Source organism: Roseofilum sp. Guam, assembly GCF_017746735.1.
Taxonomy (GTDB): Bacteria; Cyanobacteriota; Cyanobacteriia; order Cyanobacteriales; family Desertifilaceae; genus Roseofilum; species Roseofilum reptotaenium.
Genome location: NZ_JAGHZN010000053.1, coordinates 1 through 57,671, shown reverse-complemented (window position 1 = coordinate 57,671; position 57,671 = coordinate 1). Strand labels below are relative to the sequence as shown.

Sequence of the window (57,671 nt, the reverse complement as noted above, 5' to 3'; positions counted from 1 at the left end):
ATAATATTCTTCCACGCCATAGTAATCGTAAAACCGAAACTTATCCTCCATTTCTCCTTTACTATTACTCGGCGATACGATCTCCATCGCCACTTGAGGCACTATATTTCCTTCTTCCCATTGCTTATAAGAACCTCTATCTTTGTTCTCTACTCCGAAAACCACCATGATATCCGGCGCTTGGCTGAACGGTAAACTTTGTTCGACTACCGTTAACGTTCCCGCCTTTCTGGGATACCACAACAAATCCCCAACAACAAATACATCGTCTCGCTCTTGAAACAGAGCCGACAATCCTCCTACAATGGTGGTAATTAAACGAAATTGAACTGTATTATCGGCCATTGGTTTGCCATCACTTTCTGGGTAGAGTCGAGCGTCAATTTGCGATTGAGAAAGCAATTCTTGTACCATCGTTTTCTACCTGAATACTGTTCCCGTACCTGGTTACTCTATATTTTATCTCTTCTAGTATACCCTTGGGTTAAATGTATATTGAAGCCTCAACATATCCGGGAGCCGAAAAAAGCTTGGCGATCGCCCACAGGGAGAGACTGGATCTATAGCGTTTCTCTCTGGTACAGCTTGAAGCCTTAGAACCTAAGCCATACAAGCTATTGCAAAGCAAGCCTATTGCCTAGCGCGAAGCGCTATACTGCTTGAGTTCTACTAAAGTAGGGTTAAGGCTTGCTGCCATATACTCCCCTCAGTCGTTGTGCTGAAGCGATCGTCAGAATTGATTGGATTCATGATCGTTCAACTCATGGCTGGCGCTCACTAAAGCAAACAAGGGCCCTGTTTGTTCTGTACCATTGACGGCTAGATCGCTATGGCATAGATAAAGACGCTCTTCCACGCGAGTGAGTAAATCGAGTAGGATGCGTCTGAGTCGTTCTTCATCGGCTTCTTGGGTATGTTCAACTGTCCAAGGTTGGCCTAAACGGTGCTGCAAAAAGAGGGGAGCGGCCCATAAATTAGCGGCTCCACCTTTAAGCCAGAGAGGGGAACTGGCATCGAGCCAAAAGTGCCATCGGTGAGTGTAGCGACTGGAACGGTATTGGAAAATGGTGGCTAGGGTGACGCTGTTGGCTTTGGGGCCGGTGGGTCGGACAGGGTAGGGGTTCGCAGCGATCGCCCCTTGGCGCAGCAGTTGGATAAATTGTGCTAGGGGAGAGTGGTTGGGATGCAAGCGATGATGGATCTGCCAGTAATGATGGGCGGTTTCCATCAGTTCGCGGATAGCGGCCAGTTGGTCGTAGGGCAGGGTATGGTTGAGGAAAAACCGGGTAATGGCGCGATCGAGGAAAATCAGGGGAGTGGTCAGCAGGCGTTGGGAGCGTCCTTCTTTTTGAGTTTCGATCCAGGTTCGGATTTGGTTGTAGGCGGTGCTGGGACGATAGCCTAGACGATCCCATCGGTCAAAAACTTGGATGTCGAGCAGGTGGGGATGATCGGGATCGGGAACGTAGCAGTGATCGGCGATCAGACCGGCTCGCACGGGGTCGATCCAGTAGGGAGGAGGTTGGTTGGGTTGGGCGGTTCCGAGCAGGGGATGGCTGAGAAAGATGAGCATTTCGGCGATCGCCTCTCGGTTTACCAGTCGCCCCAAGCCTGGATACACCAAGGTCAGTAGGGTGAGCAGAGCGCGGATCAAGGGGGAGGCGATCAGGGGGCGCTGTTCGTTAAGCGGACGCAGGGAAATATCGGCTTGGTTGAGGATGTGAATTAGGGTATAGCGGGCAATGTCGTCTAATCCTGGGGCGATGATGGCGATGTCTTGGGGGGGGATGTGCTGGTTGTGAATGGCATCAATGATGGTTTCGGCCGTTTCCCGTAAAAGTTGCGATCGCGAGATGGTAGAGAGTGATTGGATCTGTTCTGGAGGAAGCTGAACAGGTTCAGCAAATAGCGGGTTAATGACTTGTTCGATTTCGTCCAGGTCGAGTGTTCCTGCCAGTCCTAGGTTAGGGCGATTTCCGAGATCTTCAATGTGGCAGCGTCGGGCAATTTGGGCGATGTACTGGGGGTCGGCATTGAGACCAACGCGAATACCGCCATCTGGGTTGTAGGTGAATAAACTGGTGCGGTCTCGATCTAGAAATAGCTCAAATAGATAGCGCATGATGGCGGGATATTCATCGACATCATCGGCGCACAGACTCTGATAGCGTTGAAGGAGATAGGTTTGGTAATGGCGATCGCCAATCAGATGTTGTCCATACAGATCGAGCGCCAGTCCGTAGGTGAGAAAGCCATGGGTTAAACACCAAGTGCGCCACTGCTCCAGGGCAACGCCAATATTGGGCCAAATATCGGGACTTTTGGCCAGGCTTCCCAGTTCTCCTTGTTCGAGAATTAGGGGGATATCGGCGATCGCCACACCACTGGCAGCCGCTAGGGCCCAAGTATCTAACAGTTGCCGCACCAAGCGCACGGGGGATACCCCTTCTAAACTTAAGGCTCCACTGTCTAAATCGTCTTGCCAGAGAATACTTGCCCATTCTTGCTCCGTTTCTGGACGCAGGCGCATTGGGAATTGGGATTCTATCTCCAATTGCTGCATTAATTGGGGCCAAAATAAGCTCACTTGATTGAGGCAGAACCCTAGGGGGGTGGTGGTTTGGCTTAACAGTCCACCTCTAGGGGGGTCTAAGCGGGTGAGGCGATCGTCCAAATCTAAACGATTATCCCCCGTTGCCGCAAACACCAAAATCATCAGGTTGGCCGTCGAGTCAGAATCGAGTTGCGGCCAGACTTGCTCACCGATATACTCAACCAGACGACGGGTTTTACCACTGCGGGACGGGCCCACTATCCAAAGAGAATCTAAAGACACGCTACACGACTCAGAAGACATTTGATAAGATACCATTCATAGCGCCAGGCGCTGGTCATTGAAGTCTATTTGCTCGCTCGTTTTCTGGAATAACATGGCTAAAGGCTCTCCCTGGCAAAAATTCCAATCTTCCTTTCGCTTTCTCAACCGCTGGTTCTGGCAAACCCCCGATCGCGCCTTAGATGATGCCTACGAAGCTGTGCTGAAAATTCAGGCGATCGAAGAGGAATACTTTGCGGGACAGAAGATTGTTATTGATTCCCAACAATATAATAACACAGTTCAGTCCTATTTTAAGCGCGAATTAGCCAATAACTTAAACACCGCTCGCATTCGTTTATCCGAATTCAATACCAGCCGATTATTCGTTAATTCTTCCTCTCGGAAATTAGCTAATAGTCTCTGGCAATCTAACGCCATAAATCTCGACAAAAATCCCATTGAAGACTCCCAACTTACCCTAGAAAAACTCAACACCATCGATCAAATCTTAAGTCGATATAATGCTCAAGGGAACAATAGCCCAATCCCCTCCAATTCTCAAGCAGTTATTCCCGTCGATCCATCTCAATCCTTAACCATACCCAACCCCCAATCTCGCAAACCTAATCCATCCAAAAACATCCCGCCACCAAGACCTACCGTCGAAGAAATCACCAACGCTGAAACCATTTCCGATCAATCCAGTTTTCTGCCCCGTACCATTTTAGGAACATTCAAACGAGTCCAAAAAGAACTCGATCCCAAAACCGAAGAAGAATTACTGAATCGATTTCGGATTTCAAAATTTAAAACCATTATTTCCCTGCGCTTTATTTTACTGGCTTTCCTGATTCCCCTGCTCACCCAACAAATTGCCAGCAACTTCATTGTCGGTCCCATTGTTGATAAATTCAAAGAACGCGAACAGGTTTCAGTTTTCCTCAATGAAGATATGGAGGCAGAAGCCTTCATGGAATTAGAGAAATTTGAAAGCAAGCTTAAATTTGAGATGCTCATTGGCGATCTTCCTGAACTCAGCCCAGAGGAAATTAAAAAAGAACTGCATCATAAGGCAGAAGAAATTCAAGAAGAGTTTAGAACCGCAAGCTCAGATGCAGTGAAAAACATCTTTTCTGATTTTTTTGCCTTTGTTGCTTTTGGCTGGGTGATTTATACCAGCAAGCGAGAAATCACTGTTCTCAAATCCTTCATGGATGACTTAGTTTATGGCTTAAGTGATAGTGCCAAAGCCTTCATTATTATCCTCTTTACGGATATGTTCGTTGGGTTCCACTCTCCCCATGGTTGGGAAGTCATTCTCGAAGGTTTATCCCGGCATTTCGGACTTCCCGAAAGTCGAGAATTTATCTTCCTGTTTATCGCCACCTTTCCCGTTATCCTAGATACCGTCTTTAAGTATTGGATTTTCCGTTACCTGAACCGTATTTCCCCGTCTTCCGTTGCCACCTATAAAGAAATGAATGAATAATGGGCGATCAGTAGACCTCTTGCATAATTGAATAAATGGCAATGGAGTAATCCTGCATTCTTACCCCTATTCCCTATTCCCTATTCCCTCACCTTCTGCAAGAAGTCTAGTAATCTCCCTATCCCCCCATGCCCCCATTTCCTAAGGGTTCCACATCATGAAAATGGGTATAATCAATACAGCGTGTTCCTTTTTTATCCATTGAAACCACATTCACAAACGCCACATTACATCGGATATCCTCGGGATGATACCAATAACGGGAATGGATACTTTGGGAGACAGTTTCATCTAATCCAGTGAGTGAAATAATCACTTCTGGTTGCCACTCCTGAATCTTCTCTGGCGTAAACCCATAATGGTAAAATGGGCTGTGTTCATCAATCGGATGCATAATCATCCAACTGAGTACCAAGAACGGATTTTCCGATCTCACTAAATTAATATCTACAATTCGCCGTAAGCTATGACCTTCTGGAGTTATTTCTTGGGGCAATAAAACACTCACTCTGACTTGTGCTTCTACAATCCAATGGCTGCGTTGATTCGCCATCCGAAACATTAAAGTTGGGACTCCATTATAAGGGGTAATCACCGCTACTTCGCTAAACAAAACCCGTGCGGTTGGTTTAGAAAATCGGGCAAACAATAACCCCGTAGCTACCGCAAATCCTAATAAGCCAAATAAGGCTTCAATGGTAACGATAATATGAGTGTATAACGTCGTTGGATAAAACGCACCATAACCAATAGTTGTCAAAGTTTGGACACTAAAAAAAAAGGCATCAGCAAAGGAACCCGGTTGGGCATTAGCAATACCATTTCCTCCGACTAAATAGGCAAAAGCAAATAGGACATTGGTGATCAAATATAAAATAAAAATTAACCCAAAAAACTGCACCCAATCCATGGATAGCAACCCATGATATAAATCACTCCAATGGGGATAATGTTCTATCAGTTGAATGAAATTGACTTTGCCTGTTTTTTTCCTCAACTGCTTTAAGACACGTTTTTTCTGGGGTTTATTGATCATAGGATGAGCCAGATGGTAGAGTGTATAGAATCTATTATAAAAGTAAAAACAGCGCTTTCATGGACTTTCCTTGGCAAGAACAAATCGTTATTGATCAGACTCAACTGATTCTTAACAGTTATCAGCACTGGCTCGGTTCTCCTTTGTTGAATATGAATCAAGCACCGATAGACCTGGCACAACAGTTATTTGAAGCTCCCTTTGTTGTTCTTTCCCATGGTACGGAAGCCGATCCAATTTTTAATTATGGTAATCGTCAAAGTTTAAAGTTATGGGAATTAAGCTGGAATGAGTTAAGACAAACACCGTCTCGCTATACGGCGGAATCTATAGCTCAAGAGGAGCGAACTCGCATACTCACTGAAACGGCTACTAAAGGGTATGTAACGAGTTATTGTGGAGTGCGAATATCAAGTACAGGGAAGCGCTTTTTGATTAAAAATGGAGTGATTTGGAATCTTCTAGATCAACAACACAACTATCAAGGACAAGCAGCTATGTTTTCTGACTATCATTTTCTGTAGGAGATAGAGAGCTGTTTTCGCTGTTATGAGCATCGCTCTAAAACGGCTTCGTAATCGGGTAAATGCTCCATGACTCCGAGGATAGCGATCGCATCATATCGCTGTTCGGTCTCCAGTTCATACTCTAAAAAGTTCTGCTGGATGACTTGACAAGGTAACTGCAACTGCTCGATCAAGTTAGTCAAGAACGACATTGATTCTTGGGAAATGGTTAAAGAGGTGACCTCAATGCCTTGTCGTCCCGCATGTTCGGTTAGGGCCCCCAACCGCCACCAACATCTAATACCCAAGAGTCCTTTTCACAATAGCCGTACCGATTCTTGCCTTTTGTTAATCTTAAAAAGCATTGTTCGATGGCATCATGACAACCCCTTCCAGATCGGAAGCCATAGGAATGAGCTTCAAACACCGCTTCCCATTCGGGTTCTAGTGCATTAGTGCCAATCCAACTACGGAGAGGACCGCCATCTCGATCCCCTCGCCACGCACCCAAGTATGGGTGCGATCGAAGAAAGACATCTGTTCGCCCTACCCCTGTGGTCGGGTGAGACCTGTCATTTCAAAGGACAGGTTCAGGATTTGTTGGACTTTCTCGGTTTCACGGGTTTCAGGGTTTGGCATCATGAAGGTGTCTTCATAGATGAATTTTCCGGATACACCATCGTATCTCTCATCCAGAGCCACAGCCACGATGCGTTCACCACCAACCCAAACAGGTGCGGCCAGGCGACCAAAAAGATTGGTGAACAATCGCTCAAAACCTTTCAGGTTCCGACCCAGATTGCTCTGGATGTATCCGGGGTTCAGACAGTTGATGGTTACATCACTACCTTGCAAGCGTTTGGCGACATCTTCGGCGTGCATTATCATACAGAGCTTTGCTTGTGCATAAGTCGAGAAAATAGACCATTTCTTTTCGCGGTGGAGATCCTCTAGATCGAGGTGGCCATATTGCTGAGTCGCTGAGGTCAGGTTGATGATTCGAGCTTTAGGGGTGGATTGCACCCGCTCCAGAAGAAGTTCTGTTAGCAGGAACGGGCTGAGATAATTGACAACAAAGTTTAGCTCATAGCCCTCGGAGGATAGTCGTCTCTCTGTGATGTTGCCGCCAGCACAGTTTATCAGCAGATCGATCTGCTCACATTTCTTCAGGATCTCTGCCGCAGCCTGACGCACATTATCCAGCACACTCAGATCGCACGCGACAGTAGAAAGCGCACCAGAATATCCCTTGGCCCTGACTTCCGAAACAACCTGCGTGGTCTTCTGCGGGTTTCGCGCTACTAGGTGAATGTCCGCTCCCATAGAGGCGAGGCGCTCAAGGGCAATGCGCCCCATACCATCCGTGCCACCAGTGAAGACAACGGTTTTACCTGTCAGGTTTCGATCAGGAACCATCTTGGTCGATTTTCGCGGGAAGAATGTATCAATCCAAAGATTTCCAGAGGGGCGTTTCATAATGTCCTCAAATGAGCGGTGTCGGGTGTTTTGCTAAATATAAAACCATCAGGCTCTTGTTTAAAGACTGTTAGTCTCTTAAATTTGAGTTTATCGAGAACGCTCTAATCTGTAAAGAGTTTGATTAGCAAAGAGGTGTGAATCATGACGTTCAAACGGGCAAGGCAAACGGAGCAAAAGGCAGAGCGCAGGGCGGGGATTTTGGCCAAGGCCCGTGAACTTTGTGCAGAGCATGGCATTCTGAATTGGTCGCTGAATGAGTTGGGTCGCCGCGCTGAGGTCAATAAATCCAACCTCTACCGCTATTTCGGCAGTAGGGAAGAAATCTTGATGACACTGATGACAGAAGAGACTGGCGCGTTTGTCACAGCGTTCAAAGAGGCGACGGCTGGCAGAACACTGACTGCCCGGGAGTTTGCTAAAATCATCGCGCAACAATATGCCACACAATCGTTTCTGTGCGATCTTCTGAGCCTGTCTTCAACACTTTTTGAGCACAATGTCGATCTGGAAAAAATCCGAGATATTAAGCTCGGTAGCCTGTCACAGATGGATGAGATTGCTCAGGTGATTGCCGACTGCCTGTCCGGTGTAGATGAAGATGTGGCAGGGCAGATCGCATTTACCTCTGGTGTAATGACTGCGGGTCTTTGGCCCATGGCCAACCCAGCAGCTCCCATGCGCAAGCTGGCACAGTTTGAAGGACTGGAGAGGTTGCATTTCGACTTTGAAAGCCAGATGGAGCAGATGATGGTAGCCTATATCACAGGGATCATGGTCAACTGAGCTGCGATCGCGATCTCATCTTTGGGCTATGGTATACACTCTAGAATCAACGGGTTAGTTCCCAATGGGTATGGAGATCTCCAACTGAGTGCCTTTGCCCAATTGAGACGTACAGGTAATCTTACCACCATGTTTTTGAGCGATAATTGATTGAGCGATCGCCATTCCCAAACCCGTACCTTTACCCACTGCCTTAGTTGTAAATCCTTGCTCGAAGATCCGTTCTCTCACTTCTTCTGGCATCCCCATACCATTATCAGCAATTGTGACAATCACCTTTTCTACCGTTGCTGAGGTGGTAATCTTGATCTGATTAGCAATCTCATCAAAACTGCATCCTTGGTTGCCCTCATCTAATGCATCAATGGCATTAGCCATCAAATTCATAAATACTTGGTTCAGTTGCCCCGGAAAACATTGCACTTCTGGCAACTCTCCATAGTCTTTGACAATTTCAATTGCCGGACGCTCCTCGTTGGCTTTCAGGCGATGTTTGAGAATCAGCAATGTGCTGTCGAGACCTTCATGCAAGTTAAACGGGACTTTATACTCCTTATCTGTGCGCGAAAATGTCCGTAAAGAATTGCTGATATGGCGGATGCGATCCGTTCCTTCTTGCATTGAAGTAATCAGTTGCGGTAAGTCTTCTGTAAGAAACTCTAAATCTATCGCTTCTATTTCTTCTTCTATTGCTTCGCTTGGCTGTGGATATTCTTGCTGATAAAGGTCAAGGAGTCCAAGCAAATCTTCCAGGTAATCTCGCGCTGGTTCTATATTTCCGGCAATAAATCCCACGGGATTATTAATTTCGTGGGCTACTCCTGCCACTAAATTACCCAAAGCCGACATTTTCTCGCTTTGTACCAATTGCAGTTGGGCTTCTTGTAAGTCTTTGAGAGCCTGTTGTGCTTGTTCGTAGAGACGAGCATTTTCCAGAGATATAGCGGCTTGGGAACAGAGCATAGAGAGCACTTCCACGCGATCGCTTGTAAACGCTCCTACAGCCAGATGATTTTCCAGATAGAGGATACCAATCAGCTTACCTTGATTGAGGATGGGCACGCATAGGAAGCTTTTTGGTTGTTCTTGTAGCAGATAGGGGTCGCCGGCAAACTGGGTATCGCAAGAGAAGTCGTTAATAATAATTGCTTCTTGGCTGTGTTTGACTTTATTAATGATGCTTGTCGGCAGAGCGGTTTCGTCTGCTACCTGGTTTGAGTACAAATCACAGTTTTCTCTCGAGCATCGAGCTACAAACTGCCAACTTTCAGGTTGCTGTAAAAGCAGAATAGCGCCATCTGCTCCAGCATTTTCCATCGCTGCTTTCATTAACGTCGAGACCAGTTTATCCAGGTGCATTTCGCTCGATAGGGACTGAGATGCTTTCATCGCCGTTGCCCAATCCAGCATCGAGCTAGTCGTGCTGCTAGTCGAACCCGCCGTTTGCGTCAAAGTGTTCGTCAGGGTTTGACCGCTCGGGAACTGCAAACGGGGCTGTTGCAGAATGGCAGAAAGCAGTTGGGGATATTTTTCTTCGAGTTGGTCCGTCTTAGCCTTGGCTCCCCAGCGGGCGTAGCAGTAGTAGGCATCAGTCATATAGACTTGGGCAATTTTTTCTTTGTCCCAATCTAAGTAGAATTTGGCTGCCAGTTCGTTGGCTAGGGCTTCTTCTTGGATGTATTCGTTTTCTTTCGCTCCGGCTATGGCGCGATCGTACAGAGCGATCGCGCCAGCATAATCTTTCAATCGCCTTGATTTTTCTGCCTCAATGAGCGTGTCGTTATGCTGGAAATTCCCAGGACAATGTTTAACCCACAACTTCAAATTGTCTTGGCTGGCTTGGATCTGCTCCAAACCTCGCACTTTCTCATCTTCTCCTTTAAGGTTGTCTAAGTCAGCGAGGATCGACAAGATGTAATAGAAATCATTACGGGCAACACAAAACATTCCCGCTACTGTTGCCTCATATTGTTTTGCTTCTCGTGAATAGGTCAATGCACCGTCATAATTGCCCAATAGATAAGCTAACATAGCCTTACCGAAATTCGCCCAGAATAAAAGGGTGAAATTTTGAGTTCTCTTGAAAACAGGAAACATTTCCCGTTCATCAAATAATTCACCAACCAGCAGCTCTGGTGATTGCTTAAATTCCCCTAAAAAATTTAAGAGAATTTGTCCCCAAATCTTGGTTCCATTAAACTGAAAATCTTGCTTCATTTGTCCCACAAAAGTCATATAAGCTTGCTGGCGAGGACGAAGATTTTGCAAATTCTCTCCAATTAAAAATGGGATAAAACAAGAAGATAAAGCACAATAACAAGCATATTCAATATCTCCCGCTTCTAAACCCATTTCAATACCTTGCTGTAAAGCCGGAATGGCCATTCCTGGATAATCTTTCCAGTGGCGTGTAAATACATTAAACAGCAGACAGACTTTCGAGCTAAATTGGATGTCTGCAAATTGCTCTAAAATTCGTAATCCGGTCTGGCCAAATTGATAACCCCGTTCGATATCAACTTGACCGCCAGAGAGTAACATTCCATACAGAGAATAGCCAAACGCTGATTGGGGCGAATTGCCGCCTTCAGATGCCAGTTGTACCATTGTTGTAATGACTTTGGGCATCAAAGCGGGATTGGCTATATATGCCGCCGACCATAAACCCCCTAAAATTCGCATACCTGCAAGCTGGGCTGGATCGGTCATAGTTGGCAAGTTCTGAAAATATTCTAGGCTCCGATTTTCAGACAGGGTATCTACCAGCTCGATATCGAGCAGATTCAAGACTTTGAGTCCAATATCAATCGCTTCTTGCATTTTATTTCGCCCCAAATTCATCTGCATTTGTATTTCGTAAACCCGAGCTTTTTCCGGCAAACTTTTAGCATTTTTGACGACAACCTCGACTAGAGAGTCTGTTTTCTCATAGCTGCCGTTGAAGTAGGCTGCTTCTGCGGCTGCTTCGTGCAGATGGAGGGTTAGGATATATTGAGACTGCCAGCTATTGCCGGCCAGTAAGGAGAGTCCTGTGGTTAGGTAGTTGTTGGCGGCAACATAAGCAGTTGAGTCTTTTGCTTTTTTCCCGGCGATTAAATTCAATTGCGCCAGTTCATCGCGTTGCTTTTGGTCGGCGATTAAATCGATTCCATAGTTTAATTGACCGACGAGATCGAAAATTTTCTCAGCTCGCTCTTCTGGGGGAATCTGTTGGAGCAACAGTTGTCCGATGTGGTAATGGGTAAGTTGTTTGCGATCCTCTGGAATCAGAGAATAGGCAGCTTGTTGAACGCGATCGTGCAGAAACTTATAGCTTACCGAGATCTCCTCATTCGGCATTCTTTCATCCCGGTTCGCTTCTTGAAAAAACTTATACGTCTGGCCTAGGGGCAAAACCAACCCCTCTTGCAGTGCCCCCCACAAGGATGTTGCCACTTCCATCTGCTCGAGTTCGCTAACAATCGCCAAAGTCTGCAAATCAAAGCGATCGCCGATACAAGAAGCTAACTTCAAAATCTCCTGGGTGGCAACGGGAAGCTTGTGTAGCCGAGAAGCCATAAACTCTACTACATCTTCTGTCAGTGCCAACTGCCGCACTTCGGTCAGGTCGCAGTGCCAATAACCTTGATCGCGGTCAAAAGCAATCAACCCATCTTCGTGCAATCCCTTGATAAACTGGGTGGCAAAAAAGGGGTTTCCCTTGGTTTTTTGATAGACTAGTTTCGTTAAAAGCCAAGCCAATTCTTGGCTACAGCTTAGAGTATCTGCGACCAAGCCATTGAGATCGACTCCCCTTAAAGGAGCGAGAGTTATAGTATTAATAATTGCTCCCGATTTGACAATTTCTTCTAGAGTCAGCCTCAGCGGGTGGGCAGGATAGACCTCATTATCCCGATAGGCTCCTAGCAATAGCAGATAGCCCGTCTCGCTCTCGCCCATGAGTAGTTGTATCAATTGCAGAGATCCCGAGTCAGACCACTGTAGGTCATCTAGGAAAATGACTAAGGGATGCTCAGGAGTGGTAAAAACTTGAATAAATTTCTGAAATAATAAGTTAAAGCGATTTTGGGCTGCATTTCCAGAGAGTTCGGGCACCGAGGGCTGTTTGCCAATCAATAGCTCTAACTCGGGAATCACCTCAATAATCACTTGCCCATTTTCGCCTAAAGCGGCAAGAATTGCGCTCTGCCACTGGGCTACCTGAGCATCAGATTCTGCTAAGAGCTGTTGCATCAAATCCCGGAATGCTTGTACGAAGGCGCTAAAGGGAATATTGCGGTTGAATTGGTCGAATTTTCCTTTGATGAAATAGCCACGCTGTCGAACAATTGGTTTGTGTACTTCGTGGACGACGGCGGTTTTGCCAATGCCGGAAAACCCGGCAACAAGCATTATTTCTGTCTGCCCTTGGGCTACCCGCTCGAAGGCGGCTAGTAAGGTCTCAACTTCGGCTTCTCGTCCGTAGAGTTTTTCGGGAATGAGGAAGCGACCAGCAATATCCCTACTTGCCAAGTCAAAGGCTTCTATTTCACCCCTTTCTTGCCATTGTTTCAAACAGTTTTCCAGGTCAAATTTTAATCCTAAGGCACTCTGATATCGCTCTTCTGCATTTTTAGCCATTAATTTCATCACCAGCTCTGAAACTACTGGCGGGATCTCTATCTTTGATACGTTATTTTCTACTTCTGCTGGCGGTATGGGCGGTTGGGAAATATGGCAATGTACTAATTCCATTGGGTCGTTACTGCTGAAGGGTAAGGTTCCGGTGAGCAGTTGGTATAAGGTTACCCCCAAAGAATAGAAGTCACTGCGGTAGTCTATGCCTCGATTCATGCGACCGGTTTGTTCGGGGGAAATGTAGGCTAGGGTTCCTTCTAGGACGTTGAAGTTTTTGATTTCTTGCGCTTCACGAGGTAGTAGGGAGGCGATGCTGAAATCAATTAATTTAACTTTTTGGGTTTCGGGTTGAATCAGGATATTTGCTGGTTTAATATCTTTATGAATAACTTGTTGCCGATCTAGCTCCTGTAAAATTTCAGCGAGTTGGATGGCGATATCTAAACAGTTTCCTAGGTCTAAGAAGTGCTCTTTTGCGACTACTTTGTCGAGAGAGATAGCCCCTTCCTCGGGCATAACCAAGGCGTAACCCTTACCATAGCACTCCAAGCTTAGGGGAACGACAATGCCAGTTGAGTTCAGGTTTTTAGAAATGACATACTCTAAAACTGGGGTAGGAGTTGCGTAACAATTTGATCACGACGTTTAGGGAGTCGGATAGGCGTGTTCCTTGATAGACTAGGGTTCGTTCTCCTTCATATATGTTTTGTCCAATTTGATAGCCGGGAAGTGTTGGAGTCATTGGTCTAGTCTTTATTAGGGATAGCGATCGCCAAAGAAGACCTTTGTTCTATTCAGAAGTATAGTTTACTTCTGTTGTTGGTACGGGTCTGTTTTGCCTAATTTGATAACCAGGTAACTTCAAGACCATTTGTCTATGTACTTTTGGCGGAATTTAGATTATAGCCTTTATATTAGATTCAAGTAGAGATCGCGATCGCTCCTTCGTGGCGATGCCATTCCTCACTATCTTGCAGAAGAGTCTATAACCTGGTTTTGGCGATCTCACCAACCGATCTCTTTTTGTGTGTTATCTTATACAAAAATAGAGATCGTAAACTCAGTCCCTTTACCCAATTCTGATATGAAAGCTATAGTTCCACCATGTTTTTCTTGGACAATTTTGTAGGTGATCGCCAGTCCCAAACCCGTACCTTTTCCCACCCCCTTGGTTGTAAATCCTTGCTCGAATATTTTTGCTTTCACCTCTTCTGGTATTCCCCTGCCATTATCTGCAATTCTAACTATTATACATTTTTTATCTTGACTAAATTCTGTGCTTATAGTAATGCAATTGGGTTGTGTTTCTATTTCTGTAAATGCTTTTCCTGCATTGCTTTCATCCAAGGCATCAATGGCATTAGACAAAAGATTCATAAAGACTTGATTGATGGGGCCAACATAACAGTTCACTTCAGGAATATCGCCATAGTTTTTCACGATCTCAATAGCGGGTCGTTCTTCATTAGCTTTCAGTCGATATTTGAGAATTAAGAGAGTGCTATCTAGACCCTCATGGAGATTAAATTTAACTTTTTCACCGGCATCACTGCGAGAAAAAGTTCGCAACGACGTACTAATATTTTGAATGCGATCGCATCCCGTTTGCATCGATGCAATTAGTTTAGGAAAATCTTCCCGAATAAAATCAGGATCAAACTCTTCAATCTCGTCCAGAATTGACTCAGGAGGAGACGTGTTTTCTTGATAGAGAGCCAGAATTTCGAGCAAGTCTTGCAAATAGTCTTGTGCAGCGCCAATATTCCCACCAATAAAACCGAGAGGATTATTAATTTCGTGGGCAACTCCTGCCACCAACTGACCTAATGTAGCCATTTTTTCCCCTTGGACTAATTGCAGTTGGGCTTCTTGAAGCTCCTCTAAGCGTCGGCACAATTCTTGGTTGGTCTGTCCCAATTGTTCATTCATCTGTTGCAGTAACGCATTTTGTTCCGCTAATTTTAGATCTTGAAGTTCGTTTTTTTGCTGTAATTCCTGTTGTAAGCGGTGCAAAGAGAGATGATTTTTTACCCTCGCCCAAACCTCTTCCGCCTGAAATGGCTTAGTGATATAATCAACTCCACCGACTTCAAAGGCCTTTAATTTGTCTAGAACCTCATCAAAAGCACTGACAAAAATCACAGGAATATCTCGCGTTCTTTCATCCTCTTTGAGGTGCTGACAGACTTGGTAGCCATCCATCTCTGGCATGGAAATATCCAGTAATATCAGGTCTGGATAGTCTAAATGAATGCCTTGGAGGGCTAATTTACCGCTCGGAATGGGTCTAACGGTATATCCTTTCTCTGATAACAAACCCATCAATAGTTGTAAGTTAGCGGGACTATCATCAATAATTAAGATATTGCCTGAATCGCCGTTCATTTGCTCACTATTCATAGAGGTTGATATTATTCGGTCAGTAAATTTAGAATTTTCTGATAGTCAAAGCGATCGCAACATGCTTTGATCGCCTGAGCTAAAGCGGGATCGTCAGCAGCAATCTCGTCTAGAACTATGGCTAACAGCTTCAGATTGCCCGTGAGTAACAATTCCTGCAATTGTTGCCGAAGAGTCTCTGGGAGTTCCATCAACGCTTCGCGGGTTAATGTATTTTCTGTGGAAGTTGCACTGGAAGTGTCAATTTCTTCGGGGCCTTCATAAACATACCGCACCCCTAAATGTTTCTGTATAGCCTCAAGGATTTCTTCTTGTCGAAATGGTTTGCGTAAAAAGTCATCGCAGCCAGCAGAGACAACCACGGCTCTCTCTTCTTCTAAGACACTAGCAGTGAGGGCAATAATCACCGTATTTTGTCCTTGAATCGTCGCTTTGATGCGCCGTGTTGCTTCGTATCCATCCAGAACTGGCATCCTCATATCCATCCAAATCAAGTGCGGTTCCCAACTGTGCCAAGTTTCTATGGCTTCTTTGCCATTGCTGGCTTCTTTAAGTTCAAACCCCAAGGGAGATAGCAATTGGTTTAATAACTTACGATTCAAAGGCTTGTCATCGACCAGTAAAATCCGGTAGCGAGGTTGACCGGGTTCGAGGGCGATAACATGCCGTTTCGGTCTGCGCTCTTCGACTTGGTCTCGTTCTACAGGAATAGCATTGATATCAAATTGAAAGACTGTGCCTTTTCCAACTTGGGAGTGAACCGTCAGCTCACCTCCCATCAATTGCACAAAGGAACGGCTGATCGTTAGGCCTAATCCGGTTCCCTCTTGGGACTTTTTGCCGCTGGTGGTTTGGGAAAATGCTTCAAAGAGCTGGTCTAATTCTTGTTCTGCAATTCCAGCTCCGGTATCTTCTACTTCAAAAATCAGTTTAACCTGGGTATTGGAGTAGATGGGACTAGGTGCAACTCTCACCGATACTCCTCCCGTTTCTGTGAATTTAATAGCATTGTTAATCAAGTTAATCAGAATTTGGCGCACTTTGAGTTCATCGGTACAAATATACCGGGTTAAATCCGGCTCCCACGCTACTACTAAGTTGAGTCCTTTTGCCTCTGCTTTCAAGTGTAGTAAATCTTCTATATCGGATAGTAAGCGGTACAGATCAAAATTCTTGGGATTCAGAGTGGTTCGTCCAGCTTCAATTTTCGAGAGGTCGAGAACATTGTTAATCAAGGTCAGCAAATGTTCTCCACTACGGTTGATAATGCTAACGTTTTCCTGCTGTTCTTCTGGCAGGGTTTGGGAGCGAATCATCAGTTGGGAAAAACCAAGAATGGCATTGAGGGGCGTTCTCAGTTCGTGACTCATGCTGGCAATAAAGTTGCTTTTTGCAGCGCTGGCAGTATCGGCTTTTTCTTTGGCAAGTTGGAGTTCGGCAGTGCGTTCTTGAACTCTCAATTCTAATTGTTGCGCTTGCTCTCTGAGTTGGGACTCTGATTTTCGTAGGGCGGCTTCAGCTTGTTTTTGTTCAGTAATATCGCGCAGAATAATGACATTTTCTTCAAAAAAGTTGTGGGTTAATTCTGAGGTGGACATTTCTAGGACGATCGCCCGTTCCCCCAAGATTAATTGCTGTTCGCTCAGTCGCGGCCAACTTTCTACAGTATCCGGCAAATTTCTTAAATAGTCTTTGAGGGGGCGGCCGATCAGGTCGCGTCTATCGGTTTCAAATAATGCGGTCATGGCTGGGTTAACTTGGCGAATAACTCCCAGGCGGTCAATCGCTCCGATGGCATCTTGGGCAATGGTAAATAAAAGTTCTGCTTGTTCTCTGGCTTCGGCAATTCTAGCAACTTGAGGTAAGCTCGTCCAACAGGCGATCGCTACTCCTACAAATCCCACCGTTAAGATAACAATCACTAGCACGCTATTTCGGATCTCTGGGGGTAGCCAGTGGAATCGAGAACTCATCGACCAACCGAGTGCTGCTGCCCCGCAAACGAGAAAGATCAATACCGAGACTTGAAGCCCAACAAAATCATTAAAATCTCCGGCTGGCCTCATTTGATAGCGCTTGTTCCACCAAGTGGGCTGAAAAATGGGCAGTTTTAAGGACAATTGATAGATCGCGCGATCGCCTAAAATCAGTACGATGGGGATAGCTAAACCGACACAAAAATCAGTCACGCTCCAAGCCAAACCGCCAACCACCAGCACCAGGGTTTCGATTATTAGAAAACCGAGAGACCACCACGGCCAAAGCACTTCCGGCTTTTCACGATTGAGCCATAGTCCTAGATGAAGCACCATCATGGAAACGAGATAGCCAATTCCGGTGATCGAGATAATCCGCAAAACATTTCCCCAAATTAAACAAGCGATGCTAATGATTAGTGTGGCAGTGAGGGCAGGGCCTAAAACACCTCGACGGGACACCACGCCAAATACTGGGGCAATATAGTCATCAAGAGCAAGTTGGTAGAGAACCCTGGCACTTAGGGCGACTGTGGTGGCACAACTGAGCAAAGAGGCAAAGGCAATAAGCAATACAATTAATACGGTAGCCGAGTCTCCCCAAAAGGACTGAGCGCTTTGGATCAGGTTGAGCAGAGCATCGTCTCCGAATGTGCGATCGCTATCCAATCTCATCACAACCCAAGAGCCGCCAATATAGACAATGGGTAATAGTCCAGCCGTCAGTTTCAGATAGTGGAGTGCTGAACTGGGTTGGCGACTGTCAGCAATAAAGGCCGTTGCACCTTCACTGGCATAAACAGCATAGACCGCGACTAAATACCATTTTGCCCATTCTACTGGAGCAAAGGGAGACCAGCGATCGGGGAAAAAGCCTGGACTGTCCGGAGACAGAACTAACCACCCCAATCCCTGAATCGCAAAAACTAGGAGGAAGCCGATCGCCGGCAGCATAAAGATCAGGTGTAGAATGGCTAGGGCGCGGTTGCCACTGAACGCTAGGATAAAGGCAATTAAGGTAAAGCCAATATTGAGAGCCGTATTGGGGATCTCAATGCTATAGGGCGTTAGGAGCGCTGCAATTAAATCCGTCAAAACAATAGCATTGATCGGAATCAGAGCTGCCCAACTAATGAAGTAACCACTGGCTGCATATAAACCCAAACCTGGATAAGACTTTAGCAAGCGGGTTGCGTAGTTGGATGTGCCGCCCGACATCTCCGGCCAATAACTGCCCAACCGAGCTAATTGGAGATTGAGTAAGATCGCCACAATAACAGCAGGCAACCAAACCCATAGTGCTTGAGGGCCCAAAGCATAATGCATTCCAATCACTGTTCCCGGCCAGACTAATAATCCCGTGAGGCTAAATCCAAAATCTTCTAAGCGACTAAAACTACGAGTTAGCCGCATGGTTAGTTTCTGATGTTGATGTTGGGCGACTAAGCGGGACATAGGCTAGAGTAGCAATTATTTTAGTTTCCCAGAAGTAAATGAATACTTGAATCTGGATCGGGTCAATCGGCTGACTATGGATTGGTTAACCTACCAGCAGCCAGTAGGATAGCGAATCGACTTTTCTCCCATAGTTGCTCTAACTCTTTTTACTCCCTAGCATCTAGCTCAGTCAACATATAGCATTTTCCCTTGGTAATAGGTTATGGAGATGACAGGGAAGGGAGTTTGATTCCTATCGGCGATCGCCTTTAGGATAATTGTGTTAGCTTAATCTGAAGTTTCTGTTCACTCTTCGACCTACCCAGTCGGAAAAAAAACTCTATTTTTTTATTCAATAACTTAAGAGGACTAAACCCTTGACTCCCCCTAATAAGATCTCTGTTCGCAAACGCACAGTCACGATCTGTATCGCCCTTACAGTTTGGACAATCTGGTTAAGCTTACTCGGTATCAATCGAGCTATTTCTTATGTTATGGAGTATTGGGAAATTGCTTTAACGATGATCTTTGGATCGGCAGTTTCTGGAGGAACAAGTCTGGGAGGAGCAGCAGTTATTTTTCCTGTATTTACTAAGATTTTACATATTGACCCCTCAGAGGCTAAAATATTTTCCTTAGCCATTCAAAGTATCGGCATAACAGCCGCCGCCATAGGGATCGTCTTGACCGGCATTCGAGTCGATTGGCGGGTTATTTGTTGGGGCAGTATTGGAGGTCTAATCGGTATGGTTTTCGGTGCAATTTTATTAGCCCCTGTTTTGCCTCCAGATGTAATAAAAATGTCATTTACAGTTCTACTCGCTAGTTTTGGGATTACATTATTAGCCTTAAACCGATTACCGAGAGAAGTCCATCTAGGGATGCCAATCTGGACGGCAAATGAGCGAATCATCTGGCTACTCGCTGGAACTATGGGCGGAATCATTAGTAGTCTAGTCGGTAGTGGAATTAATATATTTTGTTTTTCTGTGATGGTGATTCTCTTTCGATTTTGCGAAAGAGTTGCTACGCCAACTTCTGTAATTTTGATGGCCACAAATGCTGTTTTTGGATTTGCGTTTTATGCCTGGATATTGAATGATTTTATAGAGCCTGTTCGGAGTTACTGGTTGGCAGCAATTCCTGTGGTTGTGGTCGGCGCTCCTCTGGGGGCAATATTATCTTCTCTCTTAACTCGGCAAACTCTTGCTAATATAGTAATTGGCTTGATTTCGCTAGAAATCATCAGTTCTTTATTACTGGTGGAGATGACTTCACTCGCTATCTATTCTAGCTTAATTGCTATGATGTTTTTTTCGGGTCTGAATTACTGGATGTACCGGACTAATATCTATAGTAAGGAATCAGTTGATTAGGACAGTTGGGTTATGTTTTGAGGCAATAGGGTTAGAGTTTATATGAAATCGATCGTAAAAAAGAAAAGATATTCGAGATTCAATCTATGACTACTGAATTAACTAAAGGTGCACGATTTAATCTGTCCCAAAACTATCCCGATCTACAAAAAATCCAGATAGCAGTGGGTTGGAGAACTACAGAGTCGGGATATGATATTGATGGTTCAGTGTTTATGTTAGGGGCAAATGGATTGATTCCCGCCGAAGAATATTTTGTATTTTATAATAATCCCCGATCGCCCGATCGCGCTTTGCAACGACTAGAAGATTATCGAGAAGGTCGGCAAAGCTTTATGCTTGATTTGAGTCAAATTAGCCCAGTGATTACTGAACTGGTGTTTGTGGTCACTATTGATGAAGGAGTGGCAAAAAATCAAAGTTTTCGTCACGTTGACCAAGCATTTATGGCGATCTCCAATCCCCAAACCCAGGAAGAATTAGTCCGTTATGCTTTAACTGAGGCATTTACCTCAGAAACAGCCCTAGAATTTGGTCGCATTTATCAAAAAGGAGGACAATGGCGTTTTCATGCCCTGGGTCAAGGATATAATTCTGGATTACAAGGCTTTTTAGACCAATATCATCAAGAAGGAGCCACTCCACCTGCTCCTCCACCTGCTGCCCCCGAACCCATCCGCAGAGCAAAAGCGATTGAATTAGAGAAGAAATTGGAAAAGGAAGCACCTCTATTATTCGATTTAGTCAAAAAAGCCGATATTTCTTTGCAAAAGGCAAATTTAACTGACCATCAAGCGCAAGTTGCCCTCTGTTTAGATGTTTCTGGTTCTATGTACTCACTCTATCATTCAGGGAAAATTCAACGGTTAGCGGAAAAAATATTAGCCCTCGGTTGTCGGTTTGATGATGATGGAGTGATTAAGATTTTTCTGTTTGCCGGAAATTCCCAGGATATGGGTGAGATGACGGTCGAGAACTTCCATAATTTTATCGGTCAAGCTCAAAATCAATATCGAGGTTCAGGAGGAACTAACTATTCTCCCGCATTGCAAGCCATTAGAAATACTTATTTTCCTGATGCGAGAGGTGGAAATCGGCGATCGCCATTTAAGGCTAATGTACCAGTTTACGTGATGTTTGTCACCGATGGGCGACCGTTCGATCGTGACCCGTCCGAACAACAGTTAAAATGGTCATCCTATGAGCCGATTTTCTGGCAATTTATGGCGATTGGGAAATCGAGTAAAGATGTCACATCGAAGCGTGGGGGCATTTTAGGCTTTTTGAGGGGCGGCAGTCAATTTGAGTTTTTAGAAAATTTGGATGATTTGGAGGGACGATATATCGATAATGCAGATTTCTTCAGTGTAGAAGATCCAGAGGCGATCGCCGACCAAGAGCTGTACGATCTACTGATGACAGAATATCCCAACTGGCTCAAAACTGCCCGCGATCGAGGTTTACTACCCTAGTGATGCCCATGAAATCTGCTTCTAGCGGCGATCGGCCTCAGCGCTATCTCCTGTTTTACAAACCTTACAATGTTCTCTGTCAATTCACGGATAATAATCCCCATACCCAAGGCAAATCAGCCAGGAAAACCCTGAAGGATTATATACCTGTTCCTGGGGTTTATCCCGTGGGTAGATTAGACCGGGATAGTGAAGGATTGCTGCTCTTAACTAATGATGGCATTCTACAGCATCGTCTCTCTGACCCGCGCTATGGCCATCCGCGCACCTACTGGGTACAAGTAGAACGCATTCCTGATGACCAGGACTTAAATCCCTTGCGTCAAGGCATCACGCTCAAAGACGGTAAAACTCGGCCTGCCCAAGTACAAATTATCCCTGAACCGAATCTTCCAGAACGCAATCCACCGATTCGCCACCGGAAAACCGTCCCCACATCTTGGTTGGAAATAACACTCACGGAAGGACGAAATCGTCAGGTACGGCGGATGACAGCACCGGTAGGATATCCGACATTAAGATTAGTGCGGGTTTCCTTAGCAGGGTTAGGAGTAGGAGCTTTAAACCCTGGCCAATGGCGCGATTTGACCCCGGAAGAAGTGGGCAATATAGCAAGGAGCTGGTTAAGTTAGGACAGCTAAATTGTGGTTTTAGGGAACAGGCAATAGGAAATGTCTTCATTCTCCCTTCTTTTGCTATACAAAATCAGTGGGCAGAAAGCACAAACAACCAGAAATGCTAATTTGTTGATTTAGGAATGACGAAATTAATGGCTGCTCGCAAAGCGAAAGAAAAATTTGTTGTTGAAATTAAAAGATTTACGAACCCTTGGGCGATCGCTGATTTAAGAATAAGTTTTGGGTCAATATTTGATTGAGACTGAAGGGTCAGAAACAGCGCTCTTAGGGAAGCGGAGCAGTGCAGTTTAATCTACCACTCGTAGACGACCTTGGCGTAATCCTTCAAATACTCGATCGATTTGGCGTTGATCGGCAAAACTTAGGGCATCTTTAGATAACAATAATCTCATAAAACCCTCTTGATCGGCGCGAGAAATTTGGCGAGTTTCAAAAATTCGCTCTATAATTTGCTCAAGATTTACTGTTGATGGACTAGCTAAACTCGTTTTCATCTCAATTCTATTGGTAAATAGGAAACTTAAGAGGATTAGATCGCACAGTCAGATTGAAGAACAGGCGACATACTCCTGGAGATGCGAAAGAAACCTTTTAGTTAAATTATACTGGATTTCAGAAAATAGTGCAGGCAGGTCAAGGGATGAAACGACGGACTTTTTTCCTTATAAGTAGCGCGATCGCCTCTTTAGGCGCAACTCTGAGTGCCCTAAGTCGCTCTTCTTCCCGCTCTCCAGTGGTTTTGGCTAATTCAGGAACTCCTTTACCGGAGCGAATTTTGGGCAAAACGGGGGAGAGCTTACCGGTTTTTGGCTTAGGAGGAGCAGGAAAAACGCCCCTATCCTGGAATGGAGCAGAGTCAGAGGCGATCGCCATTATTGAACGGGCACTAGAATTGGGCATTCGTTATTTTGATACAGCCGCTAGTTATGGTCCTAGTGAAAATTATTTAGGAAAAGTTTTACCCTCCTATCGATCACAAGTATTCTTAACCACGAAAACGGCTGCTCGCGATCGCGATGGTGCTTGGCGAGAGTTAGAACAGTCTTTGAAGCGTTTGCAAACCGACTATTTGGATGCTTGGCAATTTCACCATGTCTCTTTTGGGGAAGAATTGGATCGCATATTTGCCCAAGATGGGGCGATCGCTGCTTTAGAAGAAGCCAAAGCCCAAAAAATTGTTCGGTTTAGTGGCATTACCGGACACCATGAACCCGCTATTCTTGTAGAAGGATTAAACCGTTATCCCTTTGATACCACGCTGGTGTCGATCAACGCAGCCGATAAACATCATCCCCGTCCCTTTATCCCCACAGTTTTACCCGTTGCCCAACAAAAAAATGTTGGTGTTATAGCCATGAAAATCCCTGCCTATGGCAAACTTTTAGAACCCGGAAGATTAACCAGTATGGATCAAGCCCTAGGCTATATTTTATCCCAACCTGAAATTCATTCCTGTATTGTTGCTGCTGAACATGTCACTCAACTGGAAGAAAATGTTAAGGTGGCCCAAGCCTTTCAATCCCTATCCTTAGACCAACTCGAAGCCATTGAAAAACTTACCGCCGAAACTTGGCAAGAAGCCACATTTTTCCGCCGTTGGACTTAATGAAGTTTAACGATAATTTTCTTGACTTGTATTGACTCTCGTGGTATTAGACAGGGTATCCTCTTATGGTGAAGTCAAATAGGTTATGTTTGATCGAATTAAAAACCAAGCCCAAGAAAGAGCCGCCGAAGTTGCAGATGCAGCTCAAGAAAAAATTGAAGATGTTATTGATGAATTTAACAAATTTCTGCCCTTAGCAGAAGACCTAGGTTTAAGCCTAGATAGCTTTAATATTGAAGCTGGAATTTTACCGGAAATCAATGCGACTTTAATCGGTTCTGTTGATCAAATTGATAATGAAACCGTTGAGCGCATCATTGCCGAAAATGAGAATAACCAGCTCTTAGTCGCTGCCCTAAAAGCTGTCTTGATGGCCAAAGGCTTTCATGAAAAACTCGAGGGCGTGTATATTCAGATCCTACAAGATTTGGTCATTGATATTAAATTGGGTATTCCTCCCAGTATTTCTTGTAAATTCAAAAAATCGAATCACAACAACGACAAAAAAGAGAAGTAAAGTGCTTCGCGTAGGCTTGCTTTGCAATAGCTTGTATAGCTTAGGTTCTAAGGCTTCAAGCTGTACCTCATAGAAGAGAGAAACGCTATAATACCAGTAGGGGCGAAAAACAAAAACTTTTCGCCCCTATTGTCTTTTTCCGGACTTCTGCAAGAAGTCTACTGAAGGTTTCACCCAACTTTGTGTTCCATCTGCCCAACATTCGTTTTTCCAGATGGGAGCATCTTCCTTGAGTGCATCAATGGCATACTGACAAGCAGCAAAGGCTTCTGCTCGGTGAGGACTACCCACGGCAATAATCACACTCACTTCACCAATTTCCAAATATCCTAACCGATGGTGAATCACCACTCGATTTACGCTAGGATAGGCTTGATGAATACGTTGGGTAATCTGCTTAAAGATTTCTAGAGCCATCGGTTCATAGGCTTGATAATCGAGAGCCATCACCGGTTTCCCTTCGGTTTGATTGCGAACCATACCGCTCATCAGGGCGATCGCCCCATTGCCGGGATCTTCTGCTAAATGATACACTTCTTCTAACGAGAGGCGATCGCGAGTAATCTTAAACTGCTCTAACATAACACCATAGCCATCATTCACTAAACCTATCTAAACATGAACTCCCCGCCCCTCCTTCAAGGTTACCTGAAAACCGTCCATCATATTGCCCTCAACGTCAAAAACATGGACGCTTCCCGGCACTTTTACGGTCAAATCCTAGGCTTAGAAGAACTCACGGGCGAACAAGTCCCCGAAACCCTCATTAACCTCGTCGCTGCTGGAAAAGTTGCCAACTTTCGCACTCCCGATGGCATCATTATAGACCTGTTCTGGGAAGCTGAATTATCTCCCCCAGACCCCAATCCTAAAACCCAATTTACCCGCGCCAACCATCTCGCCTTTGATATTGCCCCAGAAGACTTCGATCGTGCCGTTTCTGTCCTCCAGCATCATCAAGTAGAGATCGATCGCGGCCCCGTCAGTCGCCCCACAGGACGTGGAATTTACTTCTACGATCCCGATGGTTTTCTCGTCGAAATTCGCTGCGATCCCGATTAATTATTTTATCAGATTTTACCCTTAAAAATGGCAAGCACTTCCACCTTATCTTTACCCAAAATGGGATGCGGAACCTGGGCATGGGGCAATCGATTACTCTGGCAATATGACCCTACCATGGATCGAGACTTACAAAACGTCTTTAATCTCTGTGTGAGCAATGGCATTACCCTATTCGACACTGGAGATTCTTATGGAACCGGTAAATTCAATGGCCAAAGTGAAAAGCTCCTCGGACAATTTGCCCAAGAGTGTATTGCTGCCAATATAGATAGTCTTTGTATCGCCACCAAACTCGCCCCTTATCCTTGGCGTTTCACCCGAAATGCTATGGTGCAAGCCGGAGAAGCATCCGCTCAACGCTTGCAACGACCCATTGATTTAGTGCAAATGCATTGGTCTACTGCTAATTATGCCCCTTGGCAAGAATGGGCACTCTTAGATGGGTTAGCTGATTTATATGAACAGGGAAAAGTAAAAGCAGTGGGTTTATCCAATTATGGGCCCAAACGATTGCAGAAAGTTGTCAAACACTTGCACAACAGAGGGATTTCTATTCTCACCCTACAGGTACAATATTCTCTCTTATCCACCGCTCCAGTGACCCAACTCAATCTGAAAGCGGTCTGCGATGATTTGGGCATCCAACTGATTGCCTATAGTCCCTTAGCGTTAGGATTGTTAACCGGAAAATATACAGAATCTGGCCCCTTACCTCAAGGACTGCGTAAGGGGTTATTTCAGGAGTTATTACCCCAAGTTAAACCAGTTTTAGAATGTTTACACGCGATCGCCGAATTTCACCACAAAACGCCCTCGCAAGTCGCATTAAATTGGTGTATGGCTAAAGGCACAATTCCTATCCCTGGTGCAAAGAATACCCGTCAAGCCCAAGAAAATATCGGTGCATTAGGTTGGTCTTTAACCCCTGGGGAAGTCGATGAATTAGATCGAGCGGCTGCGGGATTGAAAAAGGGAATGGTCAAAAACATTTTCCAGACAGGTTAAGGGAATAGGCAATTAGGCAATAGGCTATTTCTGTGCGTCCCCGTGTCTCCCTATTCACGCTATCGTCCAGCAACGCGCGATTGGGACATAGCCAGTAAAATCATGCTGGGGTCAACCCATTGACCCGCGTATTTCAAACCCCAATGCAAGTGGGGGCCACTAGTACGTCCAGTCATACCCACTCTAGCAATGCGATCGCCAGAATTCACCATCTGACCTTCCCAAAGAATAATGCCACCAGCCTGATCCATCAAATAGGGACGACCTTGATGGGTTCCTACCCGTCCCTTGACATGGCAATAAATATGCTCCCAATATCCTGACTCAATCACAATCCCTGTGCCGCAGCGATTATCTTCCCACACTTCCACGACCCTTCCAGTCCACCAACTGCGAATATAACTACCATAGGGAGCGGCCAAATCTAAACCGTAATGATAGCCTCCACCACGGGGCCCAAACCGGGACGTATACTCCACAAAATTTTCCACAGGAAATGAAGCACTATTCCAACCCCTCATGGCCGCCATTGGTACCGATTCTACCACCTGGCCTCGATCAATCTCGATACTTTGAGTTGGCAATCCCGTTGCATTCAACCCCAACGTCAGGCTTAAGCCCAAAAACGCTTTCCAGAACCCTAATCTATGTTTGCGTGCTACCATGATTCCTCTGTGCGATCGCTCTAGATAATGTACTAAAAAATCTATGTTTAGACCATTCTCATTGCTGTTGCGATCATCCGGATACCCCAGACTATCACTTCAGCTCATCTGCATTTTATAAAAAAATCTAAAATCCCGATGGCCATAACTCATTCAATGCGATACCTTAAAGGATTATTGTACGCAGATTAAGTCATCATCAAGATCATCAATGGAACCTGATTTATTGCCCACAGAGATTATTGTCACCCATCCCCGTGAGAACTTAGGCAAAATTCAACTCGACTGGACTCCCCAACCGGGAAACTATCTTAATATTGAAGGCAAAACCTATACTGTTCTGGAGCGTCGTCATCGCTATACCCTAAAATCGGGCCAATATCGTTTACACAAAATTGCCCTCTATGTTCAACCGTCCTCCCCTCCCAGAGAACAAAGCTTAGTCGAGGGACGGTGGATTATTGGCGATAGTACTTGTCGCTTTAATGCCTTATCTGAATTAATTCGTTGTGCAGTCTATCCAGAAGGCCCCTGTTCTAGTTGTAGATTCTATGAACAGAGAACTTAAGCTGTATTAATCTTCATTGTCTAGTCATCGGGATAATGATATTTATGCCAATGACGAGCAATATCTACCCGACGACAAATCCAAATCCGCTCGTGCTGTTGCACATAATCTAAAAAGCGAGCCAAAGCTGCCGCTCGTCCAGGTCTTCCTGCTAATCGGCAATGTAGACCAATACTGAGCATTTTGGGACTCTCTTCACCTTCTGCGTACAAGAGGTCAAAGGCATCTCGCAGATAAGTAAAAAACTGATTTCCACTATTAAAGCCTTGGTAAGTGGCAAACCGCATATCATTGGTATCTAGAGTATAGGGAATGACCAAGTGGGGTGGGCCATACTCCATGATCCAGTAGGGTAAATCATCAGCATAACTATCTGCATCATACAAAAAACCCCCAGCTTCTATCACCAGTCTCCGGGTATGGGGACTCACTCGACCGGTATACCATCCCAAGGGACGAGACCCAGTTACTTGAGTATGGATTTCTATAGCTTTTGTAATATGTTCTCGTTCGGTTTCTTCGCCAATATGTTGATAGTCAATCCAGCGGTAACCATGGGAGGCAATTTCCCAGTCTGCTTGTTTCATTGCAGCTACGGCTTCTGGATTGCGCTCTAAGGCCATGGCTACCCCATAGATGGTGACGGGGATTTGGCGTTTCGTAAACAGGCGATAGAGTCGCCAGAATCCAACTCGACTTCCATATTCATAGATGGATTCCATGTTCATATTACGAACTCCATCTAAAGGTAATGCACCTATAATTTCTGAAAGAAAAGATTCAGAATGAGAATCACCATGAAGAATACAGTTTTCTCCACCTTCTTCGTAGTTAATGACAAATTGAACCGCAATTCTGGCTTGATTTGGCCATTGAGGGTCAGGAGGATGTTGGCCATAACCAATGAATTCACGAGGCGATTGAGGGAGCATAACAACCGTCCAAATGTTTTATTTCATGTCTACATCTTGCCAAGGTTAACTTTGAAGTTCTTCCAGCTCTAAGGTTAACGAAGGCATTAACCGTTGTAAATTTTTCAAAGATTTTCCTTGCCAAGGAATCCCTTTTGATCCTTTGACGACCATGGCCATATCTTTCTTCTGACGAATTTTAATTACGAATTTCGAGAGCATACTAATCCCTGAACTATTCAGAAATTCCAAGTTTCGTAAATTCAACGTAATCATAGGAGGCTGTTGTTCAGCAATCTCTTCTAAAATTTGTACAATCGGGGCATATTCATCCATGCCACTTAACCGTAGAGAGCCTTGAAAACTAATGGTTTTCGTTTCATCATCATAGTATACGTTGTAGTCCTCTGTTTTTATTTCGATAGTCATTCATTCATTCTCCTTAGTGTCTATAATTATTTTTGATTGTCTTTAACTACACTTAAACAGGATTAAGTGCTAATCAATTTATATGGGGAGTTGTACCATAGTAGTTACTTTAATTACACCATGATGATCGGGAACCGTTTCAAAGTTCCATCCCAACTTGGCAAAGTAGTCATTAAGCATGGTCAACAGTCCTAATCCTGAATTAGAGCTGCTCTCTTCTTGGGCACTACTTTCGAGTTGTTCCAAGTATAGAGTTTGAGGATCGCCTTGCTCTATTTTTTTCAAGAACGTTTGGAATTTATTCACATTTTGACGGGGGATACTGTTCGAGGTTGTAAAGATGATTTTATCTTCTCGCACTTGCAGACGAATACTAATCGGAAATTCTGAAGTTTCGTCGTTAAACTTCATGGCATTTTCTAATAATTCATTGGCAATGTAGCTGACCGCACTCTTGACTTCTGCTTGCTGTTGTTCTGAAATATCATCTTTGGCAGGGAAAAAAGTAGTCAGATAGTCAGCGAGGAAGTCTGCTGATAAGCCATTGTTGCGCCAACGCTGTTTTAAGGGAACAGAGCTGGGGGAAAATCCAATAATTAAGTATTCTGGACTCTCCGGTAAGTCGTCGATATAGTCACCAAAAGTTTCTGCCATTTTTGAATTCACCTTTGACCATTTTTCTTGCTCTATGGATTTAAATATATTCTATATAGCGTTTCTTTTTTCTCCTTAGATTTGGATAAATGAGACGGGACTTGTTCATTGTACTATGGATATTTGCTTTGAGATCAAGGAAGTTAAGGGTAAAGGATGACCCGATCGCGGCCTTGTTTTTTTTGCTTGGTACAAGGCCACATCGGCTGCTTTGATTAATTCTCTAGGGGTAGATCCATGCATAGGATAGCAAGCAACACCAAGGGAAATGGTGACTGGAGCTAATTGTTGTCCTTGATGATGAACTTCAAGGTTTTTAACTTCTTGCCGCACTTGTTCAGCGAATTCGGCGGTCTCCTCCAGATTGCGATCCGATAGGACGAGGGTTAATTCTTCTCCACCATAGCGAAATGCAATTCCTATTTGTTCCACTTGCTTTCGTAAACATTGACCAACGGCTTGGAGGACTTTATCTCCGGCATCATGACCAAATGTGTCATTAAATACTTTGAAATGATCGATGTCAATCATCACTACCCCTAAGCAGAGGTGATGTCCTTTAGCACGATTGAGTTCTCGCTCTAAGACGTCTTCGAGGTGGTGACGATTATATAGTTGAGTTAAACTATCATGAATACTTTCTTGATGGCTTTGCTCTTCAATAAAATCTGCATGTTCAGTAATCGCCTCTAAAATAATTTCCAAATCTTCTTTCTCCCTAGAGACTATTTCTAGAAGACGATTCAGTTCAGTGGTCGAGCGTTGAAGTTTTTTTTCTACTTGCTTACGTTCCAAAACTTCTGCTCTCAGTTGTCGATTGGATTCATGAAGCAGTTTTTCTACTGTATCTGAATGTTCTATCATATTTTCTAAGAGAATTTCTAAGTCTTTTTTTTCTTGTTTGAGCATCCTAATTTCCTGACGCAAGCTTTCAAGTTCTGGTTGATATTGACTGAGAGATTGAGAGGAAACATCTCTAGTGGTAGACAGTTCAGGATAGGACATAGTAGATTCGATAGAATATTCAACACTCATAGACTGGCTTTGTATCCAGATCAACAGTTATCGTTGTTTTAACACCAATAAGGTGATATCGTCATAGATTTTCTGCTGGTCAATATGACACAAGACATCGTTAATGATATCTTGTCGAATGGCTTCTGCAGACTTTTGCCAATTTTGACTGAGAATTTGACACAGACGATCTACTCCATAGTGTACTCCATCTACATTTTCCGCTTCCGTGACACCATCCGTATAAAGAAGTACGATCTCTCCAGGCTTGAGGTAAATTTTCTCCTCAGCAAGAAAGGGGGAAATGTCAGAATCTAAACCAATGGGAAATCCTGGATCCATGGTGTCTATGCGTTCAATGATCCCCCCCTGCACGGACAATAATAATTTCTTCATGCTGACCACTGAGCTTCAGGATACCTTCATAGTAATCGAGGATCATAAATGTTAAATTTTTATCGATATTTCTATCGATACTATGATTGTGTTGCGATCGCTCTAAATGTAGTGCATTAGAAAACTGATTTCATTGTTGTGCTTTAGTGCTAAAGCGCAACAACGAAGGAAATATAATGAGTAAAGATGGTCAAGGTTGAATCGATGAAGGTCTATGACTCGTATCCCCAAATTAACTTACGATCGCGGTACGCTGATTTTGCATCCCCCACCGAAGGGAAAAACTTGGGTTGATTATGCTACTTGGGATGATCGGGTAGAAAAGTTTCGTATTTTGGCGATTCATTATCGCCAGTTAATGGAAACGTTGTGGGAGGAAAAGGCTGTATTTGATGATCGAGCCAAAGAATTTTACCCCGTAGAGTTAATTCCTGCCTTAGAAATGACTCCCTATCCCCACCAGGTGGAAGCTCTGCAAGCGTGGCGGGATGCCCAACGTCAGGGGGTGGTGGTTCTGCCGACGGCTGCGGGAAAGACCTATTTAGCTCAATTAGCCATGCAGATTACCCCCCGAACGACATTGATTGTTGTGCCAACGTTAGATTTAATGCATCAATGGTATGCCCATCTAAAGGCAGCATTTCCGGATGTGGAGGTGGGGTTATTGGGGGGCGGATCGCGCGATCGCTCTCCTGTTCTTGTGGCAACCTATGATAGTGCGGCGATTCATGCAGAGGCGTTGGGGTCTCGCTATGGGTTACTCATTTGCGATGAGTGTCATCATTTACCGACTGAGTTTAGTCGCGTGATTGCTGAATATGCGATCGCCCCCTATCGGTTAGGCTTAACTGCGACGTTAGAGCGAGCGGACGGACGACACCAAGATTTAGCCTTTTTGTTGGGGGCAACGGTGTATCAGAAAACCGCGCAAGAGTTATCAGGTAAGGCTTTGGCACATCATGAGGTGGTGCAAATTAAGGTGAAATTGTCCCAACAGGAAAAGCAGCGATATGAAGCATTAATTGAAGAGAGGAACCAGTTTCTGCGATCGTCTAACATTTTCCTCGGTTCCGTGAAAGGCTGGCAACTCTTTGTCCGCGCCAGTTGCAGGTCTCCAGAAGGTCGTAGGGCAATGTTAGCACATCGTGAGGCCAAGGCGATCGCCCTGTCAACTGATAGTAAACTCCGGGTTCTTCAAGACCTCCTTAGCCAACATTATCCCGAAAAAATCCTCATTTTCACCGCTGATAACGCCACCGTTTATCAAATTTCCCAAACTCTTCTTATTCCTGCCATTACCCATCAAACCCCCGTCAAAGAACGCCATGATATGCTTACCCGCTTCCGTCAAGGAGAATATAAAACTTTAGTCGCTTCCCACGTTTTAAACGAAGGCGTTGATGTTCCCGATGCTCGCATTGCCATTATTTTATCTGGAACCGCATCCAAGCGCGAATATATTCAACGCTTAGGGCGAGTATTGCGGAAAGGTTCTCAAAAAAATAAACAGGCTATTCTCTACGAAGTGATTGCCGAAAACACAGCAGAAGAGCGCACCTCAGAACGTCGCCGAGGAGAACCTAAAAAAGAATCTACTTCGCTCACTCCCTTACGTTTGATTTATGGTCAAGGAGAGACTCAAATCCAACGAGCAGCAGAACACTCTTCATCCTACACCACAGAAACCGAAAAGGACAAAGACAAAGACGATCTCTAAATTATGCCTCATTGCCATTAGAATGATCGGCTAACCAATGGGATAAATCTTCCAGAGCAGCTAATTGAAAAATAGCAACACTGAGTAACTCTAGCTCAGATAAAGACAACTCTTCTATCTGGGTTTTCAGACTCTGTTCCAGCTCTCCAAAACGCTGTTCGAGTAACCGCAATATTAATTTAAGTTGTCCCAAAAATTCTCCCTCTTCCCGTCCTTCTTCCCGTCCTTCTTCCCGTCCTTCTTCCCGTCCTTCTTCCCGTCCCTGTGCAAGTCCATCTATTCTCGCTTGCACCGCGTAACCTTGCTGGTCTAGCAGCCAGATTTCATTTTGGTGTAACTCTTCTGCTTCCTTTGGACTTAAATTAGCTCGATTAGCAATTTCTAGAGCTTTGCCAATTTCTGGCACTTCTTCTAGGCGACTGGGAATCATCTGTAAATTAGGTGCTTCTTTCATAAAATAAATCCATTTGTCAGTCAAGGTTTCCAAGACTTCTAGGGATTTATTGAATTTTTGCAATTCTACAAAGATGAGTTCGATCTGTTCGCCTGGATAGTCAAATGATAATTTTTTTTCCTTTAAAGAAAAGTGAGTGATAATGGGGTCAACCTTTGGAAACAGAGGAAAATCGACAATCGTTAGGGAAATCACCGGTTGCAGTCGCGTATAACTTTGGGCAACACTGAGTTGATTGCCATAGGTTTTAGCACAGTTATATAAGACTCGCTTTTTAAATGCAGGGGTGTTATATAATTGCATTTCGATCAGTACTGTAGTCCCGTTGCTTAAGATGGCTTTGACATCAAGATAGCTGTCTTTGATGATTCTAATGTCACTTTGATTAGAAGGATCGATAATGTCTAGGTCAGTAATTTCTGAGCGACCTTCATAGATCAGGGCGTTTAAGAAGCTAATCAGAATATCTTTACTTTGTTGGGAGCCAAAGATACGCTTAAAGGCGAAATCGGTTTTGGGACTGATAAATTCCATGATTTTATCCTCTAACTTTAGAATCCTGAAACTTGCTGGAGTAGATTCATTAATCCTACTTTTTTTAATTGTGCCAATTTTTGAGCATCTCGGACTAATAAAGCTCCAGCAAAACCTAGGGAATTAACGGAAATGGAGTGCCAAGAGTCCTGGGAGCGGGGAATGACCATCATCCAGCGGCGGGTGAGCAGTAAATTATAGGCTCCGGTTTGTTCAATGCCTGGGTTGTCTTGTTCTAAGCGTCCCACATGCCGCAGGAGCTGATAGTAGCAGTTAAGGCTCACCTGAGCGGCGTTTTCTGGGCTGTTAATTATCTCAGGGTCAAAAAAGCGAATCGCATGGGGAAAGGGCAGTTGATGGCTTTGATAGGGACTACTCTGAGGTGATTTGGAGTCGAATACCGTCTCGATGGGAATGGCAATGCCTTCGGGGATCAGGGGAAGGGGAACGAGTTGTAGGTGTTTGTGGGGTTGACTTGCCCCGGCATCCGTGCCACCATTGTAGAATCCGAGACCGTCAATTTCCGCTAGGGCGAACCATAAAGCTTGAAAATCGGCAAGGGTGAGCCAATTGTCCTGGGGTTCAAAATCACGGGTGACGATCAGGATATGGTGGCCTACGACGTTATATTTGTTGAGCAGACAGTGGTGGGTGGGGGAGATATTGGTAACGAAGAGGTCGCGATCGCAGGGCAAAAATGGATTAACCGGTTTGCTAAACTCTGAAGAGACTTGTTGCTTGCGTTTTTGGGCTTCTTTGCGGGCTAGGTTAGAAATAATTCTGACGAGAAAGGGAATACCCCGATCTTCGATGATTTCGTAGTCAGTGAGGATGGGATGTAGGGCCCCGCAACTTAAAGCATACTGGGTTTGTTGGCGAATTCGGTCACTTAATGTGCCAGGGGTGAATGATGGGGAATTCGTTTGCATCCGTAGTTGAGGGCCCTTAGTTTCTTCAGCCTTATGATAGGGCTTTCAGGGGCAGATTTAAACAGCCAGAGCTTCAGGTTCGCTGATGCAGAGGCGATCGCATAATATCTCAGTCACTAACTTGACATTTTCTGGCTCATGCCCTTGATAAATTTCCAGATGTGCAGAAGGAGGGGCTTCAAATAACAGGTATTCTTGGGGGAATACCACCCGTTCAAAATACCAGTTGGGAATATTGGTAATTCGGGCAATCTGAATCGATTCAGTTCCGTTTTTATAGCTACAGACTAAACGCTGAGACTGCAGTTGAGATAAGGCATCAAGAATTTGGCTCATGTTAAGAGGAGATTAGTTGACTTTTAACTAAATGGTCTGTATCTCTGAGAACGGGATCAGAGCAGGGTTATATCCCAAAAAAACATAACCCAATACTATCATACCTATTTTTTTATCTTTAGGTTGATCATGGAAAAAATACATAAACAACATGCGAATTCAGGTGATTTTTGTCTGGAAAGTAAATATTCTAGGAAACGATCCTGCTGAAATGTTGATCCTCTCATCTAGGATCAGAAATTGCCAATTGCTGGTTTGAGCGGTTGCGATCGCCCCCTTTTCCCCATATGCTAAATAAATCTAGACCAAATCTTACATAACTTGGGTCAATCGAGTTTAATTAACCATATGGGACAAAAACGTAACTTAACTGCAATCATCACAGGCGCATCCTCTGGAGTCGGCTTATACGCAACTAAGGCTATGGCTAAACGGGATAACTGGCATGTTATCATGGCTTGCCGTAACCTAGAGAAGGCTGAAGCGGCGGCTAGGGAATTGGAGATTCCCAAGGATGCGTATACAGTTATTCCTTTAGATCTAGCAGATTTACAGAGTGTGCGTAACTTTGTTAATACCTTCCATGAAAGTAAACGCGCTCTAGATGTACTATTGTGCAATGCGGCAGTATATCTACCGTTGCTGAAAGAACCCCAGCGGTCAGTAGATGGTTATGAGGTCAGTGTCGCCACGAACCACCTGGGTCATTTTCTTCTATGCAACCTACTCTTAGACGATCTGATTCAGTCTAAATTCTCCAACCGTCGCCTGATTATCCTGGGAACAGTAACAGCAAATACGAAAGAGCTAGGAGGTAAAATTCCCATCCCTGCCCCTCCTGATTTAGGCGATATGAAAGGATTGGAACAAGGATTTAAAGCCCCGATTTCTATGATTGATGGCAAGAAATTTAAATCAGGTAAAGCCTACAAAGATAGCAAACTTTGTAATATGCTCATTACCCGTGAACTCCATCGCCGCTATTATGAATCGACTCAAATTGTGTTCAATTCGCTCTATCCCGGATGTGTGGCAGATACGCCTCTATTCCGCAATCATTATCCCCTATTCCGTACAATTTTCCCCCTATTTCAAAAGAATATTACCGGTGGCTATGTTTCCCAAGAATTAGCTGGAGAACGGGTTGCCGACGTAATGGCCGAGCCAGAATATCAACAATCTGGAGTTCATTGGAGTTGGGGAAACCGCCAAAAAGAAGGCCGCCAAGCCTTCGCACAAGAACTTTCAGCCGAAGGAAGTGATATGGAAAAGGCAAAACGTTTATGGGAGTTGAGTGAAACGTTAGTGGGATTGTCTTAATTCAGAATTAAGCAAGGAAAGTCCCTCTCCTGTGAGAGAGGGCAATATCTTGTCGATTCACCAAACTAATCGTAATCAAGAGGGGCAATGGCTGTTTGCCCCTATACCGTGTCTGCTTTTCATTTAAAAACGCTATAGAACCCCTTGAGCAACTTGTCTTTCAAGAATTGATGACAGCACGAAGCGCTAATGTAACGATGGGTTTATGTTAACCATCAGTGCCCTCACATATTTCGTATCATTGTGTTAAACTCTGTTGCAGTTTAGTTACATTACGCCCCAACTGGCCCAGAAAACCCCCAGAAAATGGTACGATTCAATCCGTGTTGTGTAACGATTGTGGAGAAAACCTTTGGGTATAAGGGTTGCTGTAGTAGGATCGGGGCCAGCAGGTTCAAGCACTGCTGAGACCCTAGCAAAGGCAGGGATTGAAACTTATCTGTTTGAGCGTAAGCTAGACAACGCGAAACCCTGCGGTGGAGCTATTCCCCTCTGTATGGTCAGTGAATTTGACTTACCGCCTCAGATTATTGATCGGCGCGTAAGAAAGATGAAAATGATCTCGCCATCTAACAGAGAAGTTGATATTAATATAGAGCGGGAAGACGAATATATTGGTATGTGTCGCCGGGAAGTGCTAGATGGCTTCATGCGCGATCGCGCAGCCGAACTGGGCGCTACTTTAATTAACGGAACAGTTCAGAAACTGGAAATTCCCACCAATAGCACAGATCCCTATACCCTGCACTATAGTGACCATTCTCAGGGAGGCACGGTTGGAGTGGCGAAAACTCTCCAGGTTGATGTTGTCGTTGGTGCAGATGGAGCAAACTCCAAAGTCGCTAAAGCGATTAAAGCAGGAGACTATAACTACGCGATCGCCTTCCAAGAGCGTATCCGTATTCCCGATCATCTAATGAACTACTATGAAGACTTGGCAGAAATGTATGTCGGAGACGATGTATCGCCAGACTTCTACGCTTGGGTATTCCCCAAATACGACCATGTGGCTGTCGGAACGGGAACGATGAAAGTTAACCAAGCCAAAATTAAACAATTGCAAGCCGGAATTCGCGCTCGTGCTGCCAAGCGCTTGGTTGGCGGAGAAATTATCAAGGTGGAAGCCCACCCCATCCCCGAACATCCCCGTCCCCATCGAGTACGCGGTCGGGTTGCCCTCGTGGGTGATGCCGCAGGAACCGTAACCAAGTCTTCTGGAGAAGGAATTTACTTTGCTGCCAAGTCCGGTCGTATGTGTGCAGAGGCGATCGTCGAATTTTCCAACAACGGTCAACGCATTCCCACAGAAGACGATCTCAAGGTTTACATCAAACGCTGGGATAAGAAATATGGCCTGACCTACAAGGTACTCGATATCCTGCAACAGGTCTTCTATCGCAGCGATGCCACCCGCGAAGCCTTTGTCGAAATGTGTTCCGATAAGGACGTACAACGGCTAACCTTTGACAGCTACTTGTACAAAACCGTGGTTCCCGCGAATCCCTTGATCCAAATGAAGATTACTGCGAAAACCATTGGTAGCTTGCTCCGGGGTAATGCTTTAGCCCCTTAAGTGCTGTAACTTACTGTACGTATCGCCAATACGAATCAACATCGATAAGATCCTCCCTCTCATACAGAGGGGGGATTTTTAATGGTCATCGCCCTGGACTTATTTAGAATTATTTGCAATAATGATCTTGTTAAACCTCACGACACAGATGAGGATGAACAACAAAATTTATTACAGATTGAGGAAATAGATAGATGCTCCAAACGACTCTGGCACAGACTTTATCGATCGCCATAGAATCAGTATGTCCTCTAGCCTTATCAGCCTTATTTCTTGGATTCTGCGGAGCAGTGGTTGCAGCCTTTCAAAAAGCCATCCCTCAGATGAAACGGCTGCATTCTGTGCCTTGCAATTATTGTGTGTATTTTACAGGTTGTCATTATCTCAAATGTACCGTTCACCCGTCTAAAGCATTAACAGAGGAGGCGATTGACTGTCGTGACTTTGAACACCTATCCTACAGAAAATCCTGTTGCACTAAAGATTGTAAAAGTTAGTTAAGCGAAAGAAGGGAAACCTTGAAAATGCAAGGTTTCCCGATTAACCATCTATATAAAACAACTGGAGAACTCAGACCCTATTGAGGAGCAGCAACAAAGATCAAAGTTGTAATCAATATTACTACAGCAAGTGTAGGAACAATCAATAACACCCAACGGTAAACTGCGGCACTGCGATCTTGGACTCCATTGCCAAAAGTTCTCAATAATTCTAACCTTTGCAATTGTCGCAGATAAGAGGCATCATAACGGGCCATCCGTGCAAACGGAAGGTCACCTTGCGATCGCTGGGGCAAAATCCGCCGCCGTTGATACGGGACAATATCATCTCCGAAGTTTTCTTGATATTCTTCAGTATCAAGCAACTGATCGATAAATCCGCGCAATCCTTTGGTGGCTAAAACAATTGACCAAGCCAGCTTTTCTTGAGGATTATACACTTCACGTCCTAAAAAGCGTTGAATGCACATTTCGACAAACCGATAATTATTATTGGTGTCGTAATTCAAGCGCCGAAACGAATCCGAAAGAGCCAAACCGCGCATAAAACCGCGCACGGTAATTTCGCCGTGACGGAATTGCGATTCTAAAGCAAGTTGGCGATTAAACGCGATCATTTGTTGTTCATTAAACACCTGTCGATAACCCGCCCAAATAATTTCATCGATTTCTGTTCCTTTGGGCAAGTTTTCAGCGCTGTAAATCCTCGGTTGTTCATCCCCAGGAATTTCATAGTTTTTGACTCGCTGATTTTGGCTCGACAGTGGATAAGTTAAAAGGGGAAGATTCATGTCACACTTTTGTCCGTTGAGTTGTCAAAAAGGGATACTGATCCCCCTGAAGAAGGGGGACTTTTGGGAATTAGGTCAGTCCAGCTCGACTGATTTCGAGCAAAATGAAACTGGCAAAAATAACGCCACCTAAACCCCCAACTAGAAAGCCGGAAGTGAATAAACTCCAATCTTTGTAGCCTTTGATGTTATCGGGTAGAACACCTCGTGGTTTTTGTCCGGGTTGAAAGATTGCCGATCCATATAAGAACAAACAAATACTAAGAATCAGAACTAAACCGCAGGCACTACCGAATCCGGCTAAAAGAGCGGAATCTGTATCGCGCAGGGGCCCTAGTTTCAGAAATGGGCCCAGAAGCAAATAACCGTGGGCCATGCCAATTTCTAATCCTCGGGCAATGGGAGATAATCCTTTTCGATAAATAGGGAGATTTTTCACCCAAGTTAGACTAATCTCACTGGTGTTTAGGGGAGTAGCCAGATTACCTTGTTGGAAATCATTTTCGTAGGGTTGCACGATCCCTGAAAATAAAGGTTGGTTAAATTGAGTATCCCCAAATAAGGCTTCTGGATTGAATTTCATGTTACTGAAGACAAACCCAGCCGCGATCGCCCGTGCCCTCAGGGCGTGCCAAAAATGACCAGCTAAGAGCAAACTGGCAAAAATGATATGAAACAACATTAACCAAGTCCGCACAGTGATGGTGCCATCGACCGTTAAGGTTTCAGCAGGGCCATAGAATACGGAAGGATAGACCGTCTCATTCACCCAAACCAAGTAGGCAGCGAAGTAACCCATGTAAGCTAGAGCCGCCTGAGAGTAAGACAAATAAGCCTCACCCGACCAGACAAACAGCCCTTGAGCCACGGCAGTAGGCTGGGTATAAATATGCCAAATTCCACCTAAAATACAGAGGAGACCGATCCATACATGACCGCCCACCACATCTTCTAGATTGTTTACTGCGGCCATACCTTGCAGTGTCCAGCCATCGGGGGTAATGCCTACCACATAGCCAAAAATGGTTAGGGGATTGAGTGTGGGATCGGTGACCAAGCGAACATCGGCGATCGCCGGATCGTATAATCCTCCTACTACAGTTGCCTTCAGTACTAGCAACAGCGCCCCCATTCCCAGCAACACCAAGTGAATGCCGAGAATGCTCGTCATTTTACCCCCATTTTCCCAGTCATAGCCAAACCCTTTTACATCCAGGGTTTCCGGGCCAAGGACTGCATGATAGATCCCCCCAGCTCCCAGAATGGCAGAACTGATTAAATGAACCACACCAATGGAAAAATAGGGAACGGTATCAATAATTTGTCCTTCACCTCCCACTCCAATCCCTAATGTTGCCAGATGAGGCAACAAGATCAGACCTTGGTTATAAATGGGCAAGTCAGGATCGAGGCGTGAGAGTTCAAACAACGTCATTGCCCCAGCCCAGAGGACAATCAATCCTGCATGGGCAATATGAGCGCCGAGCAACTTACCCGACAGATTGACAAAGCGGAAGTTACCCGCCCACCAGGAATAGGGATTAACAGAATCTTTAACGTAGTCGGTTTCCGGAGAACTTCCTGGAAACGCTACAGAAGTTAAGTTAGCGCTGGTCATGTCAACTTACCTGTCCTCGTGTCGATGTAATGACGCGGCCTTCAACAAAGCTGTATCCTGCTGCTCGCAAGGCATGGAAGAGATGACCTTGTAGAAAGAAGAAGCCCAGCCAAAAATGAGCGTTGGCGAGCCAAACCCGTACAGTTAATGCACCATCCGTGCTGGTAAACACCGGGAAGCGATCGAACGTTAACGATAAGGTAGGGCCGTAAAATTCTATGGGAAATACCGTGGAGTTAACGGAGACAAACAAGGTAGCGATAAAGGCCATTAGGCTAACCGCACCGATGCTATACGAAAGATAGCCCTCACCTGACCAAACAAAGAGGTTTTTTGCCCAAGAGAATGGAGTCGTCTGGATGTGCCAAATTCCACCAAAAATGCAGATTGCACCGATCCAAATATGTCCACCGATGACATCTTCTAAGTTGTCCACACTGGCTAGCCAGTATTTTCCTTGAGTGCCAAAGAAATAACCAAAAATCACGGAGGGGTCTAAGGTAGGATTGCTGACAACGCGCACATTTTGTACTACAGGGTCATAAATTCCTCCTAAGATCGTGGCTTTGGCCACAAGGAGAAACGCGCCTATACCGAGTAAGACCAGATGAATACCAAGAATCGTAGTCATTTTGTTGGCATCATCCCAGCGATAGCCGAAGAAGGGAAAGTTTTGTTCCAGAGTCTTCGGCCCTTTGAGGGCGTGGAATATTCCGCCAGCTCCCAGGAACGCAGAGCTGATGAGATGCAAAACCCCGATGACGAAGTAGGGATAAGTATCAACGATTTGACCTCCTTCTCCGACTCCCCAACCCAAGCGCGCGAGGTTGGGCAGAACAATCAGTCCTTGTTCGTACAGAGATTGATCGGGTTTATACCCCGATACTTCAAAGAGGGTAATTGACCCGGCCCAGAGTACAATCAGTCCAGCGTGGGCTACATGAGCGCCCAATAGTTTTCCAGAAAGGTTGACCAGACGAGCATTCCCGGCTCGCCAGGGAATGGCTTGCATGGTGTCAGTGGCAACTGCCATAAGATACACTCCTCCTATTCAGATTGTTGTATTTGTAAGCCTGTAGGTACGATTAAGGTGACATCTTTGGCTACGAAGTCAAAGAACGTGTTAAACCGTACTCCTTTTTCCGCTATGCGGGCCCGATAGGCGTGCCAGATATGACCAACAAGGGCGATAAATCCAAGAGCGGCATGGACGCTTGAGAGGACGGCTCGGATTCCGGATTCACCAACCGGGCCGTAAAAGGCACTGGGATAAGCAATGTCGTTGACGGTGACAAAGCAAGCGACGCTGAAACCGGCGATCGCCAGCGCTCCTAAGCTGTAAGATAGATAGGCTTCTGCTGACCACACCAGCCTTTGCTTGGCCCAATCGAGGGGTTTAGAAACGATGTGAAAAATCCCCCCACTCATGCAGAGTATGCTCACCCAGACATGACCTCCGATCACATCTTCCAAGCTATTCACGCTGGCCATGCCGGTCATGGTCCAGCCATCGGGACTAATCCCCACGAGATAACCAAAGATTTGTCCAGGATCGAGATTGGGTTGCACCAAGCGGACTTGTTCAATGAGGGGATCGTAGATGCCCCCAAAGCGAGTGGCTTTCATCACCAGCAGTGCCGCTCCCATTCCCAGTAATAGGAGATGAATGCCGAGAATCGTGGTCATTTTGTTGCCATCTTTCCAGTCATAGCCAAATCCTTTGATATCCAAAGTATCCGGCCCGAGAACGGCGTGGTAAATTCCACCCGCTCCTAGGACAGCAGAGCTAATCAGGTGTAGCATCCCAATCAGGTAGTAGGGATAGAGATCCACGATTTGTCCTCCGTCTCCTACCCCCCAACCGAGGGTGGCTAGATGAGGCAGCAAGATCAGGTTTTGCTCGAACATCGGTTGCGAGGGATCAAACTGGGAAAGCTCAAACAGAGTCATGGCTCCTGCCCAGAGAACGATTAAACCCGCATGGGCAACATGCGCTCCTAATAATCGCCCGGAAAAGTCGATAAATCGAGTATTTCCTTCGAGTAAGGGGGCCCCAGATTGAGGATTGTCGCCTGGAGACCAGCCCAAGGCTTGGAAGGCTGGCTTCCAGAAGATTGATACGGCCATTTGCATTCCTCAAGTATCCAAACAACAGCGCAAATGAGAACTCGATACCCTCTATTCATGCAAGAATACTAAGGGAAAAAGAGTTTATCAGATGAGAATAATTTTCACTAAATTGAATTATAGGGATAGAGGCAATTTTCGGGAATAAAATTCACATATCGTTACATTCTCTGGAGAAAGTCGCCAAATAGTCGGTTTTATAGGCTTTACAGTGTTACTGAACGTTACAAGATTTCCAGGAGTGAGAGGAGCAGCGAATCTTAATTAAGAGTCTTTCTTAATTGAATAGGCTCTTAATAACTTTTATTTAGAGAATAGCTATTCAGTATATCGCAGTACTTGGGATTTGTTGCAAGTCAGTAGGACAGGATTTCCCTTCTTCTGTCACTTTCCACAAAAAAGGGGGAATGATGGTTTCTGCGTCAAGTTTAAGAAGTGCGATCGCTTAACTCGATTTTGGGAAATAGTTGAAAATATTGAGCAATATCTAGCTGATCCGTCTGATTAAGACTGTCTTCTTGCAGTTGAGTGAGTAACGTTTTGCTTTGCAGGAGCAGTTGGCGAATATCTAATCCGGCGTATTCTGGTTGATAGCGACTTAAGCGGCCAATACCTTCACCAAGTAAAATCATCGCCCCCCGCAAATTTTGATTACTGAGATGATAAATACCGACAGCAATTTGCAAAATCCCTTGATAGAGCGTGCGTTCGGGTTCAGAGGCTTCTAGCCAAATGGCTTCTAGGGTATCGTGACAAGCATAAAACTCTTGTTGATTAAATTGTTGAATGCCGTGCCAAAATTCGGGGGGCAGTTGATTACACATGAGATTCGGTTTTACTCAGACTCTTGATCGTCTTGATGCAACTGTTCTTGGATCTCTTCTAAACTATTATTACTAGAGGCGATCGCCCTCGAACAAGACCAACTACTGGGTAACATGGCTGGCCAGCCTTTACGGATTGCTTCTGGACAGATGGCATGAATGGTAAGTTGACAATCAATCATCTGTACACCGGTTTTCGAGGCTTGTTTTAAGCTTTGCTTGAGAATTGTATCATTCTTAAATTCTAGGGTTTGGTTGCACTGAACGCAGACAATGTGATGATGGTGATGGGGATAGGGATGGTTCAACTCGTAATGTTTGTGACCTTCAGCAAGTTCCAGTTCCCGAATAATCCCCATTCTAGCCATCAGTTTCACCGTGCGGTAAATAGTCGATAGGCTAATCCTCTCACCCCTCTGTTTGAGGAGATCGTGGAGTTCTTCGGCGCTCAGATGGTTTCCCCTAGGAAGATTCTGAAAAACATGCAAAATCGTTTCCCGTTGTGGAGTTAAGCGCCAACCTTTGGAATTGAGTTCGGCTTTGAGGGAAGTGGGAGTATATAGAGACATGAGAGACTCTCAAAAACAATGGTGTTCTCAAAATTATAAAGCTCGAATTACTGATTTGCAAAAAAACAAGCTTATTGAGAATAACTCGCAATGTACTCAACTCGACTGTTTCCGCTACATTCTCCATGACCTGACTCAAAGAATCCCCATCCGTTCAGTCTGGGGATTGCTCCAACGTCCTAAGCACTTTTATACTCGTCTTTAGATTCTGGTAAGGTAAGGATTTCTACTCCACTGTCGGTAACGGCGATCGTATGTTCAAACTGGGCAGAGAGCTTGCCATCTTTCGTGATGGCTGTCCAATTATCGTCTAAAACCTGCGCTTCATAAGTTCCTTCATTAATCATCGGCTCAATTGTAAATACCATACCTTTACGCAAGCGTTTGCCCTTGCCCTTTACCCCATAATGAGGAACCTGGGGAGCCGTATGAAATTCACGATTAATCCCATGACCGACAAAATCGCGCACGACAGAAAACCCATGGCCTTCTGCATACTCTTGAATCGCTGCGCCAATATCTCCAATTCTCCCCCCTGGTTTGACCGCAGCAATCCCGCGCATCATGCATTCATAGGTCACGTCTACTAACTTTTTGGCGACTGGAGAGGGTGTTCCCACAAAAAATGTGCGCGATGTATCGCCATAATAGCCATCAAGAATCGGAGTCACATCGATATTGATAATGTCGCCATCCTTGAGTTTTTGTTTAGCATTGGGGATACCGTGACAAATCACCTCATTTACACTGGTACAAATGGATTTAGGGAATCCATTATATCCCAACGGCGCACTAATGGCTCCATTTTCACGAGTCCAGCGCTCGGCTTCATCATTTAACTCTAAGGTACTGACTCCCGGTTGCACCATGGGTGCTAAGTGATCCAGTAACTGACTGGCTAAGATTCCTGCTTTCCGCATTTTGTCGATTTCACGCCGCGATAATAATACGATCGTTTCGCTTCCCATGTTTCTAATCTCTCAAAGGTCATCACTCTTTACCTATGATAGGGGAATCGGGGGATAGGGGGATACGGGGATGGGGAGATGTCCACCGATCTCTCTCGGGTGAAGCACGACAAGAAAGTTGACAAAAATTCATCAAAACTAATACTCATTCACTTTAGTTCAAAAAAGTACCCCAATTGCTTTAAAAGAGATTGCGAGTTGTTCAATCTCGATGCAGAAGAGGTAACCTCAAAAAATAACGAAGTGATGGTGCATACCGACAACAAAGGATAAAAAATGCCCATCATACCCTCCTTTACCTTAAGAATTGAGGAGAATATTATGAAAGAAACAGGAGTATTGAGCAGCCGTAATGTGGCCATTGTTGGCCCTTACATGAGTGGTAAAACCACGCTGCTCGAAAGTTTAGAATATGTCAGCGGCGCACTATCGCGCAAAGGCTCGACAAAAGACGGAACCAGCATTGGAGATGGATCGCCCGAAGCGCGATCGCAACAAATGAGTGTTGAAATTAATGTTGCCTCCACAGACTATCAAGACATTCATTTCACATTCCTCGACTGTCCCGGTTCCATCGAATTTGCCCAAGAAACCTACAACGCTCTTGTCGGCGTAGGTGCAGCCATTATTGTCTGCGAACCCGAACCCGATCGCATCCTCACCCTGGCTCCTCTCTTCAAATTCCTAGACGACTGGGAAATTCCCCATCTTGTCTTCATCAACAAAATGGATCGCGTCTGCACTGACGAAGAACGCTGCCTAACCAGTTTTTCCGCTCTGCTTACCGCTCTACAATCTGTATCTTCACGGCCCATCATTCCCCATCAATTCCCGATCGCCGCTCAAGACAAAATCATCGGTTATATCGACCTAGTGAGCGAACAAGCCTACCACTACCACCCCGATGCCCCTGCCGATCCGGTTCCCCTTCCAGAGTCCCTCAAAGATTCTGAAACTCAGGCGAGAACCCAGATGCTTGAAACCCTAGCTGACTTTGACGATCACCTACTCGAAGAACTGCTCGAAGATATCCAGCCCTCCCAAGAAGAAATCGTCAAAGATCTGAAAATGGAATTAGGAGCCGATTTGATCGTGCCCGTATTCCTCGGTGTGGCTTCCGAAGGCTATGGCGTGCGTCCGCTCCTGGAGTCCCTGAAACGGGAAGCGCCCTCCCCAGATGTCACTTCAAAGCGGCGTGGAGTCGATCTAGACAGCGATACCCCCATTGCCCAGGTCTTAAAAACCTTTTACACTCCCCAAGGCGGAAAAATGTCTCTGATCCGTGTTTGGCAAGGAGAAATTACGGAAGGCCTAGTCCTCAATGGAGTCCGCCCTGGTGGAATTTATCGCCTGTTCGGACAGCAACAACACTCAGTCTCCAAAGCCGGAATTGGAGAAATTGTGGCCCTAGCACGGATGGATGGGGTGTACACAGGAGATACTCTATCGCCAACGAAAAATGTGGAAGGACTACCCAAAGCGGATAGAGTCCAACCGGTTTATGCTATGGCGATTACCCCCCAAAACCGCAAAGACGAAGTCAAACTTACCCCTGCTCTCAACAAACTCCTAGAAGAAGACACCTCCCTCTATTGGGAACAACATGGAGACACCCATGAAGTCATCCTCTGGGGACAAGGGGAAATCCATCTCAAAGTCAGCCTAGAGCGACTCAACCGTAAATACAATATCCCCATGGCCACCCATTTACCCAGGGTTGCCTACAAAGAAACCATCCGTAAAACAGTTGAGAGTGTTCACGGACGCTATAAACATCAAAGTGGCGGTCACGGTCAATTTGGCGATGTCTACTTAAATATCCGCCCCTTGGAGAGGGGAGAAGGCTTTGCCTTTAATGACACCATCGTTGGTGGAGTCGTGCCTAAACAATATATTCCTGGTGTAGAAACTGGAGTACGAGAATACCTGAGCCAAGGGCCTCTAGGCTTCCCTGTGGTTGACGTGGGGGTTACCCTCACCAATGGTAGTTACCATAGTGTAGACAGTTCGGAACAAGCCTTTAAACAAGCAGCTCGGTTAGCCATGAACACAGGGATGAGTCAAGGTAAACCCACCTTACTCGAACCGATCGCCGCTATTACCATTTCTGCACCCACGGAATTTACCTCCAAAGTCTTGCAACTGCTCAGTGGTCGTCGCGGTCAAATTCTCGGTTATGAACCCTTCGACTCTTGGAAAGGATGGGATCAAACTTCTGCGTATCTTCCCCAAGCTGAAATGCAAAACTTTATTATTGAATTACGCTCTCTCACCATGGGAGTCGGTTTCTTTGATTGGAAGTACGATCATTTACAAGAAGTCCCCGATAAAATTGCTGATCGCGTGTTAGCAACTACGGCTGAATAGACGGCTTGCAGAAGTTAGGCAATGGTCAGTCAATTGTTAGGGTGGGTAGTGCCCACCCTGTCAAGCCGCCTATCTTTAATTAAGTTAAAACAACCCGGTTTTACTCCCTTGGCCTACGACAACACCTGCAAATACCTCGCCGAAAAATTCCCAGAGTCCTTCATCAAATGGTTGCTTCCCCTAGCGCAACTGACTCCCGTTGAAGTCCTCAAAACCGAACTAATACAAGAACCCATCCGCGCTGATTCTGTCACCTTCTTAAAAGCGGGTAATCAAATTCTACACATCGAGTTTGAAACCCGTCCCTATTCTAAACCTCCCCTACCGTTTCGGATGCTCGACTACTACGTGAGACTCAAACGGCAATATGGTGTCTCCGTGCATCAAGTGGTGATTTTCTTACGAGAAATGGTTTCCGAGGAAGCTTTGGTCTCCAAGTACGAGGACGGAGAAACCCAACATCCTTATCAGGTAATTCGACTCTGGGAACAAGATCCCAATTTACTCCTATCGTCTCCCGGTTTGCTACCCTTGGCCACCTTATCTAAAACGACTGAACCGCGCCAGTTACTACAGCAAGTGGCTAATCGGGTTGCTACAATCGAGGAGAGCCAACAACAAGCAGATGTCCTAGCTTGTAGTCAAGTACTGGCGGGTTTGAGATTTGAGAAAAAGTTAATCAGACAACTATTGAGGAAAGAGACGATGCGCGAGTCAGTGATTTATCAGGAAATTCACGAAGAAGGGCGGCAAGGTGAAGCCGTGTCTTTAGTTACTCGTCAATTGACACGACGAGTGGGGGCGCTTTCTCCGGAATTGGAAGCGCAGATTCAGTCTTTATCTGTGGAAGTTTTGGAAGATTTGGGGGAAGCGCTGCTCGATTTTACGGGAGTTGAGGATTTAGTATCTTGGTTGGCAGAGCGCCACTCTTGAGTTGAGGAAGTAGAACGGATGAGAGTTGATGAAGCGCTGGCGATCGCTGTTTCTAATCTGAATTTTTCTTATCCTGACCAACCCAACGTCCTGCAAAACCTCAATTTCACCATTCGAGAAGGGGAACGGGTAGGGTTAATTGGCCCCAATGGCGCTGGAAAAACTACGCTATTTTTTTGTTTGTGTGGGATCTTATCACCAACGAGCGGAGAGATTCGACTCTGGGATAAACCCGTTGAGGTGGGACAGTTTCGGCCAGAAATTGGTTTGGTATTTCAAAATCCCAACGATCAGCTCTTTTCGGCTTCTGTCTGGGATGATGTGGCCTTTGGGCCAGAAAATATGGGTCTGTCTCCCGATCGCGTGAAAGCCTGTACTGAAGAAGCCTTGAGCTTAACTGGAATGACCGAATTAGCCGATCGCTCTCCCTATCATCTATCAGGGGGACAAAAGCGCATGGTGGCCATTGCCTCTGTGTTATCCATGCATCCCCAAGCGATCATTTATGATGAACCCAGTGCTAATCTCGATTTGCGATCGCGGCGACGTTTAATCAACTTCCTCCAAGCGTCCCGAGAAACCCTACTCATTTCCTCCCATGACCTCGATTTAATCCTAGAAGTCACCTCTCGCACGCTTCTCCTCGACTCCGGTAACATCATTACAGATGGGCCGACAGTGGAAGTCATGGGAAACACGCAAACCATGATTGACCATGGCTTAGAAGTTCCCCACCGACTCCAATAATACAGTGCTTCCCTATTGCCTACTGCCTATTGCCTATTGCCTACTCATATTTTCCTTTCCCTCACCAAGCTTAAACGCTGCCATGCCCCCTGAGCATCGTAACTGCGAATTAACCGTAGGCGCTCAGTAGGGGAAATTAACCATCCCACCTCTAAAAAGAAGGGTTTTCTAGATTCCACATGAATAGGAGTCGTGGTAGAACTCCCATCGGGGAGTAAGAGGACTTGTACCGGTTGAGATCCTCCAGTAAATTCTAGTCTTGAACCTTCTAAGGTCGTGGTTGAGGTCAGGGAAATATCACCGCTCTTGAGTGTTTGAGTAATTTGATTACCCTCTCGTGAAATAGATAGGGTGCTTCGAGTATAGTTTGGGGGACGTAAGTCAGGATAGAGAGCGATCGCTTCTCCTTCCCAGGTTCCTAAGAGTTGATCGATCGTTAAAGGGGGACGTTCGGGAACGGTTGTGTCTCGGAGTTTTTCCCGAATCAGGGTAATTTGATCCAGGTAGCCTTTTTGATAAAGGATAACAAAGCGTAAACGGCGCTGTTCGTGAATGAAGCCAAATTCACCCCCAAAAGTGCCTACTGGGTTATAGTGGGCGCTGCCTTGGGAAAAGTGCCCATTGTCAAAGAAGAGAAGGTTGCGATGGAGAGATTTATATTCAAGTTCTAGAATTGGGGGTGGGGTTTCTCCTGGGGGAAAGCGTTGTACGGTTTGATAAACGGTTTGGTTGTTATCTCTACCTTCAAAGGTAACGACGGTGGGAGTATCTTTTTCAACGATGCCCAGGGGGGAAAGTTGGGTAAAGGAGCCATCCCAAATACCGAGGTTTTCTAGGAGATTTTGCCACTGCGATCGCATAATTTAGGGAATAGGGAATGGTTAATTTGTTGTATCTTCACAAACTTGAGGGAGTACTGCGCCGTTTAGACAAGCCTGTTGTGCCATGGCTACGGCTACTGCATCAAATACGGGAGTCGCCCATTGGGTAGCGGCTTCCCAGGATCTGGCTTTAGCAATAATTTCCCTGGCTTGGGCAACTTCTAGAATAGCGACATGCGGATTATATTCGGCTGCGCGTTCAATTAAGGGATGCCAAGCAAGAGAGTGACCTTCGCGATCGCTTTTTCCACCTCGAACTCTGGGACCGATGTTGCGTAAACCCTGCTGTTGATAGAAGGGTTGGAGTTTGGCTTGAATCCGATTTTCCCATAGGCGATCGCGCTGATGCAACCCCGTAACGAGCATTTGTGCCCCTGGAAAGGGGTTTGCTTCACTGACAACATGGGCATCGGCGGTTAAAATCATAGTCTGTACATTGCGATTCCCTTTATGTACACCCGCAATAAAGTGTTCTAAGGCTTGAAACCCGTCGAGATTTTCGCCATACATTTGAATGGTGGGAACCAAGACATAAAATCCGAGGGCGTTTAAGCGTTCATAGAGTTGATTAGCCGTAACCGTATTCCAATAGAGTCCTACATGGTAGCCATCAACTTTAGCTCCAGGTTGCATGGAGTTGCTGGTGTACTGAATGGGTAAAATGGCGATCGGACGGTTGGTGTTGATGCGAATGGGAGCAACATCGGCATGAGTCCAGTTTTTACCGGTGTAGTTATAACGCACGCGATAGATGCCTTGCCCGGCTTCAAAGCTATAGTTACGGCCATCGTCAATAATGGTGACTTGGGGAGTAGGGTCAAATGTTGCAGTTTGGGCGCGAGTTATTGCCTGTGGAGTGAGTCCATATAATAGGCTCAGAGCAATAATACGACCCATTGCTGACGAGACCACTATTCCCCAAATTTTGGATAAAAAGCTCATCGGGAAAATTGGGTTTGAAACCCCGCCCTTCCAGGGCGGCTTGACTTTCTTATTGTGCCACAACCACAGATTATGTACGATTTAGCTCTAAGTAGTATTAGAGAGCTATTCTCTCTTCTATAGATTACAGCTTAAAGCCTTAAACCCTAATCACTGCAAGCTTTTGCTAGAGTCCCTATTGCCTAGTGCGAAACGCTAGACTTCTCCTTCTGCTTGATGAAATGGATAACCATTACGGATCGGAGGATACGTTTTCCTGACTCCAGGAGACGCTACACTGGGAAACTCCTTCATAATTAGAGAAACGAATCAGGAGAGCGACCCATATGTTTCTAGATGACTATCGTCAACATGCCCAAGAACGGGCTGCCCTCGGTATCCCTCCCCTTCCTTTGGATGCCCCTCAAGCCTCTGAACTGTGCGAACTGTTGAAAGATCCACCAGAGGAACTCAAAGAAGAGTTACTGATGTTACTGCGCGATCGCACTCCGCCTGGAGTCGATGAGGCAGCTTACGTAAAAGCGGGGTTCCTAACGGCTGTTGCGAAGGATGAGATCCAGTGTCCGTTGATTTCCCATCAGGGGGCGATCGACTTGCTGGGGACGATGGTGGGAGGATATAATGTGCGATCGCTCGTTGATATCCTCAAAAGCAATGATAACGGCATGGCCAGTGAAGCAGCGGCTGCTCTGAGCAAAACCACCCTCGTCTTCGATGCCTTTAACGAAGTCCTAGAACTCTCGGAAGTCAACCCCTACGCTAAACAAGTCATCGATGCTTGGGCGAATGCCGTCTGGTTTATCCGTCGTCCCAAAGTAGCTGAAGCCATTACTGTCACCGTCTTCAAAGTTCCCGGCGAAACCAACACCGATGACCTTTCTCCTGCACCTCACGCCACTACCCGCCCTGATATTCCTCTCCACGCTCTAGCCATGCTAGAGTCTCGGATGCCAGAAGGCTTGGAAACCATTGCCAAACTGAAAGAAAACGGCCATCCTGTCGCCTATGTGGGCGATGTTGTGGGAACCGGTTCCTCCCGCAAGTCTGCCATTAACTCTGTTCTCTGGCACATTGGCGATGATATTCCCTTCATTCCCAATAAGCGGGCAGGAGGATACATCCTCGGTAGTAAAATTGCTCCCATTTTCTTCAATACCGCCGAAGACTCTGGCGCACTGCCCATCGAATGCGATGTTAGCAACCTGAACACTGGGGATATCATCACCATCCATCCCTACAAAGGAGAAATTACCAACCAAGCGGGAGAAGTCATTTCCACATTTGCTCTGAAACCCGAAACTATCCTCGATGAAGTGCGCGCGGGTGGGCGTATTCCCCTACTCATCGGTCGCAGTTTAACGGATAAAACCCGTGAAGCTTTGGGGTATGAAACCAGTGACCTGTTTACCCGTCCCAGCGTACCGAGCGATACGGGGAAAGGCTTCACCCTAGCGCAGAAAATGGTCGGGAAAGCCTGCGGACTGCCTGGCGTGCGTCCGGGAACCTCCTGCGAACCGATCATGACGACGGTTGGTTCTCAGGATACCACGGGACCGATGACCAGGGATGAGCTGAAAGAACTCGCCTGTTTGGGTTTCAACGCGGATTTAACCTTGCAAACCTTCTGTCATACTGCCGCCTATCCCAAACCGGTAGACATCAAAACCCACAAGGACTTACCCGACTTCTTCTCGACTCGTGCCGGGGTTGCTCTGCGTCCGGGAGATGGCATCATCCACTCCTGGCTCAACCGGATGCTCTTACCGGACACCGTAGGCACGGGGGGCGACTCCCACACCCGTTTCCCTCTGGGTATTTCCTTCCCCGCCGGTTCGGGGTTGGTCGCATTTGCGGCAGCCCTGGGAGTGATGCCGTTGGATATGCCAGAGTCGGTGTTAGTCAAGTTTACGGGAGAGTTGCAACCGGGGGTTACCCTGCGCGATATCGTCAACGCCATTCCCTGGGTAGCCATGCAACAGGGTAAGCTGACTGTCGCCAAAGAGAACAAGATCAATGTGTTCAATGGACGCATTATGGAGATGGAGGGCTTACCGGACTTGAAGTTAGAGCAAGCCTTTGAGTTAACGGATGCCACGGCAGAGCGTTCTTGCGCTGGTTCTACGATTAAGTTAAGTGCGGAGACTGTGGCTGAGTATCTGCGATCGAATATTGTGCTGATGAAAAACATGATCGCCAGGGGATATGAGGATGCTGTTACTCTAACTCGTCGCATTGCCAAAATGGAGCAATGGTTGGCCAACCCAGAGTTAATGTCAGCCGATGCAGATGCCGAATATACGGATAGTATCGAGGTGAATTTAAGCGAGATCAAACAACCCATTGTTGCCGCTCCCAATGACCCAGATAATGTCAAGTTAATGAGCGAATGTTCTGGGGATAAAATTGATGAGGTATTCATCGGTTCTTGTATGACCAATATCGGCCATTATCGCGCCGCCGCGAAGATTTTGGAAGGTGCAGGAACGGTAAAAGGTCGCCTGTGGATCTGTCCTCCAACCCGCATGGATGAACAACAGTTACGCGATGAAGGAATGTACGGTATTTTTGCCGCTTCTGGCGCGAGAACCGAAATGCCGGGATGTTCTTTGTGCATGGGAAATCAAGCCCGCGTGGAAGATAATGCCACGGTTTTCTCGACTTCTACCCGTAATTTTAATAACCGCATGGGTAAAGGTGCGCGAGTCTATTTAGGCTCGGCTGAGTTAGCAGCCGTCTGCGCTCTTCTCGGTAAAATCCCCACGGTGGAGGAGTATTTAGATATTGTTGCCAAGAAGGTCGATCCATTCAAGGCTGACTTGTACCGTTACCTGAACTTCAATGAGATTGAGGATTTCGAGGATTTCGGTCGCGTCATTCCTGTAGAACAGATGCCCAAGTTAGAGGAGGCTGTGGTGTAGTATAATAGTTGGGGTGAGTCGGATGACGGCTCACCTCCTCTTTCAAGTGTCACATTACTGATGAATATAAATGATTTGCTTAAAACAGGAATTGAATGTTACAAAGCCAAAGATTACGAAACTGCGCTTTTAGCATTCAATAGCGCTATTAGTGTGAACCCTAATTTAGCAAGTGCTTATCATTACTGTGGTTCGATTTATCTAGCCCTCAATCAAAAAGAAAATGCGATCAAAAATTTTCGTAAGGCTGAAGCTATTTTGAAGGATAAAGAATACAGTAAACTATGTAACAAACTGGAAGAAATATTAGTCGAATTATTTCCATCAAAAACACTCGACTGTCCAGAAAATCATAATAATGACGCTTTAGATTTCAGGGAGTATCAAAACCTTTTTTGGATAGATGAAGATGGAAACTGGTATGACGATCCACCCGATCATGATTTATATGTAGGTTATGATAGCGATGCTAATGACTATTATTGCGATCTTCTATCAAAGTTAACTAGTATCAAAGATTATCTTTTTAGTCGTCTAAAAAAAATTCAAACACTTGAGCTAAAGCGATCTCAAAATTCAGAATTTGACCGTAAAAAATTGCTTTCACAAAATTTGCCACTATGTAGCTCTCATCTAGATATAGCGCGTTTAATGGGATTTTCTGTGGGTTATCTCCGGTGTCTAGCGTTTTCTCGAAATAAATATCATTATCAGAGTTTTGAAATACCCAAGAAAATAGGAGGAAAGCGAAAAATATCAGCGCCTAATCAAATGCTAAAGAAAGCTCAAAAATGGATTCAAAACAATATTTTAGACAAAATCAAAGTTCATGATGCTGCTCATGGATTTAAGATAGAACATTCAATTCTAACCAATGCAAGACCTCATGTTAACCAAGATATTATCATTAGTTTTGATCTAAAAGACTTTTTTCCTACTATCTCTTACCGGCGAGTTAAGAAATTATTTAAATCACTGGGCTATTCAGAAACAGCTTCAATTGTTTTCGGGCTATTATGTACTGAGCCTATTATCAAAAATATAGAATTAGATGGCCAAGCTTATGAGTTAGTTTGCTGGACAAAAAGATGTTTACCACAAGGCGCTCCTTCAAGCCCAGGAATTACTAATTTGCTGTGTTGTAATTTAGATCAACGGTTGAGTCAGATGGCTAATAAATATGGCTTTATTTATACCAGGTATGCTGATGATTTAAGCTTTTCAGCATCGGGGGAAAGCCTGGACTATATTACTAATATTTTCAAAGGTGTTAGATCGATTGTGAGGTCAGAAGGTTTTACTCTTCATGAATCAAAAACCAGAGTTATGAGAAAACATCAACAGCAAAAAATAACTGGAATTGTAGTGAATCAGAAATTAAACATCTCTAGGAAGACTCTAAAACGATTCCGTGCCCTTCTATATCAGATTGAACAAGAGGGGTTTTTTGGAAAACATTGGGGACATTATAGAAATTATGATCTGCTACGTTTCATCGAGGGATTTTCTAATTTTGTGTATATGGTTAATCCAGACAAGGGAGTTCTATTTGTAGAACAAGTTAAAAGAATTAAAGAAAAACATCCTGTGAACATAAACAAAATTAGTCAGTCCAGTATCATTACTTTGATTTATTCCGAATTCCAAAGAATTGACTGTAGTCCTTCTACAAGACGTAAATATTTAAAGGAAACTTATGGAAAACAATCTCTTCAAGATTTGACAGAAGAGAACTTACTAGAATTACTCGATCATCTCAAAAGTACCGAGGCAGTATATAGCTTAACTAATAAAGAAATAAATTACTTTGTAAATATAAATGATCCGACCAGTATAAGTAAGGAAGATTTATTTTGATGTAGCTACAATTGAGTTTTAACTGTGCTATTCTAAGAAATGGGGATAATTGCTACACAGGTAAACTACCTTGCTATCAAGAGCGGTGCATCGCCGCTTATGTCTTGAGGCTAACTGTAACGAGGGAGAAACTACTTCAACCTAGCTTATAATCGCCTGCTCTATCGCCAATCGGCGAGATTACCAAAGAAGTAAATTTCTTGTTTGGTATTGTTCTACGAAGGGTGAATCTGTTAGCTTTTATCTCCTAATTTTTAGTTTGTAATGCAAGAAGGCAACCAGTAAAAACTTGTTGCCTATATTTATCAGAGTATTATCATTATGACTGAGCTATCAAGGGAAGGTGTACCCAAAGAAGACATTGTGCTGGCGTTTTACGTGCCTGAAACGCGGAAGTTTACGGACTTCGCGATCGCCTAAACCCTGATACTCACTGAGATAGGGATAATGGGGAGGGGGGTGTGGGGGCGATGCTATAATACCAGCATCCTGAACTCACCCATAGGAGGAAAATGCCAGCTAAAGACACTTACCATGATGCCGTAAAAAATGCCTTAATCAAGGACAGTTGGACAATCACTGCCGATCCTTATCCCCTTGAATATGAAGATGTTGAACTTTATCCCGACTTAGCTGTAGAAAAAGCTATAGAAAATGAACAACGGCAGCGCAAAATTATTATCGAAATTAAAACTTTCATCAGTCAATCCTTAATTAAAGATTTTGAAAATGCTTTAGGGCAATATATCTTCTATAGAAATATGATTCAATTGGCTCAAGATGAATACCAAGAAATCTATTTAGCCGTCAAGGATGAAATTTATCACACCTTCTTCCAAAGGAAATCTATTCAAGGTGCTGTAAAGTTAAATCAAATATCTCTGTTGATTGTCAACATTCAAAAGGAGGAAATTGTACAATGGATAAGTTGATGGGATATCGTCAATTGATTCAAAAAATACTAACAGAATATAATGAACTAGCCAATGGTTCGCAGAAAAAGAAATATAAAACTTGTTTAATCTTCGATGAAAATAGAGACCACTATCTATGGATGTCTATAGATTGGGTGAATGAGAAAAGAATTAATAATACTCATGTTCACATTCGGATCAAAAATGAGAAAATCTACATAGAAGAAGATTGGACAGAGGACGGTATTGCGACTGAGCTAATCAAAGAAGGTGTACCGAAAGAGGACATTGTACTGGCGTTTCATTCCCCCGAAACCCGGAAGTTTACGGAGTTTGCGATCGCCTAAACCGTGACGCTTAATGGGATAGGGATAATGAGGAGGGGGGTGTGGGGGCGATCGCCTTTGCTATAATACCAGTATCCTCGACTCACACATGGGAGGAAAATGCCAGCTAAAGACACTTACCATGATGCTGTAAAAAATGCCTTAATCAAGGACGGTTGGACAATTCTAGCCGATCCTTACAAGATTAAATATAAAGATGCTGAATTGTTCGCGGATCTCTCAGCAGAGAAGACTATTCTAGCAGAACAGCGCGATCGTAAAATTGTCGTTGAAATTAAAAGCTTTCTTAGTCCTTCATTGATGCGTGACTTTGAAATTGCTCTGGGACAATATATTCTTTACCGCAATTTTATTGGTTTAACCGAACCAGAATATGAAATTTATCTGGCAATTAAAGATAGTATTTACAAAAACTTCTTTAGCAGAGAATCTATTCAGGAAGTAACCAAACTAAACCAACTCTGTTTGATTGTGGTTGATATGGATAAAGAGGAAATTGTAGCATGGAAAGACTAGAACATTATCGTTGCTCAATTAAGAAGATTTTGACTGGGTATCATGAATGGGTGTCTGGTTCATCTCATCTAGGCCGAGAAAGTTGCTTAGTATTTGATGAAGATCATGACCATTATCTTTGGATATTTATGG

The 57,671-nt window shown here is 45.0% G+C and carries 51 protein-coding genes and 4 pseudogenes (1 of these 55 running past the window's edge); 26 read left to right on the top strand and 29 right to left on the bottom strand.

All coding sequences use genetic code 11. The features are described from left to right. Positions 1-414: the 5' portion of a Uma2 family endonuclease gene (locus tag J7529_RS19395; RefSeq protein WP_318730341.1), read on the bottom strand. The gene continues 396 nt to the left of window position 1, outside the view; the window shows 414 of its 810 coding nt (coding positions 1-414); its start codon is at positions 412-414; its stop codon lies beyond the left edge, outside the window. A 316-nt stretch (positions 415-730) separates the two neighbouring features. Beyond that, on the bottom strand, positions 731-2,857 hold the full coding sequence (locus tag J7529_RS19390; RefSeq protein WP_318730340.1) for a hypothetical protein: 2,127 nt from the start codon (positions 2,855-2,857) through the stop codon (positions 731-733). A 73-nt stretch (positions 2,858-2,930) separates the two neighbouring features. On the opposite strand from J7529_RS19390, the gene J7529_RS19385 reads away from it, so the two are divergent. Then, positions 2,931-4,307: a proton extrusion protein PcxA gene (locus J7529_RS19385; protein WP_318730339.1), complete on the top strand. Its 1,377-nt coding sequence runs from the start codon at positions 2,931-2,933 to the stop codon at positions 4,305-4,307. A 118-nt stretch (positions 4,308-4,425) separates the two neighbouring features. Here J7529_RS19385 and J7529_RS19380 read toward each other — a convergent pair whose 3' ends face one another. Beyond that, a complete protein-coding gene (locus J7529_RS19380) occupies positions 4,426-5,343 on the bottom strand; it encodes an ion channel (protein ID WP_318730338.1) in 918 nt (305 codons plus the stop codon). A 59-nt stretch (positions 5,344-5,402) separates the two neighbouring features. On the opposite strand from J7529_RS19380, the gene J7529_RS19375 reads away from it, so the two are divergent. Further along, positions 5,403-5,867, top strand: a complete 465-nt coding sequence (locus J7529_RS19375) for an MEKHLA domain-containing protein (RefSeq protein ID WP_318730337.1) — start codon at positions 5,403-5,405, stop codon at positions 5,865-5,867. A 23-nt stretch (positions 5,868-5,890) separates the two neighbouring features. Here J7529_RS19375 and J7529_RS19370 read toward each other — a convergent pair whose 3' ends face one another. The 3 genes and pseudogenes from J7529_RS19370 to J7529_RS19365 all read right to left on the bottom strand — a co-directional run bounded on the left by J7529_RS19370 (position 5,891) and on the right by J7529_RS19365 (position 7,325). After that, a complete protein-coding gene (locus tag J7529_RS19370) occupies positions 5,891-6,133 on the bottom strand; it encodes a class I SAM-dependent methyltransferase (protein ID WP_413038933.1) in 243 nt (80 codons plus the stop codon). Positions 6,134-6,144: 11 nt separating this feature from the next. After that, positions 6,145-6,303 (bottom strand): annotated as a pseudogene (locus J7529_RS24825) (RNA-directed DNA polymerase); the annotation flags it as partial. Between the two features lie 92 nt (positions 6,304-6,395). Continuing rightward, positions 6,396-7,325 (bottom strand): SDR family NAD(P)-dependent oxidoreductase, encoded by a 930-nt coding sequence (locus J7529_RS19365; RefSeq protein WP_318730335.1) that lies wholly within the window; start codon positions 7,323-7,325, stop codon positions 6,396-6,398. A gap of 144 nt (positions 7,326-7,469) precedes the next feature. On the opposite strand from J7529_RS19365, the gene J7529_RS19360 reads away from it, so the two are divergent. Continuing rightward, positions 7,470-8,111 carry a TetR/AcrR family transcriptional regulator gene (locus J7529_RS19360; protein ID WP_271940325.1) on the top strand — a complete coding sequence of 214 codons (642 nt, stop codon included), beginning with the start codon at positions 7,470-7,472 and terminating at the stop codon, positions 8,109-8,111. Positions 8,112-8,165: 54 nt separating this feature from the next. On the opposite strand, the pseudogene J7529_RS19355 reads toward J7529_RS19360, so the two are convergent. The 3 genes and pseudogenes from J7529_RS19355 to J7529_RS19345 all read right to left on the bottom strand — a co-directional run bounded on the left by J7529_RS19355 (position 8,166) and on the right by J7529_RS19345 (position 18,559). Then, positions 8,166-13,470, bottom strand: a pseudogene (locus J7529_RS19355) (AAA family ATPase). Between the two features lie 293 nt (positions 13,471-13,763). Beyond that, on the bottom strand, positions 13,764-15,128 hold the full coding sequence (locus J7529_RS19350; RefSeq protein ID WP_318730334.1) for a response regulator: 1,365 nt from the start codon (positions 15,126-15,128) through the stop codon (positions 13,764-13,766). Positions 15,129-15,139: 11 nt separating this feature from the next. After that, entirely contained in the window at positions 15,140-18,559 is a 3,420-nt protein-coding gene (locus tag J7529_RS19345; protein WP_318730333.1) for an amino acid permease, read from the bottom strand. A gap of 359 nt (positions 18,560-18,918) precedes the next feature. Between J7529_RS19345 and J7529_RS19340 the strand changes: the two genes are divergently transcribed. From J7529_RS19340 to J7529_RS24820, 4 genes and pseudogenes are all read left to right on the top strand, one after another. Beyond that, positions 18,919-19,917, top strand: a complete 999-nt coding sequence (locus J7529_RS19340) for a sulfite exporter TauE/SafE family protein (protein WP_318730332.1) — start codon at positions 18,919-18,921, stop codon at positions 19,915-19,917. Between the two features lie 86 nt (positions 19,918-20,003). Further along, positions 20,004-21,389, top strand: a complete 1,386-nt coding sequence (locus tag J7529_RS19335) for a TerD family protein (RefSeq protein WP_318730331.1) — start codon at positions 20,004-20,006, stop codon at positions 21,387-21,389. 8 nt (positions 21,390-21,397) lie between these two features. Beyond that, a complete protein-coding gene (locus tag J7529_RS19330; RefSeq protein ID WP_318730330.1) occupies positions 21,398-22,021 on the top strand; it encodes a pseudouridine synthase in 624 nt (207 codons plus the stop codon). Positions 22,022-22,143: 122 nt separating this feature from the next. After that, positions 22,144-22,266 (top strand): annotated as a pseudogene (locus J7529_RS24820) (element excision factor XisH family protein); the annotation flags it as partial. A 48-nt stretch (positions 22,267-22,314) separates the two neighbouring features. Here J7529_RS24820 and J7529_RS19325 read toward each other — a convergent pair. Beyond that, positions 22,315-22,521 (bottom strand): hypothetical protein, encoded by a 207-nt coding sequence (locus J7529_RS19325; protein ID WP_271936967.1) that lies wholly within the window; start codon positions 22,519-22,521, stop codon positions 22,315-22,317. Positions 22,522-22,667: 146 nt separating this feature from the next. On the opposite strand from J7529_RS19325, the gene J7529_RS19320 reads away from it, so the two are divergent. Together J7529_RS19320 and J7529_RS19315 are read left to right on the top strand one after the other, a co-directional pair. Then, on the top strand, positions 22,668-23,633 hold the full coding sequence (locus tag J7529_RS19320) for an aldo/keto reductase (RefSeq protein WP_413038932.1): 966 nt from the start codon (positions 22,668-22,670) through the stop codon (positions 23,631-23,633). A gap of 85 nt (positions 23,634-23,718) precedes the next feature. Continuing rightward, the gene (locus tag J7529_RS19315) at positions 23,719-24,150 is read left to right on the top strand and encodes a hypothetical protein (protein ID WP_271936969.1); all 432 of its coding nucleotides are present in this window, start codon (positions 23,719-23,721) and stop codon (positions 24,148-24,150) included. 126 nt (positions 24,151-24,276) lie between these two features. Here J7529_RS19315 and J7529_RS19310 read toward each other — a convergent pair whose 3' ends face one another. Further along, the gene (locus tag J7529_RS19310) at positions 24,277-24,732 is read right to left on the bottom strand and encodes a molybdenum cofactor biosynthesis protein MoaE (protein WP_413038930.1); all 456 of its coding nucleotides are present in this window, start codon (positions 24,730-24,732) and stop codon (positions 24,277-24,279) included. A 36-nt stretch (positions 24,733-24,768) separates the two neighbouring features. Between J7529_RS19310 and J7529_RS19305 the strand changes: the two genes are divergently transcribed. Beyond that, positions 24,769-25,212: a VOC family protein gene (locus J7529_RS19305; protein WP_318730327.1), complete on the top strand. Its 444-nt coding sequence runs from the start codon at positions 24,769-24,771 to the stop codon at positions 25,210-25,212. Between the two features lie 27 nt (positions 25,213-25,239). Beyond that, positions 25,240-26,220 carry an aldo/keto reductase gene (locus tag J7529_RS19300; protein ID WP_318730326.1) on the top strand — a complete coding sequence of 327 codons (981 nt, stop codon included), beginning with the start codon at positions 25,240-25,242 and terminating at the stop codon, positions 26,218-26,220. A gap of 59 nt (positions 26,221-26,279) precedes the next feature. Here the strand turns inward: J7529_RS19300 and J7529_RS19295 are convergent, their stop codons facing one another. Next, positions 26,280-26,750 (bottom strand): M23 family metallopeptidase, encoded by a 471-nt coding sequence (locus tag J7529_RS19295; RefSeq protein ID WP_413038929.1) that lies wholly within the window; start codon positions 26,748-26,750, stop codon positions 26,280-26,282. Between the two features lie 346 nt (positions 26,751-27,096). On the opposite strand from J7529_RS19295, the gene J7529_RS19290 reads away from it, so the two are divergent. Then, positions 27,097-27,453, top strand: a complete 357-nt coding sequence (locus J7529_RS19290) for a DUF6464 family protein (protein ID WP_271936973.1) — start codon at positions 27,097-27,099, stop codon at positions 27,451-27,453. Between the two features lie 20 nt (positions 27,454-27,473). Here the strand turns inward: J7529_RS19290 and puuE are convergent, their stop codons facing one another. The 5 genes from puuE to J7529_RS19265 form a co-directional block, all read right to left on the bottom strand. Beyond that, positions 27,474-28,385, bottom strand: a complete 912-nt coding sequence (gene puuE, locus J7529_RS19285) for an allantoinase PuuE (RefSeq protein ID WP_271936974.1) — start codon at positions 28,383-28,385, stop codon at positions 27,474-27,476. A gap of 45 nt (positions 28,386-28,430) precedes the next feature. Continuing rightward, the gene (locus J7529_RS19280) at positions 28,431-28,787 is read right to left on the bottom strand and encodes a slr1659 superfamily regulator (RefSeq protein WP_413038928.1); all 357 of its coding nucleotides are present in this window, start codon (positions 28,785-28,787) and stop codon (positions 28,431-28,433) included. 84 nt (positions 28,788-28,871) lie between these two features. After that, a complete protein-coding gene (locus J7529_RS19275; RefSeq protein ID WP_318730323.1) occupies positions 28,872-29,447 on the bottom strand; it encodes a DUF6272 family protein in 576 nt (191 codons plus the stop codon). Between the two features lie 105 nt (positions 29,448-29,552). Continuing rightward, positions 29,553-30,452: a diguanylate cyclase gene (locus J7529_RS19270; protein WP_318730322.1), complete on the bottom strand. Its 900-nt coding sequence runs from the start codon at positions 30,450-30,452 to the stop codon at positions 29,553-29,555. Positions 30,453-30,509: 57 nt separating this feature from the next. Next, positions 30,510-30,803 (bottom strand): PP2C family protein-serine/threonine phosphatase, encoded by a 294-nt coding sequence (locus J7529_RS19265; protein ID WP_413038925.1) that lies wholly within the window; start codon positions 30,801-30,803, stop codon positions 30,510-30,512. 268 nt (positions 30,804-31,071) lie between these two features. Here J7529_RS19265 and J7529_RS19260 point away from each other — a divergent pair, with 268 nt between their 5' ends. After that, a complete protein-coding gene (locus J7529_RS19260) occupies positions 31,072-32,574 on the top strand; it encodes a DEAD/DEAH box helicase (RefSeq protein ID WP_318730320.1) in 1,503 nt (500 codons plus the stop codon). Between the two features lies 1 nt (position 32,575). Here J7529_RS19260 and J7529_RS19255 read toward each other — a convergent pair whose 3' ends face one another. Genes J7529_RS19255 through J7529_RS19245 form a run of 3 tightly spaced genes read right to left on the bottom strand, consistent with a single transcriptional unit; the run spans position 32,576 to position 34,827 of the window. Continuing rightward, positions 32,576-33,562: an Rpn family recombination-promoting nuclease/putative transposase gene (locus tag J7529_RS19255; RefSeq protein ID WP_318730319.1), complete on the bottom strand. Its 987-nt coding sequence runs from the start codon at positions 33,560-33,562 to the stop codon at positions 32,576-32,578. A 17-nt stretch (positions 33,563-33,579) separates the two neighbouring features. Next, entirely contained in the window at positions 33,580-34,491 is a 912-nt protein-coding gene (locus J7529_RS19250) for an Ap4A phosphorylase II (protein ID WP_318730318.1), read from the bottom strand. Between the two features lie 57 nt (positions 34,492-34,548). Next, entirely contained in the window at positions 34,549-34,827 is a 279-nt protein-coding gene (locus J7529_RS19245; protein ID WP_318698846.1) for a DUF1830 domain-containing protein, read from the bottom strand. A gap of 348 nt (positions 34,828-35,175) precedes the next feature. Between J7529_RS19245 and J7529_RS19240 the strand changes: the two genes are divergently transcribed. From J7529_RS19240 to J7529_RS19230, 3 genes are all read left to right on the top strand, one after another. Beyond that, positions 35,176-36,147, top strand: a complete 972-nt coding sequence (locus J7529_RS19240) for a protochlorophyllide reductase (RefSeq protein ID WP_318730317.1) — start codon at positions 35,176-35,178, stop codon at positions 36,145-36,147. Between the two features lie 352 nt (positions 36,148-36,499). Then, positions 36,500-37,720, top strand: a complete 1,221-nt coding sequence (gene chlP / locus J7529_RS19235) for a geranylgeranyl reductase (RefSeq protein ID WP_318730316.1) — start codon at positions 36,500-36,502, stop codon at positions 37,718-37,720. Between the two features lie 194 nt (positions 37,721-37,914). After that, on the top strand, positions 37,915-38,217 hold the full coding sequence (locus J7529_RS19230) for a hypothetical protein (protein WP_271936985.1): 303 nt from the start codon (positions 37,915-37,917) through the stop codon (positions 38,215-38,217). Between the two features lie 80 nt (positions 38,218-38,297). Here J7529_RS19230 and J7529_RS19225 read toward each other — a convergent pair whose 3' ends face one another. From J7529_RS19225 to map, 7 genes are all read right to left on the bottom strand, one after another. Then, entirely contained in the window at positions 38,298-39,011 is a 714-nt protein-coding gene (locus J7529_RS19225; RefSeq protein ID WP_318730315.1) for a phycobilisome rod-core linker polypeptide, read from the bottom strand. A 70-nt stretch (positions 39,012-39,081) separates the two neighbouring features. Continuing rightward, positions 39,082-40,629, bottom strand: a complete 1,548-nt coding sequence (locus J7529_RS19220) for a chlorophyll a/b binding light-harvesting protein (RefSeq protein WP_318730314.1) — start codon at positions 40,627-40,629, stop codon at positions 39,082-39,084. A gap of 1 nt (position 40,630) precedes the next feature. Then, the gene (locus J7529_RS19215; RefSeq protein ID WP_318730313.1) at positions 40,631-41,662 is read right to left on the bottom strand and encodes a chlorophyll a/b binding light-harvesting protein; all 1,032 of its coding nucleotides are present in this window, start codon (positions 41,660-41,662) and stop codon (positions 40,631-40,633) included. A 14-nt stretch (positions 41,663-41,676) separates the two neighbouring features. Then, positions 41,677-42,756 (bottom strand): chlorophyll a/b binding light-harvesting protein, encoded by a 1,080-nt coding sequence (locus J7529_RS19210; RefSeq protein WP_318730312.1) that lies wholly within the window; start codon positions 42,754-42,756, stop codon positions 41,677-41,679. A gap of 428 nt (positions 42,757-43,184) precedes the next feature. Next, positions 43,185-43,580, bottom strand: coding sequence for a DUF309 domain-containing protein (locus J7529_RS19205; RefSeq protein WP_318730311.1), 396 nt, complete (start codon positions 43,578-43,580; stop codon positions 43,185-43,187). 11 nt (positions 43,581-43,591) lie between these two features. Further along, positions 43,592-44,149 carry a Fur family transcriptional regulator gene (locus J7529_RS19200; protein ID WP_271936995.1) on the bottom strand — a complete coding sequence of 186 codons (558 nt, stop codon included), beginning with the start codon at positions 44,147-44,149 and terminating at the stop codon, positions 43,592-43,594. Between the two features lie 179 nt (positions 44,150-44,328). Then, positions 44,329-45,117, bottom strand: coding sequence for a type I methionyl aminopeptidase (gene map / locus J7529_RS19195; protein WP_271936997.1), 789 nt, complete (start codon positions 45,115-45,117; stop codon positions 44,329-44,331). 321 nt (positions 45,118-45,438) lie between these two features. On the opposite strand from map, the gene J7529_RS19190 reads away from it, so the two are divergent. The 3 genes from J7529_RS19190 to J7529_RS19180 all read left to right on the top strand — a co-directional run bounded on the left by J7529_RS19190 (position 45,439) and on the right by J7529_RS19180 (position 49,164). After that, complete coding sequence (locus tag J7529_RS19190) at positions 45,439-47,484, top strand: elongation factor G (protein ID WP_271937011.1); 2,046 nt, start codon at positions 45,439-45,441, stop codon at positions 47,482-47,484. A 108-nt stretch (positions 47,485-47,592) separates the two neighbouring features. Beyond that, the gene (locus J7529_RS19185) at positions 47,593-48,417 is read left to right on the top strand and encodes an Rpn family recombination-promoting nuclease/putative transposase (protein ID WP_413038927.1); all 825 of its coding nucleotides are present in this window, start codon (positions 47,593-47,595) and stop codon (positions 48,415-48,417) included. A gap of 18 nt (positions 48,418-48,435) precedes the next feature. Then, positions 48,436-49,164 carry an ABC transporter ATP-binding protein gene (locus J7529_RS19180; protein ID WP_318730309.1) on the top strand — a complete coding sequence of 243 codons (729 nt, stop codon included), beginning with the start codon at positions 48,436-48,438 and terminating at the stop codon, positions 49,162-49,164. A gap of 44 nt (positions 49,165-49,208) precedes the next feature. Here J7529_RS19180 and J7529_RS19175 read toward each other — a convergent pair whose 3' ends face one another. Both J7529_RS19175 and J7529_RS19170 read right to left on the bottom strand, forming a co-directional pair. Beyond that, complete coding sequence (locus tag J7529_RS19175) at positions 49,209-50,024, bottom strand: DUF3598 family protein (RefSeq protein ID WP_271937001.1); 816 nt, start codon at positions 50,022-50,024, stop codon at positions 49,209-49,211. A 21-nt stretch (positions 50,025-50,045) separates the two neighbouring features. Beyond that, positions 50,046-50,942, bottom strand: a complete 897-nt coding sequence (locus J7529_RS19170) for a hypothetical protein (protein WP_271937003.1) — start codon at positions 50,940-50,942, stop codon at positions 50,046-50,048. A gap of 371 nt (positions 50,943-51,313) precedes the next feature. On the opposite strand from J7529_RS19170, the gene acnB reads away from it, so the two are divergent. The 7 genes and pseudogenes from acnB to J7529_RS24815 form a co-directional block, all read left to right on the top strand. Beyond that, positions 51,314-53,905, top strand: a complete 2,592-nt coding sequence (gene acnB / locus J7529_RS19165) for a bifunctional aconitate hydratase 2/2-methylisocitrate dehydratase (RefSeq protein WP_318730308.1) — start codon at positions 51,314-51,316, stop codon at positions 53,903-53,905. Between the two features lie 60 nt (positions 53,906-53,965). Beyond that, positions 53,966-55,762: a reverse transcriptase domain-containing protein gene (locus J7529_RS19160; RefSeq protein ID WP_318730307.1), complete on the top strand. Its 1,797-nt coding sequence runs from the start codon at positions 53,966-53,968 to the stop codon at positions 55,760-55,762. A 318-nt stretch (positions 55,763-56,080) separates the two neighbouring features. Next, positions 56,081-56,182, top strand: a pseudogene (locus J7529_RS19155) (element excision factor XisI family protein); the annotation flags it as partial. A 92-nt stretch (positions 56,183-56,274) separates the two neighbouring features. Then, complete coding sequence (locus J7529_RS19150) at positions 56,275-56,694, top strand: XisH family protein (protein WP_318730305.1); 420 nt, start codon at positions 56,275-56,277, stop codon at positions 56,692-56,694. After that, positions 56,682-57,023: a XisI protein gene (locus tag J7529_RS19145; RefSeq protein ID WP_318730304.1), complete on the top strand. Its 342-nt coding sequence runs from the start codon at positions 56,682-56,684 to the stop codon at positions 57,021-57,023. The genes J7529_RS19150 and J7529_RS19145 overlap by 13 nt, the downstream gene beginning before the upstream one ends. 99 nt (positions 57,024-57,122) lie before the next feature. Further along, positions 57,123-57,539, top strand: a complete 417-nt coding sequence (locus J7529_RS19140) for a XisH family protein (protein ID WP_318730303.1) — start codon at positions 57,123-57,125, stop codon at positions 57,537-57,539. Further along, the coding region (locus J7529_RS24815) for an element excision factor XisI family protein (protein ID WP_413038926.1) at positions 57,527-57,671 on the top strand (145 nt) is incomplete at its 3' end. The genes J7529_RS19140 and J7529_RS24815, both read left to right, overlap by 13 nt.

Bases quoted from the DNA above. Each gene is read 5' to 3' on its own strand.
- J7529_RS19255 (WP_318730319.1), bottom strand. From the start codon at position 33,562: ATGGAATTTATCAGTCCCAAAACCGATTTCGCCTTTAAGCGTATCTTT.
- J7529_RS19150 (WP_318730305.1), top strand. From the start codon at position 56,275: ATGCCAGCTAAAGACACTTACCATGATGCCGTAAAAAATGCCTTAATC.
- J7529_RS19140 (WP_318730303.1), top strand. From the start codon at position 57,123: ATGCCAGCTAAAGACACTTACCATGATGCTGTAAAAAATGCCTTAATC.
- J7529_RS19375 (WP_318730337.1), top strand. From the start codon at position 5,403: ATGGACTTTCCTTGGCAAGAACAAATCGTTATTGATCAGACTCAACTG.
- J7529_RS19360 (WP_271940325.1), top strand. From the start codon at position 7,470: ATGACGTTCAAACGGGCAAGGCAAACGGAGCAAAAGGCAGAGCGCAGG.
- J7529_RS19310 (WP_413038930.1), bottom strand. From the start codon at position 24,732: ATGTTAGAGCAGTTTAAGATTACTCGCGATCGCCTCTCGTTAGAAGAA.
- J7529_RS19275 (WP_318730323.1), bottom strand. From the start codon at position 29,447: ATGGCAGAAACTTTTGGTGACTATATCGACGACTTACCGGAGAGTCCA.
- J7529_RS19180 (WP_318730309.1), top strand. From the start codon at position 48,436: ATGAGAGTTGATGAAGCGCTGGCGATCGCTGTTTCTAATCTGAATTTT.
- J7529_RS19225 (WP_318730315.1), bottom strand. From the start codon at position 39,011: ATGAATCTTCCCCTTTTAACTTATCCACTGTCGAGCCAAAATCAGCGA.
- J7529_RS19290 (WP_271936973.1), top strand. From the start codon at position 27,097: ATGGAACCTGATTTATTGCCCACAGAGATTATTGTCACCCATCCCCGT.
- acnB (WP_318730308.1), top strand. From the start codon at position 51,314: ATGTTTCTAGATGACTATCGTCAACATGCCCAAGAACGGGCTGCCCTC.
- J7529_RS19160 (WP_318730307.1), top strand. From the start codon at position 53,966: ATGAATATAAATGATTTGCTTAAAACAGGAATTGAATGTTACAAAGCC.
- J7529_RS19190 (WP_271937011.1), top strand. From the start codon at position 45,439: ATGAAAGAAACAGGAGTATTGAGCAGCCGTAATGTGGCCATTGTTGGC.
- puuE (WP_271936974.1), bottom strand. From the start codon at position 28,385: ATGCTCCCTCAATCGCCTCGTGAATTCATTGGTTATGGCCAACATCCT.
- J7529_RS19380 (WP_318730338.1), bottom strand. From the start codon at position 5,343: ATGATCAATAAACCCCAGAAAAAACGTGTCTTAAAGCAGTTGAGGAAA.
- J7529_RS19270 (WP_318730322.1), bottom strand. From the start codon at position 30,452: ATGTCCTATCCTGAACTGTCTACCACTAGAGATGTTTCCTCTCAATCT.
- J7529_RS19320 (WP_413038932.1), top strand. From the start codon at position 22,668: ATGAAACGACGGACTTTTTTCCTTATAAGTAGCGCGATCGCCTCTTTA.
- J7529_RS19390 (WP_318730340.1), bottom strand. From the start codon at position 2,857: ATGTCTTCTGAGTCGTGTAGCGTGTCTTTAGATTCTCTTTGGATAGTG.
- J7529_RS19200 (WP_271936995.1), bottom strand. From the start codon at position 44,149: ATGTCTCTATATACTCCCACTTCCCTCAAAGCCGAACTCAATTCCAAA.
- J7529_RS19315 (WP_271936969.1), top strand. From the start codon at position 23,719: ATGTTTGATCGAATTAAAAACCAAGCCCAAGAAAGAGCCGCCGAAGTT.
- J7529_RS19330 (WP_318730330.1), top strand. From the start codon at position 21,398: ATGAAATCTGCTTCTAGCGGCGATCGGCCTCAGCGCTATCTCCTGTTT.
- J7529_RS19325 (WP_271936967.1), bottom strand. From the start codon at position 22,521: ATGAAAACGAGTTTAGCTAGTCCATCAACAGTAAATCTTGAGCAAATT.
- J7529_RS19365 (WP_318730335.1), bottom strand. From the start codon at position 7,325: ATGAAACGCCCCTCTGGAAATCTTTGGATTGATACATTCTTCCCGCGA.
- J7529_RS19205 (WP_318730311.1), bottom strand. From the start codon at position 43,580: ATGTGTAATCAACTGCCCCCCGAATTTTGGCACGGCATTCAACAATTT.
- J7529_RS19230 (WP_271936985.1), top strand. From the start codon at position 37,915: ATGCTCCAAACGACTCTGGCACAGACTTTATCGATCGCCATAGAATCA.
- map (WP_271936997.1), bottom strand. From the start codon at position 45,117: ATGGGAAGCGAAACGATCGTATTATTATCGCGGCGTGAAATCGACAAA.
- J7529_RS19300 (WP_318730326.1), top strand. From the start codon at position 25,240: ATGGCAAGCACTTCCACCTTATCTTTACCCAAAATGGGATGCGGAACC.
- J7529_RS19335 (WP_318730331.1), top strand. From the start codon at position 20,004: ATGACTACTGAATTAACTAAAGGTGCACGATTTAATCTGTCCCAAAAC.
- J7529_RS19265 (WP_413038925.1), bottom strand. From the start codon at position 30,803: ATGGATCCAGGATTTCCCATTGGTTTAGATTCTGACATTTCCCCCTTT.
- J7529_RS19210 (WP_318730312.1), bottom strand. From the start codon at position 42,756: ATGGCCGTATCAATCTTCTGGAAGCCAGCCTTCCAAGCCTTGGGCTGG.
- J7529_RS19240 (WP_318730317.1), top strand. From the start codon at position 35,176: ATGGGACAAAAACGTAACTTAACTGCAATCATCACAGGCGCATCCTCT.
- J7529_RS19345 (WP_318730333.1), bottom strand. From the start codon at position 18,559: ATGTCCCGCTTAGTCGCCCAACATCAACATCAGAAACTAACCATGCGG.
- J7529_RS19170 (WP_271937003.1), bottom strand. From the start codon at position 50,942: ATGGGTCGTATTATTGCTCTGAGCCTATTATATGGACTCACTCCACAG.
- J7529_RS19350 (WP_318730334.1), bottom strand. From the start codon at position 15,128: ATGAATAGTGAGCAAATGAACGGCGATTCAGGCAATATCTTAATTATT.
- J7529_RS19175 (WP_271937001.1), bottom strand. From the start codon at position 50,024: ATGCGATCGCAGTGGCAAAATCTCCTAGAAAACCTCGGTATTTGGGAT.
- J7529_RS19145 (WP_318730304.1), top strand. From the start codon at position 56,682: ATGGATAAGTTGATGGGATATCGTCAATTGATTCAAAAAATACTAACA.
- J7529_RS19260 (WP_318730320.1), top strand. From the start codon at position 31,072: ATGACTCGTATCCCCAAATTAACTTACGATCGCGGTACGCTGATTTTG.
- J7529_RS19295 (WP_413038929.1), bottom strand. From the start codon at position 26,750: ATGGCGGCCATGAGGGGTTGGAATAGTGCTTCATTTCCTGTGGAAAAT.
- J7529_RS19305 (WP_318730327.1), top strand. From the start codon at position 24,769: ATGAACTCCCCGCCCCTCCTTCAAGGTTACCTGAAAACCGTCCATCAT.
- J7529_RS19215 (WP_318730313.1), bottom strand. From the start codon at position 41,662: ATGGCAGTTGCCACTGACACCATGCAAGCCATTCCCTGGCGAGCCGGG.
- J7529_RS19220 (WP_318730314.1), bottom strand. From the start codon at position 40,629: ATGACCAGCGCTAACTTAACTTCTGTAGCGTTTCCAGGAAGTTCTCCG.
- J7529_RS19245 (WP_318698846.1), bottom strand. From the start codon at position 34,827: ATGAGCCAAATTCTTGATGCCTTATCTCAACTGCAGTCTCAGCGTTTA.
- J7529_RS19385 (WP_318730339.1), top strand. From the start codon at position 2,931: ATGGCTAAAGGCTCTCCCTGGCAAAAATTCCAATCTTCCTTTCGCTTT.
- J7529_RS19250 (WP_318730318.1), bottom strand. From the start codon at position 34,491: ATGCAAACGAATTCCCCATCATTCACCCCTGGCACATTAAGTGACCGA.